The sequence below is a fragment of the Chryseobacterium sp. RLHN22 genome, from assembly GCF_051011795.1.
In the GTDB taxonomy this organism is placed as follows: domain Bacteria; phylum Bacteroidota; class Bacteroidia; order Flavobacteriales; family Weeksellaceae; genus Chryseobacterium; species Chryseobacterium zhengzhouense.
The window spans coordinates 57,672-114,238 of the sequence record NZ_JBPCHW010000013.1 but is presented as its reverse complement, the minus strand read 5'-3'; the positions used below and the strand labels follow the sequence as shown (position 1 = coordinate 114,238).

Sequence of the window (56,567 nt, the reverse complement as noted above, 5' to 3'; positions counted from 1 at the left end):
ATGAGGTAAAATCCATTTTTCCAGTTTATCTTTGCTTATGAGTTCCAGATTTTAGTTCTTTTTTTTTGCAACTCTAAATTGCTAATTTTCTGGAAACTCTTTTTCTAAAAAAGTTTAAACAGGCTTATAATTAGAAAAAACTCCAAAATATTTTTTTTGGAGTTTTTATTTATACATATAATCTAACTTATTTTAACTTGTAAGTGTTTCTATTTTGGTAATCACATCATCGATGTCGAAAGGTTTGGAAATAAATTCGTCTGCCCTGCAGGAGTTGATGACTTCATCTGCTTTTGCATGTGCACTGATGATCATTACGGGAATATTGGCTGTTTTTTCGTCCTCTTTTACCTGATTGCACAGATCGGTACCTGAACCATCCGGTAATCTCACATCCATGATAAAAAGATCAGGAACTGAAGATTGATCGCGCTTGTTGAAAGCCTCGGCAGTTGCAAATGAACGCACATCATAATTTTCGAATGACAGGAGTAGCTGTAATGCATCTCTGATGCCTGTCTCATCTTCTACGATAAATATTGTTTTCATACCCATCGACTGGCAAAAACGAAGCCAACTTTATTCAGAAAATAAAATGGATGGGAATAAAATGCACGATGTTTGCTTTTTTTACGGTAACCAAAAGAATATTAATATATGAACAATCAAGTTTTAAGAGATCAGCATGCGGTAGGATTAGGCGGTGTTGCGATCGGTACAGCTTTTGAAAACCTGACAGACGAGCAATCACAGAATATCTTGGAGACGGCCTGGAATGAAGGAATACGGTACTATGATACCTCACCTTGGTATGGTCTTACAAAAAGTGAAAGACGTTTTGGTGATTTTCTTCAGCATAAAAACAGGGCAGATTTCGTCTTTTCTACAAAAATAGGAAGACTCTTTACTGAAGTTCCTGAAAGTGAAGTTCCGCCCACCATGTGGAAAGCTCCGTTGAGCTACGATTTCCGTCACGATTATTCTGAAGACGCCATAAAACGCTCGATTGAAGAAAGTCTCAAGAGAACTTCTTTAGGGTACATTGATATCGTTTACGTTCATGATTTATCCGAAGATCAGGTTGGCGACCGGTATCCTTATTTTCTTGAACAGGCTAAAAAAGGTGCATTCAAAACCCTTTCCAAACTGAGAGATGAAGGAATCATCAAAGCATGGGGAATGGGCGTTAACAAAATAGAGCCAATTCTAGATTGTATTGAATACGCAGATCCTGATATTTGTCTTTCTGCAACGCAATATTCTATTCTTGAGCATGAAGATGCGGTCGACCGCTTACTTCCTGCAGTAAAAAAAGCAAATGTAAAGCTGGTTTCAGGAGCAGGCTATAATTCTGGATTTATTGCAGGTAGAGAACGTTACAATTATAAAGATGTTATTCCCAAAGAAATGGCTGAAAAAAGATCAAAACTTATCGAAATTGGAAAAGAATTCGATGTAAATATCATTCACGCAGCATTACAGTTTGTACTGGCTGCAGATGAATTTGTATCCATCATTCCCGGAGCAAGTACGCCTTCTCAGGTTAGAGATAACGTACAGGGCTGGAAAAGCAATATTCCTGCTGAGTTTTGGGCTAAGCTTGTGGAAGAAAAAATTATCTACGAAAAGGCACAAACTCCTAATCATTAAAATTTAATCATTAAGAGAAATTTTGAAAGCTGCTTTAGTCCGGGCAGCTTTTTTTATGCAGTTATCAACAGAAAATCCTGCAAATTTCTTCTGCTAAAATTTTTACCTGCAGAGGCCTCTTCTTTTTATCAACCTCAAGACTGTTGTATATTCCGGTTTTTACGATGACAATATTTTCTGACGGAATCATGATGATAAACTGGCCTAAAAAACCATAGAAAAACCGCAGTTTTATTTCATTTTCGTTATCTGCCCAAACCGTATAGCAGAAAGCATCATTTTCAGGAGTTGGAGAGAGAAGTCTTTCACAATATTTTTTATTGATTAGCTGATTTCCTTCCCAGTTTCCATTCTGTAATAGAAGTTGTCCGATCCTGGCAAAATCCCGCGGGATGGCATGAATGCAGCAGAATGCTTTTTCCACGCCCTTTTCGTCTGTGCTCCATTTTGCAACGGATTCCATTCCTAAAGGCTGCCATATTTTTTCAGAAAGATAATCGGCAAGATTTTTTCCGGTGACTTTTCGTAAGGCTAAGCCTAATAATTGTGGTGCTACACTTTGATATTGATATTTTTTACCCGGCATCTCTTTTATTTCTGTACTAAAAGTTTGCTCTGCCAAGTCTTTTACAAAATATTGTTTTGAATTTTCTGCAAACGGATGATTGTATTCTTCCTCCCAGTCAAAACCTGCCTGCATGGTCATCAGATGCCGGAAAGTAAGATGTTTGCCGTATTGGCTGTCTGAATATTCCGGAAATACGGATGATATCAGTTGATCTTCTGATTCTAAATAACCATCATCTATTGCACTGCCTGTAAGAATTGAAAGAATGCCTTTTGCCATCGAGAAAGAATTCATGTGTGATGAAGAATCATGTTTCTTCCAATATTGTTCATGGATGATCTTGCTGTTTTTGATGATAATAAGTGAAGAAGTGTTGGTTTTTTTTAGCTCTTCGAGCAATCTTTCAGAAAGAATTTTTTTATTGTAATCCGTATGTTTTTGCCATGGATGAGGTTTAAAGTTCAAAACAGAATTAGAAGGAAATTTTTCTCCGTCATCTGTAGAAGGCGTAAGAGGTCCTTTTTTTAAATTCATGCTTAAAGCTCTAAAGATGTAGCTATAGCCGAAAATACAGATTGTTGCCGCAGCTGCAGTTGTTCCTGCTAAAAATCCTAATAAAAGTTTGCTCTTTTTCAAAATAAATACTGTGATTTTAAAATCAATCCCTAAATAATTCCGGATAGTTTTATGTATAATAAAAATCTATCTTCAAATTTTATACCTCTATTCTCCACTTGTGCAACTAGAATAATTTATTGTAGATTTACGAAAAAAAAATGAACACCAAATTACGTTCAACAAAAGAAGGTCTCATCTATATAAGGCAGTCTGTTATCCTCAATCTTAAACGGCCCAATGCTTTGGAAGGAGCTAAGGTTTTGGGAAAACCGATCATTATTAATGTAAATCATATCGTTTTTTTAAGTCATAATCTTGATGGGAATGTTACTTTTTTTATGACGAACGGATTTGAAATCTCTATGAATGTGTTTTACAATGAAGCAGAAGAGGTTTTCAATTGTGCTAAAGCCAGTATTGAGAAAGAGATTCACTAATTTAACTAAACGAAAATAGAAGCAACTAATACCAATTACTCCGCTTTTTCTATTTCAAGAAATGTTTTTGAACCGTCAATATTGGTGTATTCAAGTTTTACAAACCCAAACTGTGTATTAAAATAAGAGATAAGTTGTGTCTCACCAATTCTGCTCTTTGCTTTTCCATAAACAACAAAGCATTCCAGGTTCCCGAGCCTCGTGGTGATGTTTTTTTTCTCTTTAATTTCATATTCATATTTGTTTTCTATTTTGCCTTCCCATTTCAACCATCTTTTATCTGACCAATGATCACCTATTTCAAGATTCCAGTTCCATTTTGTGCCAATTGCGTAAGGGGCTTTTATATAAGGAAAAGGGTTTAGTTCCAATATCTTGAAATAGATATTTCTTGGCGGGTGAAGCCATACATTCATCTTATTTTCAATTGCCCCGGTAGTTTCCATGGAAAAAGATTCGTTATTTTTCATTAAATAGGTAAAATCTACAGCAGTCTGGTTATAGTTGGGATCGAAACTTGCAAAGGGATTGCCCTGATGTGGTTCTATGGTAATATATTGAATGGTTTCATCATCCTTCTTTTCTGATTCTACAAATTTCCATCCGGCGGAAGTATGTCCGGTCTGTTGTATTTCCTGCTCTCCTTTTTTTACAAGAAAGCGGTCATTGTTTCTTACTATATAATAAGAATACGTAAGTTTTTTGCCTAATTTGTAAATTTGGTTATCATCATTATAATTAACGTCGTAAGATTTGTTTTTATCAGGCTTTTCTACCGTTATATCCATATCGGCGAAGATAAATTTGTCCCGGTCTTCCTGAGAATAATAAACAGCAGGAAGCATTAGAAATATAATGCATTTAATTGTTGTCATTTGGTGAATGGTTTAATAATCAAATATAGTAATTAATGAATAATACAGCTGTTGCAAAGGCACAGATATTGATTAGCCTACATAAAAATCACCATCATGAATATTAAACGAGTTTTTGGAGCTGTGCTTACAATTTTGGGTATTATCGGTCTTATTTACACCGGAAGTCAAGTAATCAATAAAAGTGAGGGATATACCACTCTCATGGTAGTCGGAATTATCGGCCTTATTTTTTTCTTTTCGGGAATAGGTCTGGTAAAAAATACAAAAGACGAAGCCTGATTCTTACTGGTAAAATCTTTTCTAAATTTCAAGTAAACAAAATTTAAAATCCACAGCAACATTGCTGTGGATTTTAGTTCATATATAATATTTTGTTGTGATGGTACAATGTTACAACCAAACGCTATGCCATGAATAATATAGAAGCGTGTTTTTTTAAAAAAAATTGGAAAAAATATAACCTGGAAAAAAGCAGTATTAATTTAGTTTAAAAATTATGAGTTTTCTATTCGGAAAACCTTTCTGTGGCACGTATTCTGTAATGTAAAAGTCAAGCAAAATAAAATCTATGGAAAAAATCAACATTATGGTAGCTTTTTGCCAGAAATGCGACGGTTATCATTCAGCAGCTCCTGCTGATCAAAGTCAGATCGATCATCCGGAAATAGTAGATCACTTTTTTTATCACGGTGAACCCTGGTTTACATTAGATCAGGATACTTTCAAAAAAGCGACGATGCTTGAAGAGACAGAGGTAAGAACAGTTTCTCTGAATCATCACAGAGAATATGATTATATGTATTGTAAATGCAGCAAAAAAGTAAAAACGACAACCAAAACACCGGTTTATCAGTTTGCAGGTTCAAATTACGCAGCACCTGTTCAGCAAAAAGCAGAATCTGAAATTGATGTTTATTTCAGAGACGTCTATAGTCTGTGTTACAATTTTCAATAATTCTATGAAACGATGTTCCACATACATTTTTACTTCAGCAATAAGTTCAGACTTAAAAAACCGTAATCATTCAGTTTGATTACGGTTTTTGTTTTCTATAAAATCTTTATTAATAGCTCAGTACAGGATAAAGCTCTATAAAACATAAAGCTATGCAAAATTCCTGCATGGCATTGTTTAATTTAAATCGTTACAAAAAATAATATTTTCTTAGCGATAAAAAAAATTATTTTTAGATACTGCTTATCTAAAAAAATTAAATAATATTTGCCTGTATATTCCCCTGCTGTTCTTCGACAGGATTAATATCAATAACAGGGGCATTGCAGTTGCTTAAAGCTTTAGCTATTTTTTCTGCAGCTGTATCGCAAAAATCCAGCCCGGAATAATCCGGATTCAGCCCGCCAATAAACGGAACTGCCATTATAAAAAGATTTTCTGTAGCTTCACCATACACATTTAAAGCCTGAAAATAATCATTGATTCCTAATCCGGGAACTTTAAGATAATAATTGTTGTTGTGACCTTCAACAACATTTTCTGTATGGTTTTCAAACATTTCTTTTCCTTTTTGATAATCTTTGAAGGCGAGATATGCTGAACTAATAACATTTTCATCTTTTAACCCTTCAAAAGGAAAATCTTTCAGATTCATTTGCTGCTGACCAATCGCATCAATGTACATTTTGTAATAACTTTTCATATCTTTTCCATCTTCAGTTTTATAACAATATATTCCACCGGATTCAGGATGTGGTTCTACGCTACTGTCTTTATTCACCTGGATCAGTTCAATTAAACCGGTATCATGAAGTGCCATGATTTCCCGGTACGAAGATTGTGGAAGTGATGCAATGATTACTGAGATCAAAGGCATTAAAGCAGATTTCAGACGCAGCATATCTTCTGCAGAAAAATGTTTGGCAGGATAATTCATAGAGTAGCTGAATGCTGCCAGTTTTTCTTTCCACGTAATGGATTGTCTTTTTTCTATTGATTTTTCAGCTTCTCTGTATTCAGCTTTGAAGAGATCAAAACTGTCAGATTTTTCTCTGAAGCCAAGCATTTTCTCAGCAAATTCTTCTAAACTGAATTTTTTTATTAGATTGTAAAATTCAGGATCTTTCTGTTTAATAGGAAGCTTGAAATTGATCTCAAAAACATAATCCAAATCTACAAAACCGCCGTTTTTCTTTTTGTAATCATAAATTTCCTGAAGCGACATTGTCCATTCTGATGAGTAAGCATCATCTTCCGAATGAAATCTCAAGGCAGGTAAAAAACCTCCCGTCGAAAACATATGAATTTTAAAATTTTCTGAGTTTTTGTTGAGATGATATTTTATATGTCCGTTATCTGTTTCTATGAATTTTCCGTTCAGTCTGGCTATGGTTTTTACAGCATCAATGGCAGTAAGAGACGTTCCTCGAATGGCAACCGGGAAATTACTTGTTTCTTTAAACTTTGAAGGCGGATAAGGCGAATCGAACCAACCTTTTATTTTTTCTTCCTGCATTTTTGGCCATACATGTCCTGTACAGATAATGACTTTATCTGCGATAATTTTTTCGCTTTGGTGTGTAGTGATTTTAAACTGATCTTTGCCTTCTAATTTAGAAATATCAGTTACCATTGTTTTATTTTTAGCGAAAACTTTTATTCCTTCTTTTTGGGCAAGCTTAATATATTGTTTAAACTGATTTTCCAGATAATCTCCCAGTAACAATCTGGGAATAACCTGATAAGGATTAAAATTTTCAGAATCGCTGAAATCCTTAAAATCAGAAGATGGATTTTCTTTGAGATATTGTTTGAAGGTGTCAACAAGCTCTGGCAATTCGTTTGCAGAGACATTCGCAACATGTTCTTTCAGGGAACCTAATTTTCCATAAGGCATTCCTGCGCCAAAACGTTCATTTTTTTCGAAAATATAAATGTTTTTAGGCTGCACAGACTGTTTTAAAATATGTTTTAAAATCATCAGCGCCGCTGGACCACCACCAATAATGGCAATGGAATTGAGTATTTGATTATTCATAAGATTTACAGCTTGCAACTGATTATTCAAATTATGTTCCTAACCATAATTCTTATAATTAAAAAATAAATAATGGTTTATGTTTTCCGTCATAAAATAGTTTATAATAAAGTTGAAAATTAGAGTTAGATAATTTAAAAATTATCGGTACAAATCACATAAGAATGATCTCATATTCTACTACTTCAAAAAAGTTAGAGATTAATTCATTAAAGTTGAAATAAACCATCTATAAATATTACAATATGAAAAATTTAGAAAACAATGAAGAAATCTTTGCACAGAAAGACAACACAGTAATGACAAATCCTGTCGGAAAATATCCTGAACCACCTTTTGAAAGGCAATTTCAGCCGTTTCCGGGATTGGCTCATAAGATGAATCCGGTTCCTGATCATGGGGAAAAATCTTACATTGGATCTGGAAGACTCATGGGAAGAAAAGCATTAATTACAGGTGGTGATTCCGGAATAGGAAGAGCTGCAGCCATTGCCTATGCCCGTGAAGGAGCAGATGTGGTGATTAATTATCTTCCGGAAGAACAGTCTGATGCTGATCAGGTTCTTGAGTTGATAGAAAAAGCCGGGCAGAAGGGATTCGGAATTCCGGGCGATCTTCGGGAAGAGTCATTCTGTAAAGAATTGGTTGCACAAGCCGTTGAAAAGTTAGGCGGACTTGATATTCTGATCAACAATGCAGGCCATCAGAAAAGCAACGAATCTATTTTGGATATTACAACCGAAGCTTTTGACAGAACAATGAAAACCAATATTTATGCGCCGTTTTGGATCATTAAGGCAGCTTTACCGCATTTAAAGCCCGGTTCAAGCATTATTGGCTTATCGTCTGTTCAGGCTTATGATCCCTCAGAAGATTTATATGATTATGCACAGACAAAAGCGGCTACTACAAGCTACGTAAAATCTTTGGCAAAGCAATTGGGACCAAAAGGAATCAGAGTAAACGGTGTTGCTCCTGGCCCGGTCTGGACAGCTCTCGAGATCAGCGGAGGGCAGACTCAGGAAAAAATTGAAGTTTTCGGTCAGGATACAGCTTTCGGAAGGCCAGGACAGCCCGCAGAGCTTGCTTCTATCTTTGTACAGCTTGCAGCCGACGATGCAAGTTTTGCGACAGGACAAATTTATGGTTCAGCCGGAGGAAGCGGACAACCCTAAGAGAAACAAGATAAAGCTGATCATTGTAGATAAGTTTATTTTTCCGGCCTGTTTATGGTAGCTCACGGCTAAAAAGTACCACATATAGTCAATTTGGTATGTTTGAAATCTTTGCTGGTATGGCACTTGTAAGAAGTATAGCACACTAAAAATATTATTATGAACAACGAAAGAACAGTATCAGTATTAAATGATTTGTTAAACATCACAAACGACAGAATTCAGGGATTTTCTAAAGTGGAAGATAAAGTTTGGGATACTTACACTCCTTTAAAAGCTGATTATGACCAAATGGTGAGTCAGTCTCAGACAATGAAATCAGAATTGAATAACCTGATCCTTGAAAGAGGAGGAGAGCCTGATAATACGGGGAGTACGGCGGGTGCTATTCACAGAGCATGGATTGATGTAAAAAATTCTTTTTCCGGAGACAAAACAGAGTCTACACTGGAAAATGTAGTTTATGGCGAAGAAGCAGCAATTAATGCTTATCAGGATGCATTAGACAGCGGTGACCTTTGTCCTGAAAGCTCAAGAGTGGTGAGCGATCAGCTTCATCATCTAAAATCATCTTACAACAAATTCAGTAACTTAAACGAAATGAAAAATTAAATAGGTAACGACATTAAACATTACTTGTTTATTTCGGAATATTTGATTCCATCATAGTGTTACATTTTCAATCCTAAGAAAGCAATTTTTTAGGATTGTTTTTTAATTAAACAAATTGCGAATAAATATGGAAATTACAACTGATTTTAAAAACGAGATTCTCACCAATTCAAAAGCCATAGAAAATATTGAAGTTCTTTATAAAAAAAGAGAAAAGTTCACCGGTGAACTTGCAATGGTAAAAGAAGATCCTTTTGAAATAAAAATTTTTGACAAAGATCAGGAAGATGACAAAGCTGAACATCTTATTTATTTTGGAAGAGCTGTAGAGATTACATTAAATTATTTTGACGGAACCATTAAGGTTTTTAAAGACATTATTGATTAGTATTATAAGCAATAAACTTTTTAAGTTCAGATTAAAGATGAATGGTTTTTTGTTAAAACATTTACATGATCTGTTCTGAACAAGGATTGCGGCATACCGATTGATAAAGGGAAATATACCAATCAGAAATAAAATGGATTTCAGTTTAAACAAAGAAATGAATAATGACGAAGTAATTGTAATGCTTGCACTTTTAGATAAAGATTTACAGGAAATGATGTTACATTGTGTAAAGAATGAGTGGAGATTTGAAATGATAGGCTCAAATAATCTTCAGTTATATATACCGAAAGATTCTCTGCATCTTCTTTTCTATCTCGGTCACCAGGTTTTGTCCGGAGGGAAATTATCAGGTATTGAAGCTTAACTGTGTCTTCAGTATAATTTTCGTTTTTTTCAACAAAATTTATTCCAAGTAATTTAATTATTGATCTAAATATATTGTTTCATTAATCAGAATTTAAATTTATATGAAAAAAATATTTTAAAATTTAACAGTGTAGTTATCAATGTTTTATGCTTGTCAAAATGTTTTAAAAAATCAAAACAACCTTTTTTGGTACAGTAATTGGATAAATCATGCCACATCAGAAAACAAGCAGTGATCAATGCTTTAGTAGTTCTGAGGTCTTCATAGGCAGTGAATTATCTGCTTTATTATCTATTAGAAATCAATTAATATTATTTTATATGAAATCAAAACTAGCAGTCTTATCGCTTGCGATGGCGATTCCCACGTGTGTTTATGCACAAGATTCACTTCAGGTAATGAATAATGGAGAATATCCCAACACGTTTTCGTCGGGATCAGCTAATGTACAGCCATTTACACAATCTTCTAAAAGATTTAATGACTGGTCGATCTCTTTTGGGGGCGGTATTCCGCTGATGCAGTCTGCAGATCTTACATCAATTAAAAACGGAGGAGGTAAAAACCTCATCGGATATTCTGCTTATTTCAGTGTAGATAAAGCGATAACCCATGCTTTTGGATTGAAATTGCAATATGACCGTGGTGAAACAAGACAGGGCTGGTTCAATACAAAAGATGCAGCACCTGCCAATGCCGCCGCTACCATGCAGGTAGGAGCAAGAACACAGTATGATGCGATCTCTATTTTAGGAGATATTAATTTCTCTAATCTGATGAGAAGAGTAGATAACAAATCTCCTTACAGATGGGCGCTACACGGTTATGCCGGAATCGGAACTTTAGCTTACAGAGCTTATCAGAAAGATGAGTTCGGGCAAAGACTAATGACAGAAGTGAAGCCATTTAAGCTACATTCATTCTTTGGACAAGCCGGAGCTGGTTTAAAATATAAACTGTCAAACAGACTTGATCTTGAAGGTAGAGTGATGTATGTGGTAACTACTGATGATGAGTTTGACGGAGGCGGAGCTCATACCAGTGCAATAAATAATATATCTGAGCAAACTTCGGATAACTTCTTCAACACAACTTTAGGTTTAACGGTTAATTTAGGAAAACACGAATCTCACCTGATGTGGCATGACCCATTGCAGGAAATTTACTACAGAACAGAAGTTTTGGAAGCAAAATCAAACGATGTTGAAGTGTGTAAAGCTGGCGATGCCGATAATGACGGAGTCTGCGACGATTGGGACAGACAGCTTGATACTCCGGCAGGAGCAAGAGTTGACGGAGCGGGTGTAGCTTTGGATGTTGATATGGATGGAGTAATTGATCTTTACGATAAATGTGTAACGGTTCCGGGACCTGTTGAAAATAATGGCTGTCCGCTGGAAAATCAGAACTCAGGAACTGTTGCCGAAACAGAAACAAAATTGGATGGAATTGAATTTGAACTGAATTCAGACCGAATTTTACCGAATAACACCCCGATTTTAAATAATGCAGTAAATTATATCAATTCTTCAAACGGTTCATATACCGTTGTGGGAGCTACAGATACAAGAGGTAGTGAGGCGTATAACCAGACGCTTTCTGAAAAAAGAGCAAATAATGTAAAGCAATATTTGATCAAAAACGGAGTAGAATCTACCAAGCTTGATGCACAGGGAAATGGTAAGAAAGATTTAAAATATCCTGAGTGTGATCCTGCAACAAAATGTCCTGAATGGAAAAACAAAGCGAATAGAAGAGTGTATTTTAAAGCAAAATAAAAATAATAACTTCTAATGTAAGGGCTGTCTCAATGTTGAGGCAGCCTTTTTTTATTTTAATATATTATCACGTTTGAGATCAGATAACATTCGTATAATAATTTTATTGCGACTAATTATTTTACACCAATTTTTCAATTGTTGAAGGTCTACTATCGTGGAATGTATTCAAAAAAAGGTGAACCCAAAAGATTCACTTGTATATATCAGTCTATTAAGCCTCTATAAACTCCAAAAGATCTTTGTTAATCGTTTCATGCTCTGTAGTCGGCATTCCGTGAAGGAAATCGGGATACGTGATCAATTTTCCGTTTTTCAAAAGTTTTGCAGATTTTATCGCGCTTTTGTATCGTTTCATTTTTATCTTCAAAAGAAATGGAAAGAAGTTTGATTGTATTTAGGATATGTATAAAAAATTATTTTTGAAAATTTTATAATAATATTTGTTTATTTTTAAATAATTTAGTCGCTAATATGACGAAGTATATCATTCCTGATAATGAAACAGAAAGATTGAAAAAATTAGAGTTTTTTGATCTCCTGAATTTAGGCAAAGACCCTCAATTTGATGTTTTTGCAGAAACGGCATGCCTGATTGCCGATTGCCCGTCTTCCTTAATTTCGATTATGGAAAGTGAAACCCAGACTATACAAAGCTGTATCGGTCTTGAGATCGATTCTGTGGAACGTAATAATACTGTTTGCCAATATTCAATAGCGAGTGGAGAAATAGTGATCATTAACGACACACTTTTGGATGAAAGATCCTGTCATAACCCGTTGATTTTGGCAGGAGGTATCCGGTTCTATGTCGGTATACCATTTCTTGATGACGAAGGTTTTGCTTTGGGAACAATCTGTGTGATTGATTACAAGCCCAGAACCATTACAGATAGTCAGATTACCGCTCTTAAAAAGCTCGCAGATGTTATTACTAAACTTCTCACGACTAAAAGAAAAACGGTTTATGCAGAATATTTTCAGCAGATTTTTAATATTTCAAACAATCTGATCTGTGTCTTAGACAGCCAGCTTCAGCTTAAAGATTTTAATCCTGTATTTGAAAAAATATTCTCTTTAACAAAGGAGGAAGCTGTAGGGAAGAGTTTTGCTCAGGTTCTTGGAGAAGATCACCAAACATTTCCGGAGCTCACCAGTTTTCCCGACAACGCGGTTGAAATATCTTTTACTACTTCTACAACAATTAAAGATGGCAGTTCTGTAGTTATTGAATGGTTGTTGAAGCCTAATCAGGAACTCTCTGAGATTTTTTGTTTCGGGATCAATATTACAGCATTGACAGAGGAAAAGCGACAGCTGGAAAGTTCCGAACGACGTTTCAGAAGTTTCTTTGAAAATGCCATTGGCTTAATGAGTATGCACGATATGGAAGGCAATATTCTCGCTGTTAACGAAAAAGGAAGAGAAACACTGCATTATTCTGCGGACGAAGTAAGAGACCTTAATCTTAGAGACCTTGTTCCTGAGCAAAACTGGCTTGCTTTAAAACAATATCTGGAGCGTATCAACCAGAATGAAGAGGATTTCGGAACGATGATCCTGAAAACAAAAGAAGGTGAAGATTTGATATGGATGTATCATAACCTTGTTGAGCTTGATGAAGAAGGTAAACCTTATGTTGTAAGTACTGCTCTGAATGTTACCGAACGGATGACGCTTGAGAAAGATCTTATTTATACAAAAAAAATGCTGGAACAGACCAGTTCGGTAGCACAAGTTGGTGGTTGGGAAGTAAACCTTGTAAACAACACGGTATTCTGGTCTCAAAGTACCAAAGAAATCCATAAAATAAAGAATAATTTTCAGCCGGACTTTGAAAATGCTCTTGGCTTTTATAAAGAAGACAGCAGGGAAAAAGTAAAATTCTTGTTTAATAGAGCGGTAACAGAAGGCATTCCGTATGACGAAGAATTTCAGCTTGTTCGTAACGACGGTGTTACGATCTGGGTGAGGGTGAAAGGGATTCCGGAGTTTGAAAATGGGGTTTGCAACAGAGTTTTTGGGATTATTCAGGATATAGATGCCTTTAAAAAGATGTTTCTAGAAATTACCAGAAAAGAAGCCATGATGCAGTCATTTGTTACGTATGCTCCTGTTGCTGTAGCCATGTTTGATAAAGACCTTAATTATATTTCTGTGAGCAGTGTCTGGAGGGAAGAATTCGAAATGAATGATACCGATATCATCGGTAAAAATCTTTTTGTTGTGTCACCAAACGTTCCTGAAGAGAGAAAAGAAATTTATCGTGCTGCTTTGCAGGGGAAAACTTATATTAATGAAGATTTTGCGATCAATGTTGAAGGTAAAGAAGAAATTCAGCATTTCGATCTCAAGGTAGGACCGTGGTATCTTTCGGATAATGAAATAGGAGGTGTTATTGTCTCTGTGCGTAATATTACCAATGCTGTACGTATCAACGAAGAGCTTAAAAATGCGAAAAAAATGGCTGATATCGCAAGCAAGGCAAAATCAGAATTCCTTGCCAATATGAGTCATGAGATCCGTACTCCTCTGAACGGGGTTATCGGTTTTTCTGATCTTCTTTTAAGAACGCCGCTCAATGAGATCCAGACACAGTATCTTAATTATATTAATGAATCCGGGGAAAATCTTCTGAACATTATTAATGATATTCTGGATTTTTCTAAGATTGAATCCGGTAAAATGGAGCTTCTGATAGAGAAAAGCGATGTGTATGACATGGTGAGTCAGGTAATCAACGTTATCTTGTATCAGTCTCAGAAAAAGAATATAGAGCTTCTTCTGAATATTGAACCGGGGCTTCCGAAAACACTTTTACTTGATGAATCCAGACTAAAGCAAATTCTTATCAATCTTCTTGGTAATGCCGTAAAATTCACAGAACAGGGTGAAATTGAACTCAAAGTCGAAAAGCTTCGCATGGATCATAAGAAGATTGCCCTGCGATTTTCTGTAAGAGATACAGGTATTGGCATCCCTATCGAAAAGCAAAAGCATATTTTTGATGCTTTCACTCAGGAAAATAGTTCTATCAGCAAACGTTATGGTGGCACTGGTCTTGGCCTTACCATATCAAACAATATTTTAGGATACATGGGAAGTCATCTGTCACTGATCAGCACGCCTGATAAAGGCTCTGTGTTTTTCTTTGATATTGAAATCCCTTATGAAATGTCTGAATTGAAAGAAGAAGATGATCTTACTATACACAAAGTGCTCGTTGTGGATGATAACGAAGCCAACCGTATCATTCTGCAGCACATGCTTGCTTATAAAAATATAGAATCCACACTGGCTGCAAACGGTATGGAAGCTTTACAGATATTACTTAAAGGAGAGCGTTTTGATGTGATATTGATGGATTATCATATGCCGGTAATTTCCGGTTTGGAAACGATTGATAAAATCAGGGAACTGTTCAATCAGCGAAAAGAGATTTCGCCGTTGGTTGTTCTTCATACTTCATCCGAAGAGCATGATGTTATCAACAATTTCCGTAAAAAAGACAATTCGTACTTCCTTCTTAAGCCTATTAAATCTGATGATCTTTATAAGACGCTCCGGAAAGTGGCACAAAATAACGTGATAGAAGTTTCTGCTCAGGGAGATTCTGAAAAAGACGGGTTTTCTTTTATAAAAGAGCTTGAAGTTCTTTTGGTAGACGACAATCCGGTGAATATGGTCCTGAATAATAAAATGATGAAATCGCTTACGCCTGATGCAAATTTAACAGAAGCTGTAAACGGCCTCGAAGCTTTGGAAGCATGCAGGAAAAAGAAATTCTCTATTATACTGATGGATGTGCAGATGCCGGTAATGAACGGTATTGAAGCTACACAACAGATCCGTCTTTTGCCAGGATATGAAAATGTACCGATCATTGGTGTTACAGCCGGAAATGTTTTGGGAGAAAAAGAAAAATGCCTGGATTCCGGGATGAATGATTTCTTACCAAAACCTCTGAGACAGGCAGATCTTTTAGAAATGCTTAAAAAATATATTTCGGTTAAAGAAAATGAAGGTCATGATGGACATTCAAATGCAGATTCAGATTCGGATATTGAAATATTGACGGATAAATACATTAATATGGATATGCTGAATGAGCAGATTGGTGGCGATGATGATTTTAAAGAAATATTTTTAAACCTGGTCATCAACGAGCTTATCCAGACCGAAGATAAAATTAACGCTATAGCAGCGGTGAAAGATACCTCTGATGCGAAAACAATTCTCCACAAGCTTAAAGGTACTGCCGGAACTGCAGGACTCTTCAGTCTTTCAGACTGTGCCTTAAAATGGGAAAAGAAGACTGATGATGAGATGGACTTTTCAGCCATGGAAAAAGAGATAAAAGAAGAGATAACAATAGGATTAAATATTATAAAAAGTTTAATAAAATAAATCAAAAGCTATGTTAATTTTGATCGCCGAAGACGACGAGCTAATTCTCAAAACAATTGAGCATAAATTATTAAAAGAAGGACACGAAGTTATTTTAACCCGCAACGGTAAAGAAGCCATCGAAACTTTGAAAGAAAAAGATGTTGATCTTGCCATCACCGATATCATGATGCCTTTTGCTTCAGGAATAGAAATTCTTTCTGCCATACAGTCGATGGGGAAACAGGTTCCGGTGATTATGCTTTCAAGTATGGGACAGGAAGAAGTGGTGCTTAATGCTTTTGATCTGGGAGCTTCAGATTTTATAGTAAAACCATTTAGCCCAAGTGAACTGATGCTGAGAATTAAAAGATATATCCCGAAATAGAATATCATATCATGCTCATCACATCAATACATTTTCTTTTTATTGTCTTTATTGTAATGCTTTCATTGGTTTTAGTACTGGTGCTCGTTGTGCTTATTTACAATTTTATTGAATATAAAGAATCTGTGAGAATTACAGCTTGGTCCGGTATTATCGATCAGAAAATTTCCGATGTTATTGTTTATGGAGATGACGAACTACCTGCCAATTCTAAGTTTAATTTTCTGGCTTTAAGAAAACCTTTCAGAGTTCTTTTTCTTCAGAGGTTAGTCGATTCAGAGAAAAAATTTTCCGGAGCGGCAAAAAGTAAAATTAAAGAATTATTTAAAGAGTATAATCTCCGGGATGTAGCCATAAATAAGCTTGATCAGAGAAAGCCATATCTGATCGCACAGGGAATCCGTGAGTTAGCAGTGATGGATCATGATGAAGCTGCCCCAAAGATATCTTTATTTTTAACCCATCCTTCACAGCAGGTTTATCTGGAAGCTCAATACGCAATGGTAAAACTTAAAGGCTTTGAAGGTTTAGGTTTTTTAAATACTTTTTCATCAAAAATTTCAGAATGGCAACAGCTGAGATTGCTCCTCTCTATTTCTTCTTTGCCGCCAGATCCAGATATTACCATTGAAAAATGGCTGGAAAGTACCAATGATTCGGTAGTAATTTTTACGCTTAAATTAATAAAAAAGTTCCAGCTTCTTTCTTTTTATTCTAAAATTACAGAATTGCTCAATACTTCATCTGTTGAGATTAAAATAAAGGCTATACAGACTTTAATGTCACTGGAGAATCCTGATACGGTTGCTTATCTGTCAAGTATATATGATGAGCAACCAGACGATGTACGGGTTGAGATTCTGCGTGTCGTTAAGGCGTCAAAAGATCATTGCTGTACGGATTTGCTAAAAAAAGAACTCTTCGAAGGCAATACTTCGGCGATAAAAGTAAGTGCAGCACAGGCGCTTTATGAATTAAGATATGACGAATATCTGTCGGAACTTCTCCAGAGAGAAGATTTGACTGAAGAATCAATTCAAATTATTAAATACGCATTGCACGAAAAAGTATGTTAGAATTTTCACACATTGTCTACGAAACGGTAATCTGGCTTTATCTGTTGTACGGTGCAGCAGTTGCAATTATTTATGGTTGGATAGGTGTTTATGCATTCGGAGCTGTTTTACGGTATAAAAAAGAAAATGTATTTACAGATTACAGCATGATTGCTGCCAATCCCAATGCTCCTGTTTTCAGCCTTCTTGCTCCCGCTTATAATGAAGGAATGACCATTGTGGAAAATGTAAGGTCTTTGCTGTCTCTTTATTATCATAATCTTGAAATCATCATTATTAATGACGGAAGTAAAGATGATTCGATGCAGAAGCTGATCGAAGCCTATGATCTTGAATGTGTGTCATACTTTGTACAGGGTAAAATTGAAACCAACAAAATCAGAGGAATTTATAAAAGTAAAAATCCTGCATTTAAAAAACTTATTTGTGTAGATAAAGAAAATGGGGGTAAAGCCGATGCTTTAAATGTCGGTATCAATGTATCTTCCGGAGATTATCTGGTTTGTATCGATGTAGATTGTATTCTTGAGCAGGATGCAATTCTTAAACTGGCAAAGCCATTTTTAGAACAGACAGATAAGAAAATTATTGCCTGTGGTGGTGTGATCCGCCTTGCCAATAATTGTGTGATTGAAGACGGAAAAGTAGTGAGTGTAAATATGCCTAAAACTTTGCTTGGAAGAACACAGGCATTAGAATATATCAGAGCATTTGTACTAGGAAGAATGGCCTGGTCAAGAGCTTCAGGGCTTATTCTTATTTCTGGTGCATTCGGAGTTTTCGACAGGAAAATTGTTTTGGAATGTGGAGGATACGACAGAAATACCGTAGGCGAAGACATGGAACTCGTTGTGAGAATGAGGCGATATATGGAAGAGCGTAAAGAACCTTATGAAGTGATTACAATTCCTGATCCTCTCTGCTGGACAGAAGTTCCTGAAACCAAAGACATCCTGAAAAAACAGAGAAACCGCTGGATGCGCGGAACAATAGAAACGCTTTGGAAACACCGTAAACTTATGTTCAACCCAAAATACAAGAAATTGGGAATGGTAAGCATTCCTTATTGGTTCTTTTTTGAGTTTTTAGGACCTTTGGTAGAGTTTTCAGGGTACATTGTCTTCATTATTTTTCTTCTTTTAGGAATTATCAATTGGTCTTTCTTCTTTATTTTGTTTGCGCTGGTGCTTTCTATGGGCTTCCTTTATTCTGTGTACGGAATATTGGTAGATATGGTCAGTCATCAGGTGTATAGTAAAAGAAAAGATTTTCTTTCTCTTATTGTGACTGCTTTTTCAGAGCCTTTTTATTTTCATCTGATTACAGTGAGAGCGGGAGTGAATGGTTTTATTGATTATTTTAAAAAATCACATGGTTGGGGCGAAATGACAAGGCAAGGCTTCAGTCAGAACACAAAGAATTTACCTTTAAAAGAAAAAATTCTGGCAATCCTGAAAAACGGGCTCAAAAAATGGGGTGCTTTTGCTACTGCGTTCAGTATTCTTTTTCTTTTAGGAGTTGTTGCAGAATGGCTTTGGTACCGTTTTGTATTTACAAAAGTTAATTCTTCGGCAATTGTTGGTTCACTTTTTCTTGATAATGTGCTGTTTATATTCCAACTTATGTTTGGCTTTGGAGTTATTTATCTTTTGCTTAATTTCATTAAAGAGGGGTGGGCAAGAATTTTGGCAATCATTACCTGCGGATTCGTTGTGGCAATGCAATATATTCTGTTTATTTATTTTTCGGAGACGGGAAATTTACTGGGTGCAGATCTTATCTATTACAGTAAAGCCGAAATGAAGCAGATTTTACAGGCAAGCGGAATGCTGAATCTTAAGAATTATGCCTTACTGATAATTTTATTGGCGGTATCATTTATCCCTTTATTTATGGCTGGTCGGTCCGGTTTTAAATCTGTTTATCCGGGTATAGTTTTTTTATCGGTGGGATTGATCGCTTTTTTTGTTCCTGTAAATATTTTAGGATTAAACAATATAAACGAGTTTAACCAAAGTGCTGCAAAAAGTAAATGGGCTTATTTCTTTAAAGCTAATGAAGAAAACTTTATCAGCGATCATCCCGAAATTACAGAATTACTTAATGACGACGAAGGTTTTGCATCCAACAGTAATATGCTGAATGAGAATTATCCTTTTTGGAGAAAAGAAGATACACAGGATTTTTTAGGTCAGTATCTCAACAAATCTGAGGAAGTTCCGAATCTTGTATTTGTAGTTCTCGAAGGTTTTGGTCATGCTTATACATCTCCCAAAGGTTATATAGGGAATTTTACTCCTTTTTTAGATTCCCTTTCGCAAAAAAGTCTTTTCTGGGAAAACGGTCTGAGTTCCGCTGGTCGAACTTTTGGTGCTCTGCCTTCATTGGCGGGATCTTTACCATTTGGCAAAAATGGTTTTCTGGAAATAAAACAGACTCCTAATCATTTTAATCTCTTCAATGTATTAAAATCAAACGGTTTCGAAACAGGGTTTTACTATGGCGGAAATCTTATTTTTGATGGGTATAGAGAGTATCTCGAGTATAATAAAGTAAATAATATTGTCGATATAGGTTCTTATGGAAATTCTTATCGTAAACTTCCTGCTAATAATGATAATGAAAGTTGGGGGTACGAAGACCAGGCGGTTTTCAGGAAAGCGCTCGAAAAGCAGAAAGTTCAGAAGAGGCCTTATTTTAATATGATTCTTACGCTTTCTACACATAATCCTTTTTTAATTAATAATAAGGATTACTACGAAAAGATGTATAATGCGAGAATGGAGTCAAACGCTTTGACCTCAGCACAGAAAAATTGGGCTTCAGGATATAAAAATCAATTGGTTTCTGTTTTAAATGCAGATGACGCTTTGAAGCAGTTTTTCAAAAATTACAGCAAAAGACAAGATTTTACTAAGACTATTTTCTTTATTACAGGTGATCACAGTATGCCGGAGATTCTCCTTCAGTCTAAAATAGACCGTTTTCATGTGCCGATGATGATCTATTCCCCTTTATTAAAAGAGTCAAAAAGATTTCAGAAAACAGTGAGTCATTTTGATGTAGCTCCTTCTATTTTGGCGTATTACCGCAGAAATTATAATCTGCTCACACCATCTACTGTAGCTTGGCTAGGTAGAGGCTTTAGTCCTGATTCTGAAGTCAGTAAAAGTGATGTTCCGATTATGCAGAGTAAAAGTCTTTTAACGGATTTTGTTTCCGAAAAATACTATTTACATGATGGCAATCTCTTTATATTGAATAAATCCGAAGAAGACCCTCTTAATAATCCCGAGATTTTCAAAAAAGTTAATGGTCGTTTTGAGCAGTTTAAAAGAATGAATTCAGAATTTTATAAGAATAAAAAACTGATTCCGGATTCTGTATTCACCAATTTTATGAAAAAAACAGCTAAATAGTCTGGATTAAAATTTACGGGTATAGCCTAATGTGATGTCAAACTGGTTTCCTTTCTCGTTGGGGCGGTATTCCTGATTATAATACATAGTTCCTATTGAGAATAGATTTCTTTGAACAGAAAAATTGTATTCACCACCTATTTTAAAGGTTTTTAGCTTAAAAGTTTCGTTTTCCAAAAGATTGTTGCGGGATTCTTCAGGACTGATTCCGGTTCCGATCTGCAATGCAAAATAATCCTGCGCACTTTTTGTATAATAGCGTACAGTTCCTGTATAGGAATGAGAAATGTTTTTGTGATCGGGAGTAAGATAGGTACGGATGTTGAACCAGAAATTCTTATAATATTTTCCTACAGAAGCTGTATACATCCATATATTATTGCTGAAATATAGCTGTCTGTAACCGATTTCTGCTTCAAAGCTATGCGGAAGGTTTGCGTTCAGCGAAACTCCGGTACGGTACTTCGGGAAAATACCGACATCATTAGAGTAAGCTCCTCCTACGTAAAGATAAAAGGTTTTAGATAACCTTGGGTAAGCTTCCAGTTCGATCTGTGTGCCGTTTTCAGCAAATTTATTTGCATAATTTCCTCTTATGATAAAAGATCCGATTGAGGTTACTCTTTTGTAACCTATGCCTACAATATGCCAGTCATCTGTAAATTGTTTATCGAAATGCGAGTAATTGTAGGTAATGTTTATAGCATTTTTGGAAATTAAATCATTGATTTTTACCGCAAGACTGTTGGCTTCAGTATTTTTTGGATTAATGGCTAAAAGATTTTTAATTGCTTTTTCAGATTCTGTATAGTCTTTATTGACATCATAAGCTTTCGCCTTCAAAAGCCAGAGTGCTTCAGATTGAGGATGATAAGTAAGTCCTTTATCAATTATTTCTACGGCTTTTGTATTGTTATCGTTCCAATATTCCAAAGATGCATATGCAATAAAATAATCTTCATCCTGAATATTTTTATCAGCAAGCGCTTCAAAAACAGTTCTAGCGGCTGTTACATCCTTGAGCCATGTATACAGTCTCCCTAAAAAAACCGATATATCCGTATAGTTAGGTGCCTTCTGCAATGCTTGCTTTGCAATTTCTATGGATTTCGGATAATCTTTTTCTTCAAATGCTGTTGTTCTGGCTTTTACGAATAGTTCATCTGCTGAAAGATCCTGGCTATACGCCTGAAATGGAAGTAATAATAATAACAAAAATCCAAAATGTTTTCTCATTGAAGTAAGCTGAATGATAGTAAAACAAATATATTGAACTTTTGTAAGTATAAAAGATATTATTTCCTGAAATTATAAATTATTCATAAAAATAATTAATTATGGTGGTAAATTTATGTAATATAAATGTTAAAGTGTAATCAGAAAGTTACCAGAGATATAATATTGATTAGCAATATTTAAAGTTTTGATTTTAGCCGGCTTAATGTCTCCTGTGACATATTTAGATAAGTTGCTACTATTTTGTTAGGCAATCGTTGAACAATTTTTGGGTTGATCTCCAGCAACTGCCTGTATCTTTCAGTTGCATTCTGTGTGAGGAAAGACATGAGTCTGTTGGTGTTGTTTACGTAGGCATATTCTAAATAATGTCGGTAGAATTTTTCCCACGAAGGAATAATTTCCAGCAGATGATAAAAGTCTTTGTGGGTAATGTAAAGTAATGATGTCGGCTCCAGTGCCTGAATAAATTCGAATGATGGTTGCTTTGAAATAAAACTGCACAATGCTGTAGCAAAATTATTTTCAAAGGCTAAATATCGCGTTGCTTCCTGTCCGTCTTCAGTGATGAAAAATATGCGCAAACAACCGTTGCCAACGAAAAATGTTCGTTGGCTGGTTTGGCCATGGATTAATAAGAATTCGTTTTTCTCGACTTCTAAGGGTTTGAAATGAGAAATGATTTTATTTAATTCATCCTCTGTAACTGTGATAACATCCTTAATGTAATTGATGAGTTGTTCTTGCATTGTTAAAATTGGATGGTTACAAACATACTAAAACAATTTTTGATCATTACGATTTGGAAGTTGTTTTCTCGGCTAATTTCCTGGCATTCGGGATAATGATGAATGCTGAAATATATGCAACAGGCAGCATAACACTCCATGCTTTTAGAAATTTGAAGAACCAATCTTCACCAAAACCATAATTGCGGACCAGGCCTACAAATGCCATAATTAATGTCATCGGAATTACAACAAACAAAGTGTTGATAAATTTGAAATACTTTTTGTTCATTTTTTTATATTTAAATTGTGTTGCAAAACTCTCCAAATAAAAAAATACAAGCATTGATATGAGTCAAAAAATGAATTAGACGACAAATAATCGGAATCTATTTCGTTTCTTAGCTCATAGATCTTTTTTCAATAATTTCTTTAAGGATAGCGATCCAGATTGTAGATAATAATAGGGAAAGGCAGGTAATTCCAAGCCCGGTTTTGTATAAGCTATATTCAATAATTCCTGTTTTGTACGCAATAGATAATGCCAATATGCCAAATTCTCCTGTTTGAGATAATAAGGCTCCACCATACCAACTATCTTTCCAGTTAAATTTTAGCAATCGGAAAATAATTGCAGACATTACACTATTGCTTGCCAGTACAAAGAAAGTGCCCAGCAGAACAATTTTTATATGAGAACAGAGATACAAAAGATCAAGACGAAGCCCTATAGAAACAAAAAAGAGGGTAGTGAAAAATACTTTGAATGGCATTAATGAATGTTCGAGCCAATTAAATGATTTTACCCTTCCGACAATAACTCCGGCTATAAAACTTCCAAGCGCACCGCTTAAGCCCACTATTTCAGCAAATAATCCGAATCCAAGGCAAATAATCAATCCTGAAAATACCTGCAGGTCATGATCACTTTCAATAGTGTGAAAAAATTTTGGAAGCCTGATCTCCTGTATATTTCTTACTCTTTTTAAAAGCAGAAAAATGGCAACGCAGATCAATAATGGTAATATGATCTGTAGAAAATCAAGATTTGCTTTGTCCCAAACTTTCAGTATCGTTAACACAGGAGCAAGCAGCAGATCCTGAAATATCAGCATATTGAGGATCATGATTCCGAATGTTGTTTTCAAAGCATTGTGCTTTTTCAAAAATTCACTGACCACAGCAGTACTGTTAAATATAAAAAGTACCGCAATAAGAATTATGCTATTTAGAGATAGACCTGTCATATGACCCACCATAAAAGCACAAATCATGCTTAGAAGTATTTTTATACTTTGCGCTATCACAGGTTTTATAAGTAAGCTTCGATTGTTTGGAACATTGATTTCCATACCCAAAAAGAACATCAGAAGCAGAATTCCTATTTCACCGATGACTTCTATTTCATCCGGTTTGGTAAAAACTCCTGAAACATATGGTCCCAGGATTATACCTGCAATAATATAAGCAATAAGGTAAGGTTGATTCAGCTTTTTCAAAAGAAGCATTATGCCTAATGTGGTGAGGCACAAAATGCATATGGCCGAAAGTAATCCATGCATAATTTAATAATTAAAATTGATAATGAATTAATTTTACTAGATAGAACAGAAATTGGTTTCCTTTTGGGAAACCAATTATGATATTATTGAATCTCAATCAGCTTGGGAGGACGTTTTTTAGCTTCCTCCTTTTTAGGGATTGTGAGCTTCAAAACTCCGTTTTCGTATTTAGCTTCAATGTGCTCTTCATCGACTACGTCTCTTGCGAGCTCAAAACTACGCTGAAAAGCCTGATAGCTAAATTCTCTGCGGGTGTAATTGTCATTTTTGTCTTCCGTTTCATTTTTCTTAGAAGACGAGATGGTGAGAAGATTACCTTCCAGGCTTATTTGGAAATCTTGTTTTTCCATACCGGGCGCGGCGACTTCCACTACGAAATTTTCAGGATTCTCCCTGATGTTTACGGATGGGAGAGTGGTAAGAGTGGAAGAATAATTATTGTTGCCCCAATTAAAAAGTTCGCGACTGAAAAAATCATCGAACAGTGTACGTGGATTTGCAGGGAGCAAACTGCCATTGCTTCTTTTTTCGATTGACATAACAAACGTTTTTTAATGTTAAACAATAAATTAAATGATCACATTTGAAAATTTACAAACAATATACCAAAATAATTGCTGGAAAAAATGGCATAGTATGAAAGAAAAAATGTCATAATTTACATGAATAGGCGGTAAGTCGTAACTTAGCTTTTAGTATTAAACATACTTAAGATGAATATGAAACCTTAAAATAAAACCTCTGAAAATCAAATGATTTCAGAGGTTTCTTGTACCCAGGACCGGGATCGAACCGGTACTCCTAAGAACTGGTGTTTGAGACCAGCGCGTCTACCAATTCCGCCACCTGGGCTTGATGTTGATTACAAACATGATGTTTGTTTCAAATTGGTGTGCAAATATAGGAACTTTTTTTAATCTTCAAAAACTTTTGTCAAAATTTCTTTAAAAATTTATTTCTAAACCATCGTAGGCAAGGTGTATTCCGGCCGGAAGTTGTTTGTCTTCAATATCATGCAGCCCGAAATGATGACTGATGTGGGTGAGAAATAATTTTTTAGGTTTTAGTTCTTCAAAGAGTTTGATGACATCAGGGAGGATAAAATGTGCCGGATGCGGATCAAATTTCCGGATACAGTTTAAAATTAAGACATCAAGATTTTTTAATTTCTCCTTTTCGGTTTCAGATATAAAGCCGGCATCGGTAATATATGCTAAATTTTTAAATTTGTATCCTAAAGCTGTTATTTTATAATGAATGACCTCAATGGGTGAAATTTCTGTGTCTAATACGGTAAATTTTTCATTTCCGATTTCATGCAGGTCAAAAGCCGGAGCTCCCGGATATTTTTCATCAGCAAAAGCATACGGAAAACGCTTTTTTACTTCATCGGCAACTCTGGAAAGACTATATAATGGAATATTTTTTCCACTTTTAAATATTAAAGGACGCATGTCGTCCAAGCCGATCACGTGATCATTGTGCTCATGGGTAAGAAGAGTGATATCAACACGATCTTCTTTGTTAATAAGCATTTGCTGTCTGAAATCAGGCCCACAATCGATCAGGATTTTTTTGTACTCATCTGTGGTGACCATTACCGAAGACCTGAAACGCTGGTCTTTGGGATTTGATGAAGTGCAGACCTCACAAGTGCAGCCAATAACGGGAACACCCTGTGAAGTTCCGGTTCCTAAAAATTTCAACTTCATTTTCTTTTGAGGTTGTTTTAATTTTGGTAAATTTACGAAAAATTTAATGTCCTAATGTATCAGAAACTAACTCCTAAACAAAAAGCATTAACAATTAATCTGGATCCTACTATTTATGGTACTTTCGCGGAAATTGGAGCAGGGCAGGAAACTGTTCGACACTTTTTTAGAGCAGGAGGAGCTTCCGGTACAATTGCTAAGGCAATGTCGGCTTACGACAAAGATTTTAGTGATGCCATCTACGGAAAAGAGGTTAAAAACAGGTATGTAACCCAAAATCGACTTCGTAAAATGCTTCGTTATGAAGTTGCACTGATTGAAGAAAGAATTTCCAGAGATAACAACCCCGGCAGAAAATATTTTTCCTATGCCAATACCGTAACAACTATCAATTTTGATAAAACCATAAAAGGTCACGGCTGGGTAGGAATCCGTTTTCAGGTGAATGAAAATGAAGATTATAACGAAATCGTTATCCACGTTAAATTCAAAGAAAATGATGCAACCTTGCAGCAGGAAACTCTTGGGAATCTTGGGGTAAATCTTATCTTCGGCGCTTATCATTATTATGACAACCCGAGAAGACTGATCGAATCTCTTTATGACGATATTGCAAAAGATAATCTGGAGATCGATATGATCGATTTCAACGGGCCTGCTTTTGCTTATGTAGATAACAGGCTGATGTCTTTACAGTTGGTGAAAAACGGAATGACTGAAGCGGTGATTTTTAACTCTGAAGGTAATAATATGCTTCCCGCTGATGTTCTTTACAAAAAAAATATTTTTGCGGTAAGAGGAAGTTTCAGACCGGTAACTAAAGTTAATATCGATATGCTCAAAAATGGGATGGATATGTTCCTGAAAGACGCTATCTGTACCCAGGAAGAAACTGAAGTCCTAATCGAGATTACCATTTCAAACCTTCGTGCAGACGGTGATATTGATGAAAGGGATTTCCTCGACAGGGTAGACGTTCTTGGTAAATTAGGCTACACCGTTATTATTTCGAATTTCTCAGAATATTACAGACTGATTGATTATTTCTCTCATTATACAAATGGCGACATCGGTGTTGCGATGGGAGTAAACAATATGTTGATGGTATTCGACGAGAAATATTATCAGGATCTTTCAGGAGGAATTCTGGAAGCATTTGGTAAGTTTTTCAGAAACGGAATGAGAGTTTATCTTTATCCTTACAAAGACCCTGAAACACATGAACTTTTGGATTCTTCAAACTTGAAAGTGGAAGAAAATCTGAAAGAATTGTATAAATATTTCAAATTGAATAATCGTATCGTAGATATCACAAACTACAATCCGGAATTTTTGGAAATTTATTCCAGAGAAATTTTAAGAAAAATTGCCTGCAACATGAGTGGTTGGGAAAGCCAGCTTCCTGAAGGTGTTGGTGAAATGATAAAAGAAAGAGCAATGTTTGGTTTCAAAAACGAACTTTCTCTAAAACAGTTTTCATAAAAATTATTACAATGTCTGAATTAAAAAAAAGGCTTTCATCTATTCTCGAAAGTCCGAAACATAACACTGAAGAGAAATTGCAAAAAGTTTGCGCTCTTCTCGATCAGGAGATTTCCTACTTCAACTGGACGGGTTTTTATTTCAAAAACGGAGATAAAAATGAATTGAAATTAGGACCTTACGTAGGTGCAGAAACCGATCACACGATTATTCCTTACGGAAAAGGAATCTGCGGTCAGGTTGCGGTGTCCAATGAAACATTTGTTGTTCCGGATGTAAAAGAAGAGAACAATTATCTAAGCTGTTCGATCGATACGAAAGCCGAAATTGTAGTTCCTATTTTCAAAGACGGACATAACATTGGCCAGATCGATATTGATTCCCATACCATTAATCCATTTACGGATGAAGACAGAGAATTGTTGGAATGGCTTTGTAATGAAGTTTCAAAGATTTTGTAATCTATTTATATTAAAATATAACTCCGATTTTTATCGGAGTTTTTTGTTTAAACTATCAATAGGAACGGGCTTTAGCCCGTTTAATAATTTAAAAAATCATCTGGCTTTAGCCAAAACTTAATTACTGAACTCTGAAATCAATTCCTTAAAATAATTTTCGCACTTCGCAATATGTGTTCCGTACCACGAAAATGCTTCGCCGTCGACAATCATTATTTTTTTATCAGGATAAATTTCCTTTAATTCTGCAATATGTTTTTCTTTAAATGGAAAAGGCTCGGAAGAGAGCATAATCACATCAGCTTCCGCTAAATCCTCAGTTTTGATTTCAGGATAACGCTTTTGATTTTTAAATATATTTTCAAAACCGGTTTCAGTTAAAACATGATGAATAAAAGTGTCAGATCCGATAGTCATGTAAGGGTTTTTCCAGATCAGATAGGCAACTTTTACGGTAGAATTTATTTTGGTCTGATTAAGAATTTCATAGATTTTGAGATTAAAAGCCTGTGCTTTTTCTTCTTTATTAAATAACAATCCTAAATTTTTTAACAGATAATAATTGTCTTCAATAGTTTCTGTATTGTTGACAATAACTTTAAAGCTGGTCATTAAAGCCTCTACTTGTTCTTTTACATTTTCTTCTTTATTGGCAAGAATTAAATCGGGTTGTAAACTTCTGATTTTATCAAGATTAAGATTTTTTGTACCACCGATTATTTCTACATTTTTCACTTTTTCTGAAGGATGGATGCAGAATTTTGTTCTTCCGACAATTTCATTTTCCGTTAAACCTAAATCAAATAAAGCTTCTGTAATAGATGGTACCAAAGATATAACTCTCATAAAATTTTAGACTTTGCCTAAAATTACAAAAGTTTTCCGGTTAAGAACATCGCAGCGATGGTAAAATAGATAATTAATCCGGTAACGTCGACCAGAGTTGCTACAAACGGAGCAGAAGAAGTAGCCGGGTCAAGATTGAATTTTTTAAGAATAAACGGAACCATTGAACCTGAAATCGTTCCCCAAAGGACGATCATGGCTAAAGAAATTCCGGCACTAATTCCAATGAAAAACCAATATTTACCATAATCGAACCAACCGAGTTGATGCCAGATCATGATTCTTAAAAAGCCGATCACTCCCAAAAAAGTTCCAAGAACGAGGCCCGTAACGATTTCTTTTTTCATGACCGTCCACCAGTCTTTCAAAGTGATTTCCTGCAATGCCATCGCACGGATAATCAACGTTGCTGCCTGTGAGCCGGAATTTCCACCGCTTGAAATAATCAACGGTATAAATAACGCTAAAACCACCGCTTTTTCGATTTCATTTTCATAAAAACCCATCACAGAAGCGGTAATTAACTGTAAGAAAAATAAAACGATCAGCCAAAGTCCACGCTTTTTAATCATTTCCCACCAATGTGTCTGAATATAAGGATCATCAAGTGCTTCCACACCCCCAAATTTCTGAATGTCTTCAGTATTTTGAGATTCAATCTGGTCTAAAATATCATCAATGGTCACAATTCCCACCAAAACTCCGGCTTCTGTAATAATCGGAAGCGCAGTTCGGTCATATTTTTCGAAATAAGTAACAGCATCTTCTTTGGAAGTCGTTGTCGTAATAGCAACGAAATGGTTATCAGTAAGATCTGAAACCAAAGTATCCTCCTCTACCAACAGAAGACTTCCTAAAGGTAAATCGTCGATCAGACGGTTTCTTTCATCAACTACATAAAGATGGTTGATGGTTTCCACTTTTTTACCGACTTTTTTAATCTGTTGAAGACATCTCTTTACTGTCCATTCTTTACGGATCTGGATGTAATAAGGAGTCATCAGACGGGCGATAGAATCAGAATTGTAGCCCAAAAGTTTTAAGGCAATTCTTCTTTCCTGCGGATTAAGATGATTGATGGAATATTTAATCAGCTCATCCGGGAAATCTTCAAACAGAGCCGTTCTGTCATCGGGAGTCATGGCGTTCAGGATTTCTGAAACTTCATCACTTCCGATGCTTCGGATGGTTTCTTCCTGAAAATCAGGATCTAAATGCGAAAAAACATCAGCTTTATACTGCTTCGGAACTTTCAGAAAAGCCAGTAACCTTTCATCAGCGGGAAGTTCACTGAGTCTTTCGGCAATATCGGCGGGATTAAAGATAAGTTCGTCTGTAGAATTCAAAACCTGAAAATTTTTGCTATGCAAAAATAATTCAAATTTTTAGAATAGGAGAATTGTAGGCTAAATTTAAGGTTTTATTAAAGTTTAGAAACCTGCTTCTGCAGACGGTTTTAATTTCCTTAATTGTTTGATAATTGATTTGATAGCTCCGTTGGTTCCGATTTTTATAGAATTTTCTGCAGAACCCAAAAGGCGCATATTCTTACGATACGTATCGTAATCGGACGAAGTGACGAAATTTCCTTCAGCATCAAAAAGCTTCATGCTTACGATAACTTGGTTCGAAAAAACGTATTTTCCCAATCCTACCTTAAAATATTTTACTTTCGGAACAATCACGAAGTCGGCATCGTTATTTTTGCAGTATTCGCTGATGGTTTTAGTATCAATGCTGTCGTAGGAGATCTGAACTTCCGTTCTCAGCATTCTATTTTTCCGGAAAGTGCTGATATTGTCAGAAACAGCACTAAAGAAGGCATGATTGGTAGGTTCTTTTATTTCTTCAACATCGGGTTCTACTTCAGGATTAAAATACAGAATTTTTTTTATTTTATCATGGGAGTTGTTTTTCTGAGCATTTACAGAAGAAATACTGATGATAAATACTAAAGAAATAAGCGTATAAAATAAAAAATTTTTCATCTTTTTTGTCGGCTGTAAAATTACTGTCTTTTAATGGGATGGCATAATTTTTTTAAGAATTATTTAACATATTTTTCTATTAAAATTAATAAATGAAATCAATAATGTTTCCAAACTTTTAATTTTTAAGGATTTTTTAATTTTTAGCTTGAATAATTAGAATTTCCATCCTTACTTATTATTGAAATGTTTAAATCCTATTTATATTTTGCAGGTAAAAAAAATAGTCGTATTTTTGCAGCCGTTACATAATAATCATTAAACAATATTGGAATGTACTTAACAACAGAAAAAAAAGCAGAAATTTTCGCAAAGCACGGTAAATCTGCACAAGACACAGGAAGCGCTGAAGGACAGGTTGCTCTATTCACTTACAGAATTAACCACTTATCTCAGCATTTGAAGGCTAATCGTCACGATTTCAACACTGAGAGATCTTTGGTGAAATTGGTAGGTAAGAGAAAAAGCTTATTAGATTATCTTAAGAAAAAAGATATTACAAGATACAGAGCAATTATTGCTGAACTTGGTTTGAGAAAATAATCTTTGGATTCCAAAAGAAACAGAAGCAACTTCGAAAGAGGTTGCTTTTTTGTTTCGTAATCTGAAACTTAGCATTAAAACGTGGTATTCTTTGAATAAATCGTTTAAATTTGCTTTTTTCAAAATTTAATCTACTGCTTTGAAACAGATTTATCTCTACATTCTTCTTTTTGTTTCTGGATTTTACAATTCTCAGAACTTGGATACCATTTCAAGGTCGAATCTTCAGACTTCTGTAAGTATGCAGTTCGGAAAATTTTTAGGAACGAATGATTATCTGAAAACACTCACGCATAGAGAATTTATTGGTGCTTCTGCAGAACTTACCGTGCAGACTGACGGAAGTCAGGAATGGCACAGAAGGTTCGGAAGACCCTATTACGGAGGTGGAATTGTTGCTTTTAATTATCTTAAAAACAGCGATATGGGAAGTCCTTTTGCGGTGTATGGAACTTTCGGAGGAACCATTAAAGAAACTCCGGCTCACTCATGGAATTATGAAACAAGCGGTGGTTTTGCTTTCAACTGGACACCTTATGATATTAAAAAAGGTTATCTTAATCAGACATTCGGCTCTTCGGTAAGTATTTATATTAATTTCGGAGTCAATTATAAATATTATCTAGGAAAACATTTTGATTTAGGTTTAGGCTTAAATTTCAATCATTTTTCAAACGGTGCGCTTAAACTACCGAATAAAGGAATGAATACCTTCTCTCCCAAATTATCATTGACTTATCATTTTGATGAAAGAGAATTTGCTCCTAAAGATTCTCTGTCGGCATTTGACAAATATTCTACATTGGATGTAAATGTTTTTGGTGGTGTACGACATTCAATATTCTATGGAAAAGATCCTGGATTCGAAGATTTTTATGTAGATATGATCAGGAAATTTGAAGGAAAGTACCATCAGAACTGGGGAATTGAAACGGTTTATCACAGACAGGTTACTTACAAATCTTCTCTCGGATTGGGAATCGGTCTGATGTATGACGAAGATTATAATAATAAATTTTATCAGGATGAAAATGGAGTTATTCAAAGTACAAAAAGATTTCAGCGTGAACAGCTTTTATTAAATATTTTCCCTTCTTATCGACTTTCCATTTCAAGATTTGCGATTCAGATCCAACCGGGGTTTTATATATTCAAAAAAACAATTGACCGCCGTTATGATAAGACATTTTTTTATCAAAGGGTGGGATTTCAATATACAGTAGGAAAAAACTTTTTAATAGGAATAGGCTTACGATCATTTAAGTTTCACAAAGCAGATTATATCGAATGGAGGCTGGGCTATAGAATTTTTAACAAGAAAAATTCATGATAAGTGGTTTTAAAATGTAGGAATTTAGGCTAAAATATATTCATCCTGCTATTTAAAACAAAAACACTAAATTTGCATCACATTTAGACGAAATACATTAATTAAAAGTACTCAATACGGAGTACAACACAAACAATTTATGAGTGCACCTCAAGCAATTACAGAGCTGATTACTCTTGCAGACGGCAGAGAAATCACAATCGAGACAGGGAAGCTGGCAAAACAAGCTGACGGATCTGTTGTAGTAAAAATGGGCGGAACAATGCTTTTAGCAACGGTTGTAGCCAACAAAGAAGCCAATCCTGGTGTAGACTTTTTACCTTTAACAGTAGATTACAGAGAAAAATTCTATGCAGGCGGTAAAATCCCCGGAAACTTTTTCAGAAGAGAAGCCAGACCATCTGATCAGGAAATCCTGACAATGCGTTTGGTTGACAGAGTTCTAAGACCTTTATTCCCTGAAGATTTCCACGCGGAAGTTCAGGTAATGATTTCATTAATTTCTTATGACGGACAGTCGATTCCTGATGATTTAGCAGGTTTGGCAGCGTCTTCAGCAATTGCGATTACTGATATTCCTTTCAACGGGCCAATGTCTGAAGTGAGAGTAGTAAGAATTGATGGTCAGCTTTCAATCAACCCTAAATTCGAAGATCTTAAGAATTCTGACCTTGATATTATGGTTGGAGCAACTAAAGATTCTATCGTAATGGTGGAAGGAGAGATGAAAGAAATCACAGAAGCAGAAATGCTTGAAGCGATTACTTTTGCTCACGAAGAAATCAAAAAACAAGTTGAAGCTCAGGAAAGATTAGCTCAAAAAGTAGGAAAAGCTTTCCCTAAAAGAGAATACAACCACGAAAATCACGATGAAGCCATCCGTGAGAAAGTGTGGAAAGAAACTTACGATAAAGTATATGAAGTAGCTAAAACTCCTTCCAGTAAAGAAGAAAGAGGAGAAAAATTCAAAGCGGTACGTGATGAATTTTTAGCTCAATATGTTGATGATGCAGAAGAACTAGAAAGAGTAACCCCTTTCGTGAAAGTATATTACCACGATGTGGAAAAAGAGGCGATGCGTCAGATGATTTTGAATGACAAAATCCGTCTTGATGGTCGTGATCCTCAAACGATTCGCCCGATCTGGAGCGAAATCGATTATTTACCGGGAGCGCACGGTTCTGCAATCTTTACAAGAGGGGAGACTCAGTCTTTAACGGCTGTAACGCTTGGTTCTGTAAAAGACGCAAATATGGTCGACAGTGTAATGGTCAATTATGACGAAAGATTTTTCCTTCATTATAACTTCCCTCCATTCTCAACGGGTGAAGCTCGTCCTTTAAGAGGAACTTCAAGAAGAGAAGTTGGTCACGGAAACCTGGCTCAAAGAGCTTTGGCGAATATGATTCCTGAAGAAAATCCTTATACCATCCGTGTTGTTTCTGATATTTTGGAATCAAACGGTTCGTCTTCTATGGCGACAGTTTGTGCAGGAACTTTAGCATTGATGGATGCGGGTGTTCAGATTCATAAGCCGGTTTCAGGTATTGCAATGGGATTGGTAACTGATGTTAAAACAGGGAAGTTTACGGTACTTTCTGATATTTTAGGAGATGAAGATCACTTAGGTGATATGGACTTCAAAGTAACGGGAACTGCAGACGGAATTACGGCGTGTCAGATGGATATCAAAATCCAGGGGCTTTCTATGGATATTATGGAGAAAGCGCTTCTACAAGCCAAAGAAGGAAGACTTCATATTTTAGATAAAATCACTGAAACCATAGCTGCTCCAAGAGAAGATGTGAAACCTCACGCTCCGAAAATGGTGATGATGGAGATCCCTAAAGATTTCATCGGTGCTGTTATCGGGCCTGGAGGAAAAATCATTCAGCAGATGCAGAAAGATACGGATACCGTTATCGCTATCGAGGAAGTTGGAGAAATCGGAAGAATCGAAATTTCCGGTATCAGCAGAGAGAAAATCAACGAAGCGGTTGCGAAAATCAATGAAATTACTTTCGTACCGGTTGTAGGTGAAGTCTACCAAGGTAAAGTAGTGAAAGTAATGGATTTCGGAGCTTTCGTAGCGATTGCTAAAGGTACTGAAGGATTGCTTCACATCTCAGAAATCGAGTGGGCGAGACTTGATAAAGTTCCTTACAAAGAAGGTGACGAAGTGGAGGTGAAATTTATGGGTTATGATGACCGTAAGAAAATGAAACTTTCAAGAAAAGTTTTGTTGCCAAGGCCACCAAGACCTGAAAAGAAAGAAGGTGAGCAGAGAGGTCCAAGACCAGAAGGTCAGAACAGACCGGAAAGACCTGCGAGACCGGAAGGAAAAGTAAATCCTGAAGGGAAAGATCAGCCGGGAGAGCACAAGCCTTTGAACGAAGCTTAAGATTATCTTAATCATATAGAAAACCACCGAAATTCGGTGGTTTTTTTGTGGGTTTTTGTTGGAGATCCTTCGAGAGCATCAGGATGACACCGCTACAATTAGATTTATATATTGCTTATGACTTAAGAATATTATTTCAAGTAATGAGAATATACTTCACAGTGGCAAGAATATGATTTAAAGTAGAGAAAATATGCTATAAAGTAATAAGAATATGATTTACAGTGACGACAATATCTTTCACAGTAGGGGTAATGTGATTTAGAGTAATGACAATATGCTCTGCAGTAGTGAGAATATGGTTTGCAGTCATAAGAATATGATTAATAGTTATGGAAATATTAATCTTGTTAAAAGCATATAAAAAATATCCTGACTGGAAATTCAGTCAGGATGTATAGTGTTATGTTTTGATGCTAAAAATCTGTGAATGTCTGTAGATTTTAGCTTTTTACTACTGTAAATTTTATTGCAGATACTGTTTCAAATTCCGGGGAGGTTGCTCCGTAAATCGTCTTGACATATTTTTTGACGTTTTGGGCGATGGTGTAGAGTCCTGTTTCTTCTGCGTATAAAACCTGATCTCTTTCTGTGAGTTTGATATTCAGTTCTGCTTCGGTCTGGTTTACTGGTTGGGTAGCGCTCACCAGTGATGCGTGATAGGAAGTGAGATTGTTTAATTTTAAATCGTCCTCATTAGGCGTGTAAGCGGGGATCGTTGCCAGTAACTGTAACAGAATCCCAAAATTCTCTGCCTGTTGAGTGTAGGATTGGCGGGAAGTGGAAATTGAGTTGTTGTTTGATGGTTGTCCGTTGTCGGGATTTTCGGAGGTTGTCTTTTTCTTTTGTCCGCCTTGTATGGTGCGGTTTAAAGTTCTGGCTTGGTCGATAGTTGCCTGCTGTAATCCCAAAATGTCTAAGAAGCTGACAATACGGGTGCAGATTGGTTTTAGATTTTCGTAAGCGGTTTGACGCACTGCAATGGCATTTTTGTTGGCGGTTCGTTTTTCTTCTACTTCGCTGAGTTTTGCAACGGCAGTGGTGTAGAGGTTTTGGAGACTGGTGACCGATAGATTTGCTACCGGTGGATTGTAGAGTGTGTAAACGCTAACTTGTTCGATTAGTTTTTGCAGGTTGGCTACGTTTTTAGCGTGTCCTACTTCGGATGTACTAGACATAATATTTGTGTTTTAAATTGTTTTTTCAAATATAGAATTTATTTTGAATTGAAATTATTTTTAGGCTAAATATTTTATTATCAGGATATTATGTTAAATTGGGGAATGGGAAACCCTAGCGGGAGGCTAGGGTTTTGGGGTTTTGTTTGAGAAGCACGGATTGCAAATCCGCGCTATCGGTTTATCAGTTGAATGAATTAACAAATCAGCATCTTTAGAAATTTTTTCATAATTCGTACTACTTCTTGAATTTCCCTTACCTCTAGATAAAAAGCCAATCAAAAATTCTGCCTTAAGCCGATTGATTCTTGATTAAGGCAATTTACTAAGCTATCAAAATTTACAACAGCTTTTTTAAAGTCTTCAGGAGAGGATATATCAATCAACTTTTTATCAATTCCGCTAATATTAACGGTCATATTATTTAAAATTTTTGCAAATCTTCCCTTCCGATGTTATTAGAAAAAATTATATGCAAGTCAAGACAATCATCTTCTTTATTCAGGTAATCCAATCTTAATTCTAAGTTTAAGAAAGTTGTAATACCATTGCGTTCTAATTTTTCTTTTAGTTCATATTCTTTTTCATCAAACTTGAAATAATTTGTTAATCCAACACAAGAAATTTTACTTTCCAAGATCGCTTTAACAAAATCTTCATCTGAACAAGAATATTTATTAAGAAATGTATAAGGAGAATGCATATGTAAGTCCCATTTTCTCCATTCTGAACCTCTGTTAATTGTCATTGTTATAAGTTTTTATAAATATATTAATTTTTATTTCATTACAGAATGAGTAAATATATTATTAATCAACAAAAAAAGATTACGGAAAACCGTAATCTTAAATATTATAATCAATCTGTTTAGATTCTTCCAGAATGACAAAGAGGATGTTTGCAAAGTTGAGATTGCTTCGTCACTTCGTTCCTCGCAATGACAGTGCTGAATTTCTCGTTTTACCCATTCCCAGCCCTCTGCTTCAAATCATCCGCCCCGCCAGTTTTTCTAACCTGTCCGGATTTTCCTGAACCGAAGTTATAAGTGTAGGAAAGCGTTGCCACTCTGGTGTCTCTTCTCACAATGAAGTTTTCTACATAGCCGGAATAGATGTTTCGGGCTTCCGGATTGCTCTTGAAGAAGATGTCGTTGAAAGAAAATTTGAGCGTACTGTTGTTCTTGAATTTCTTCTGAGCACCGATGTTTACAGACCACATTGGTTTCAGGTGCATATAGGCATAGATTTGCTTTGCCTGATAGTTTCCTGATAACTCTGCCGAATAACCATTCCCAATCTTGAAAGAGTTGATGCTGTTGATGTTGAAGGTGAAGTTCCCTTCGTTTTTTATGTAAGTATTGGAGATGTTTCCTGTGTAGGTGCCGTAATAGAAATTGGCGTTGTTGTTCATCTCCCACCATTTGGTCACTTTTACAGGTGCAATCAGGTTGAGTCCGTAATAAGATGCGGAACTCAGATTCTCGTTGGTCTGTACCACCACTGTTTTATCGTCCTCGATAATCGGCATCAGAACATCGGTGATGTTTTTATTGGTTTTGCTGTAGCTCAAGGTTGCAAAATATTTGTTGCTCAAACTGTACGTGAACTCATAATTCATAATAGTTTGCGGATCGAGATTGGGGTTTCCGGCCTGGTAGGTTGTCGGGTCCAGATAGAATTTGAAAGGATTGAGCTGACGGTAATTCGGTCTTGTGATTCTTCGGCTGAAGTTGAGCTCTACCGTGCTTTTGTCATCCACATCATAAGAAAAAACGGCACTTGGAAATAACTGTGTGTAATTCTTTTTGTTGATTTGGTTTGTTGTGACTTGATTTCCCGTCACGTTGGTATTTTCTACCCTCAGACCAAAATTAACTTTGAACTTATCCCAGTTTTTGATCACGTTTCCATAAGCTGCGTTGATGTTTTCCTCGTAAATGAAATGGTTGGTTTTTGATCTGTCGATCACAGAATTGCCCGAGCTTGCATTGAAAAACTGAAGGTCGTTATCCGCTTTCACGAAGCTTGTTTTGACTCCTGTTTCCAATTTCCAGTTGTTTCTGAATACTTTGGTAAGGTCAGATTTTAAGGAATAGATATTGAGATTGCCGTCCAGATCGCCTTTTAAAATATATGGATTCGGATTGTCGTCGGTAGATGGCGAAAGATTGCCGGCAACATCAAAATTCCTTGTGTTGAAGTTCTGAAGCGATGTGTTGGAATAGTTGATGTAATCCAGATCCGTTGTGAGTTCCGAACTTAACGAGTCGATTTTGTACTTGTGGTTGAAGTTCAGAGACACATTTTTCCAATGGTCGCGGTTGTTGCTTTTGGTGTTAAATGTTCCGTCGGGCTGGTAATTTTGGTTCAGAACCTGCGTGTCGTTATTACTTGTCGGGTCAAATCTATTGCTGACAAAACCTACTGAAAATCCTAAAACATTTTTATCATTTGCGTAATAATCCATCCCTACTTTTGCGATGTGATTGCGGAAATTCATTTTCAAAAAATTATCCTGAACATAAGCATTTTTGAAAGTTCCATTCTCATAGAAGTTCCTGTCCAGAATCAACTTGTTGTAAAACTCCCTGTAAGCAAAGCTGTAATTGGCAAAAAGATTGACTTTTTTGTTCCTGTGGTTGATGCTGAAACTGTTGTTGTTTTTAATATATTTTCCGGTTCCGAGAGACGTAGAAAGACTGCCGTTGGTACCCTTTCGCTGATCTTTTTTGAGTTTGACGTTGATGATGGATGTTCCCGCCGCATCATATTTTGACGAAGGATTGGTAATGAATTCGATTTTTTCAACACTTGAAGACGGAATTCCTCTGAGGTAATTCGCAAGGTCGGTTCCGGTCATCGGTGTATTTTTTCCATCGATCTGAACAAGGAGATTGGCTTTGCCACGCATACTGATATTGTCGTTGCTGTCGATGTTGACGCCGGGCGCTTTTTCCAACACTTCAAAGGCAGAATTTCCGGTGGAAGCGATGCTGTTTTCTACATTCAAGATCATTTTTCCGTCCTGTCGCTCGATGTAAGGTTTTGTTTTGGTAATGGTTACGGCTTCAATAGATTTCTCGTTGAGTGCAATCGAAGGAATTATAACATTTTCATTAACGGAAACTTCCGATTGGTAAACTTCGGCTCCGTTCTTATTGATTTTCAGATGGTAATTTCCTGATATCAAATCATTGAAAGAGAATTTTCCATTTTGATCGGTGACTTCGGTTTTTACCAATTTGTTTTCGGAATTGAATAGATTGATTTCTACCTGATTCGTATTGCCGGAATCAATCGTTCCCGACAAAGAAAAATTCTGGCTGGACTGCGCAAACACAGTTGTGAAGAAGGATATCATCCATAAAAGTATGGCTAAAAATATTCTGGTCATTGTGTTATTTTTTTTTGATTAAAAGTGATTTTATTTCTCGCTGATTTAATTGATTTTTTGCAGATGAATATGCTCTGTTTATTTCTTTGTATTGATGCAGTTTTCTGCTATTTTTAAAAGGGCAGAGTTCATTATTTCTAACTCAGATTTAGAAACATTTTCTAAAGCCACGCTTCTGTTATTTTCTACAAGGTCCTGGACTTTTTCGATGATTTCTTTACCAGATTTGGTGACTTTCAGATTGGTTTTTCTTCGGTCATTGGGATGAATTTCCCGAATGATGAATCCCGATTTGACTAATAAATCAATAATCCTCGTAACCGAAGCATTGTCCTTGAACACCAGATTTCCGATTTCGTTCTGTGTGATTTCTGGGTTTTCTAAGATGGCTTTGATGATGAGCCATTGGTCAATTGTGATATTGAAGCCATTCGCTTTCAGTTGTCTTTGTGCGTAATTTCTGTAAGCTCGGATGGCTTTATCGATGTTATAAAATATAATTGAATCTAATTTTTCCATAGTTTGAAATTTTAAAATGATTTATCAATTATTGATATATCAATTAATTGGTTGTGATTGTTTTTGATTTGTTACAAAATTTTTGAAATGGTTATTTATTTTTTTAGTCAAAAATTTTAAATTTGATAAGTTGTTGGCAATTAAAAAGTTATTACTATGCCCAATTCCAATAATATTTGTCGTATATTTGCATAAGCAATTAATAGAAAGGTTTTCAGGCTTTTGTTTCAGACAAAGTTTAAAACATTTATTTTTTCTCTCAGTTTCACATTTCAGATGCCTCAGTTTATTCCTCAAAAAATACTTGTGTCGGCAATCTTTTATCATTACTGAAAAACAATAGAATACCTTTCTTATTTAATCGGGAAAAGTATTTGGATAGAATGGGATAGATTTCAGAAAGAAGTTTTATCTTTAACAATCAGCACGTAACAAATAAATTTTAAAATATATATGGCGGATTCTTTCTCTAAAAAAGAAAATTTTAAGAAAAAAGCACAGAAAGCAAAAGAAAAAGCTCAGAAAAGAGAAGAGCGTAAAACAAGCAACAACAAAGGGAAAAGCCTTGACGACATGATCATGTACGTCGATGCAAACGGACAATTGACTTCTACACCACCTGATAACAGCAATGTTGAAGAATTTGACATCAACAGCATCCAGTTGGGTGCAGCTCCGATTGAGGCGGAAGAAACGGTAAAAACAGGAATCATTACTTTTTTAAGTGAAAAAGGGTATGGTTTTATCACGGAAGACAACTCAAAAGAAAATGTTTTCTTCCATACTAATAATGCTACGGAAGTATTGAAAAAAGGAAACAAAGTTTCTTACGAAAAAGAAAAATCTCCAAAAGGTTTTTCTGCAATTGATATTAAAATTGTGAAATAATATTCTGTTTTGCCTAAAAACTGAATACATAGATCATATAAAAGGCTCCGGATTCGGAGCCTTTGTTTTTATGGACTATAAAGATTTTCTCTTACTTCCACTAAAATTTTTGTCGTTTTTTCCACATCCGGGAAATCGGGAAGTGAAGAAACGGAATGATAATGCTCAATCGATTTTATTAAATCTTCGGCTTTATTCATCACATCTTCATAGGACCAGTTACCCGCTTTGATGTCTAGCAATTCGTCACGGTTTTCTACACGGATATTCAGTGAATTTGTTTTAAAAATCTGTTCACATGACTGCAAAAGACGAATCGTGTGCATCATATTTTTGCTGTCATAATTCTGTCCGTGATTTTGGTTGACGTTGTAACGGTCTTCATTTCGCTCCGAAACCCACTTCCAATATTCGCGGTAATCTTTGCAATAGGTTGAGTAGGCATCGAGATTGCAGAATAAATAGGCAAGAGGATTTTCACCTTTCGGAACAGATGATACTGAAACCTGATTGGCTTCTTCATGCTGAATAATTCCTTTATAATTCAGATCTCCCGATTCGTTGTAGAAAAGGGCAAACATTCCTTTCGTATTGTCGATGCTTATTAGACCACATTTTTCTTGAACTTTCCCGTTTTCCAAAAGCCATTTTTTCAAAGGTATTGAACCTTGATTCTGTAAAATATAGCAAAAATCAAGAATGGATTTTCTTTCTTTATCAATTGGATTAAGAATTTTTTTGTTGAGGCCTTTTGCTTTTTTGATCTGTGAAATCGCGTAACCCGCAAATGTATCTTTGCATAATTTCGAAAGAAAATCTTCAGGTTTCAGCAAATCCATTAACGGATTTTTATATTGAATACAATCTTCCGGACTTGCCAGAATTTCTAAAATATTCGGATTGTTTTTCTGTAATAATTCAACCAGTCTTCCGATTTCATAGTAGGTAATATCGTTGGTCTCATTGGAGATTTGCGGAATATAATGTAAACCAAAAAAATCTTCTTTTGGTAAATAATATACCCCACGAATATCTGTATCTGAGTTTTCCGTTGCTAATCCGAAAGAGCGGCTTCCGGAGATGGCTTGGAAGAGGATGAGGTTACGGGATTTTATGTTTTGTATGGTCATTGTATTTTTAATTAAAATAAAGTTTTTGATTTATTTACCTTTCGATATTAAAAGTTTTCTCTCTTGAAGGGCAAATTTTAACAATTTTTTTTGGAGTTTTAAAAGTTCAGTTTTCCATTTTGAAGTATCATCATTAAGAAAGAAAGCTTTGTTTCCTTCAATAAAGAAATAATATGACTTATGGTTCCAATTGATAAAAATTTGTTGAGAACCAATATCAGTAATGCATATTCCATAATCAAAACTGTAGTTTTCAAATGGTATTGGATTTTCATCTAAATAAAATAAGAATTCTTCTAAAAATTTCGGAATATCCGGTATAACTTCATATTTATTATCTAACATAAAACCGCTGGAGTAAAAGTGTGTTTTGCCTGAATTTTCAATTAATAAATCAAAACCAAAAAGATGCTCTGTAAATCCATCACTATAAGAATATGCAAACAGATAGTCTGGATGCAATTTTAATTGTCCGTTTTCGATGATTCTGTATTGTTGAAAATTATTCATAATCACAAATTTTTAAAACAACTCTCCACAACCACTTCCAAAGCCTTCTCCGCATCGCAAGAATACAAACCAGAACACCAAGCGGGATTGGCTTCAATCAAGGCCCAGCCTTTTCCTTTGATCATTCCGAAGTCTAAAACAATTGCGTTTGGTAGGGTTTCAGAATATTGTTTCATGAAATTATTGAAAAACTCAAAAAGATTATTTTGTTCCGTTTCGGAAAGCGGATTGGTGTCGAAAGTATCGTTTCGCCAATACGAAGAATGAGTTTTTATTTCATTATTTAAAACAAAACATCTCACTTCAAGTTCCCATTCCACAACTTCCGAAGTGAAAACCGTAATTTCTAAATCTAACGTATCGAAACCTTTGATATGGGTTACTTTATCGAAAACTCCGGCTTTAAAACTTTTAAAATCAGAACATTTAATGAAAATATTTTCTTCATGTACAAAATCCTTCAATTGTCCGTAAGAAATTTTACGTTTTGTAAATTCCTCCGAAACCTTCGAAAGCCAGTTGTCATCGGGTTTTGTTAATGTTAAATGACATTGTTCCGCAACAATTTCTGCGTAAATATCTTCGCCATACACTGCAATTACATCTGCACGAAATTCTTCGGGAACATTCCATTTGGCATTAAAACGGCTCAGCTCGTAAGGTGAATTGATCGATGCTTTTTTCAGATTGTTGCTGTCTTCCGTGTACATGGGAGACAGGGCAATTATATTTTTCATGATATTAAATGTTTTTCTTTCAATTTATTGACTAAATCATAGCGGTTTTGTTCTGAAATACTGTCGAAAACGACACTCCAAATGTCTGAAGAGTTTGTGGCATGGACAAGATTTACCCCGTTTCTCCATATAAGATTATATTTATCTGAACACTCTTTTAAAAAATCATAACCGGACATAGATTTTGAAAATTCTTCTATATTTTGAATTTCATAGAAAATGGCAGGAAGCTTCTTGTAATATCTATGTTTTTCAAAAAATGCCTGCTGCTCTATAAATGTTGCAAAACTTTCGTAATAAAAATAAAAGTCATAAGAATCACAACCGCAATCTCTGACGGCAATTTCTCCGTTTTCTGCAATATAAAGGCTGTCGTTTATAGAAAACAAAGTTTGCCCTTTCCAATGATAGGTATTTACTCCTTTATTTTCTTTTATTTGTTTAGATGTAAAAATATGAATGACGATGTTCTGAAGATTAAGTCCTGAAAAATTTTTCTGAAAACTTATAATTTCAGAATAGCTTTGAATGTCATACAATCTTAAATGTTTTTCTACAATCTCTAAATCAATTTCAAAGTCTTGATTTTTCCCTAATTTTTCAATAAACCGCAAAGCTCTTTCAGATAATTGTTTCATATTTTTACTCTAATTTATAGGGCTAATATTTCTCTAAAAACCTTTTCCATCTCTTTTTTATCCGCATTTCCGCCTTTTAGAGCCTTCGCTTTTTCCTCGTTATCCAATATCATTTTTTCTAAAAACCCAAACAATTCCCAGTCATTCGGATGATAATAAGATTCTCCTTTTGTTACTTTTAGGGCTATTAAATTTTCTATTTTTGTTCTGGTAAAATCATCCACCAAAACTAATAATTCACTGAACAATACGGGCGGAACTGTTCCCTTTTCTAATATCCATTTTCCGGTTAAAGTTGTTCGAAGGCAGTAGAAATACGATTTTAATTTTACTTCGTCGGTTCTGCAGGCTTCCAGATATTTTTTGCTCATGCTTGAGTAATGATAAAATACAGCGACTGGGGAAAAGGATTCGTCTGCCAAAGGTTTGAATAGTTCATAAAATTTTTCATTTTTCACATACACGATAGGAGAGTAGAACCAGCTTAATAGAGCCGCATTCGACTTCAAAAGCAAATGAAAAGTTTTCCTCAGGTCCCATCCGGAACCGTCCAGATCGTCTTCGGTCATGAATTCTATGGTTTCATCTTTGTCCCACGGCGAAAGATACCAGTCTTTTTCGTGTCGGTATATGAACCGTATGTCGTAATCGCTGTCTGGCGAAGCAAAACCCCAGGCCCGGCTTCCGGATTCTACGGCAAGAAGTATTTCTATGCCGCGTTTTTCCTCGACTTCTTTTAGTTTTTCTACTATTTTTGGTGTCATTGTTTTTTAATTTATGATACAAAATAATAAATTACCTGCGCAATCTTTTTACGGTGTATGTTTGATACAACGATCTTTTTCCAGATTTTCCAAAGAACAATCAAGCTCCGCCTCTGTTTTAGAAAAAGAAAAATCTCCAAAAGGTTTTGTAATAAGAGAATAGAAGTTTACTAAGCAAAAATGTGGAATCACATTACAACAATGTAAAACTACAAGGCAAAAATGTAAAGTTACAACGCAAGAAAGCAAAACTACATCGGAAGAATGTGGAATCACGTTGCAACAATGTAAAACTACAACGCAAAAATGTAAAGTTACAACGCAAGAAAGTAAAACTACATCGGAAGAATGTGAAACTACATCGTGCCAATGTAGAATGACATCGGGAAAAAGTGAAACTACATTGCAAAAAAATAAAGTTACATCCTAAAAATGCAACTTTACTTTGATAAAATATTGAAATTCTGTCATTCAATATTTTTCGATTTTAAATACGAATTATTATCTTTTGGTAAATTCGATGGCGGAGACTGTGGTATATTCCGGGGAAGTGGCTCCGTACAAACTTTTTACGTATTTTTTAATTTTTATAGCGATGGCATAGACTCCGGTTTCTTCTGCATAAAGAATTCTGTCGCGTTCTATGATTTTGGTGTTCAGCTCAGACTCGGTTTGGTCTACGGCTAGGGTTGCCGCTTTTAATGAGTCGTGATAGGTGCTGAGGTTTTGTAATTTGATGTTGTCTTCATTGGGTGTGTAAGCGGGTAGGGTAGAAAGCAATTGTAATAGCAGACCGAAATTTTCAGCTTTTGAGGTGAAAGACTGCCGGGAAGTGGATGAGGTTTTAGGTGCTTCTTTACCATCTTCAATCGGAGTGTTGCTCTTCCTTGAACTGCCCTGAATAGTCTGGGTTAAAGATCTTGCCTGGTTTAAAGTTCCCTGCGGTAAGCCCACAATTTCCAATACATTGATGATTCTGGTACAGGTGGAACTCAAATTTTCAAAAGCAGTCTGACGGGCAACGATGGCATTTTTATTAGCGTTTCGTTTGTCACCTACTTCTGCCAGTTTTGCATTGGCATCATTGTATAAAGTCTGAAGACTTGCTACTGTAATGTCGGCAATCGGTGGGTTGTAAAGGGTATAGGTAGAGACTTGTTGAATAATTTTTTGAAGGTTCGCTACATTTTTAGCGTGACCTACTTCTGAGGTGCTTGACATATCAATTGTGTTTTGGGTTAGTGATTCAAATATAGAAATTATTTTGAATGTGTGGTAGGGTTTGTGGAAGTATTTTGATTTTTAGGATGTTATGTTAAGTTGGGGTAATCAAAAAGACCGGAATTGCTTCTGGTCTTTTGTGGTCTTGTGGTCTTTTGCTGTGGCAAGTGTTCCGCTTGTGACGGTTGTATTTATTGAAAATGGGTATGAACGAGACTTTTTTACTAACGAGGAGCAGGATAATTGATAATTGCTGCCCGCCTTATGGTGAGTGATTTTAAAATATTAAATAAATTAAATAAAATTTGTTTAATATTTAAGTTTTACTTAAATTTGATAAATAAATAACGCATATGGAAAATTTCACAGAACTAGAGCATACATTTAGCAAATGTATGTTTGTAGACAAAACTAAATACTTATCTGGAGAAGCATTACAAAATGCACTTGACGAAATCTATGCTTTTACTAATGTTTGGAATTCTGAATATATATCTAAGCTTAAATCTCAATTTGAGGGCTGTAATAGAGGTTTAATGGAACATTCGATTGAAGATTTAAATGATCTCATTGATGTATTTGAAACGATTGTTGAAAACGATGAAAGTTTAGTAAATGTAAAAATGTATTTGGTTAGACTAAAAATTGTTGTTAAACTTTTAAATGTTAAAGTTCAATTTTTAAGTGTATTGGATGTAAGATCAATTATACGAAGTTTTAAAAATAACATCAAAACGATAGTGACCGAGGAGGATTCAAAAATTAATTTTTTCGCTGAACGAATTATTAATTTTAAAATCTTTATCAATGAACTCAAAAGAGGAACTATCTCAAAAAATAAATTATGTGCTGACTAATTGTGAACTGTCAGCAGAAGTAAAAGCATTGCTATTAGACTTGAAAGATCAATTAAATAAAGATCTCAATAACAATGAAAAATTTGACGTATGGATCAAATTTGTATCAATTTTCAAAGATTTTGCTATTATAGCATCTAATTTTATTAAAGGACCAGAATAATGACAATAGGAGAAGTTATTAAATTATTACTTAAAAGAAAGAATATTTCTCAATTGCAGTTAGCGGAGAAGATAGGTAAAAGTACCACTGCCATCTCTCAAATTGTAAAAGGGCAATATAGCCCAACCGCGGAAACGTTAGATAAAATTTCAAAGGTTGTTGAGGTACCAGTACCTATTATACATTTCTTAACAATTTCTGATAAGGATATTCCTGATGATAAGAAACAATTATATAATTTATTAGCACCGTCAATGAATAAGTTTCTTAATGATATATTTGATATTTAAGAACTAATCCCGCTCGTTTGAGTGGGATTTATTTTACTTATTTCCAATGGTTTTTTGCATTGACCATATTGCATTTTCTAATTCTTCTGCTGTATAATTGGCTTCGATTTCTCTTCTATCTATTAAATCGTACGCTTTACCTCTGGAAATTAGCTCTTTTCGAACAACATCAAAATATCGTATTTCATTTAAATCATTAAAATATTCTAAAATCGTGTCTGTGTGAGTATAGATTATTTTATTATAAGGTTGTCTATATCTTTCATTTATAAATCTTTCAATTTTTAATTGCCTAAAACTATCGCCGTACTCTTTTCTCAGATTTTCTTCCCTCTCTAATAATTTCTTATTATCTTTTTCAGTTTCTGATAGCTTGTTTACTAATTTAACAATCTCTTCATTATTTAAATCTGTAAATGTTTTTTGAGCATCAATTTGTAATTTTAATTTCTCTTCATAGTCATTTATTAATTTCTGATTTTTTAATCTTTCATCATTAAGATGACTTTGTAAGTTTTCAATGCTATTTTGCATTTCTTCCACAAATTTATTGTGATTGGTGCTTTCCTTGGCTACAGCTATAGCTTTTTGTTTTTCGTCATCAGCTATTGCAATTTCCTTGTCGTTTGTAATTTTTAACAACACCTTTTTCTTTTCAAAGTTAGCCCTATGTTTCACAGATTTTTGTAGAAAAAACTCATTAGCTTGATTCAAGTATGGCAGTGCAAAAAGATATAATATTGTTGTTAAGAAAGGATAAACGAAATAATTCAGCGCATTAGAATATTCTTGACTAATCAACAGAATTTTATATTCTACAGTCCCCTTAGAAAATATAAAAAACGAAATTGGTCTCCAATTAAAAAGTAACCAGGAGATTAAGAAAGTAGAAATATAAGGGTTCTTAAAGCGATCAAGTACTATTTTTCCCGCTTCATCAGTGAATTTTGTAGCAGCGTCAGTGAACTTTCCCGTTTCTTCATTAAGTTTTTCCATCATAGTTTAGTTTAGTTTAGTTTAGTTTCTCCAAAAATAACACAACCCAATCAACTCGGCAAACATCCATGCGGAATTTCGCTTCTTAAACCGCTGCGCAAATTCTCCCGACTTTGTGCAAGCTATTAATTTGAAATATATACATGGTATAGTTTTAATTTGAAATTTAACAAAAATAATTTAAGTCAATAAAAAAAGATTACGGCAACCCGTAATCTTCTCACTATTTTCTAAACTTCTTCTTTTTCTTCCACGGCGCATTTTTCTGCACATCCCCCGCCATAATACATCCGTAAGGCATCACTTCATCCAGAACCTCGCAAAGTCCGTATTCTTCAATCTGTGCTCTTACGTTTTTAGCACTTTTATAAGCGGTCGGAAGTTCTGAAATATCAATTTCATTGGTGAAGAAACGAACGTCAAGCCCTTTGGTTTCTTCTTCAAACACTTCTTCAATCGTTTTATGAGCCAAAGATTTTTTATGCTGACTTCTGCTGAAATTTCTTCCCGCTCCGTGTGGCGCAAAACCTAAATTTCTTTCGTTGGTGGTTCCTTTCACAATCAAAACAGGTTCTGACATATTCAAAGGAATCAATCTTGGTCCCGTAATATCCGGCATAAATTTATCATCCAAAGGTGTTGCTCCTTTTGCATGGTAAAACAAATCTCCGTCTTTGAAAACGAAATTATGTTCGTTCCAATATCGATCTTCTTTCTCGATTCCTAACTTATGTAAGGTCGCATCATGAATAGAAATATGGTTTTCTTTTGTCCATGTTCTTATCAATTGCAGCGCTTTCCAATATGATTTTCCTTCTTCGGAATCATACGGAATCCAGGCATTTTCTCTCAATGTTTCAGGAGAATTTTCTATTCTGAATTGATTCGCAACCTTCATTCCTTTATCATACAATGCTGCTCCGGGCGCTCTTGAACCGTGATGCGTCACCAACATAGTATTTCCGGTATTCTTAGAAATTCCGACAAATAGGAAATGGTTTCCATCACCCTGCGTTCCCATATGAGAACGGGCGATGCTTATTAATTTTTCATCATTCAGGAAATCATTCGCTCTGAAAGCATCCATCAATTCCTGAGACATCTCCATTTGCTCACCTCTCGGTCTCCCTCCGTATCCGAAATGCGTAATGGAATGAGCTGCATCCAAAACTTCTTTAGGATCAGCCTTTCCAAAATCCGTCAACATTACCGAACAACAGATATCTGCGCTATGGAATCCCGGATGAATCGCATTTTTTGCCACTACAACTCCACCAACCGGAATCTGACCCGCAGGACCTGTCGGACAGGCATCGGGCATAATCGCTCCGGCAACCAAAGTCGGTGTTTTCATCAGAACTTTCATGGTGTTGATTACTTTTTCCACATTATCATTTTCGCTTTCATGTTCGGCTCTGATGTTGATGACAAAATCTTTCGCTGTTTCATGAAGCGGAATCAGTTCCGGTTGTTTGAATTGCTCTAAATATGCTGTGATTTGATTTTCATCTAAACTATTTTCGTTGATATGTTCCAAAGCTTCAGCAAACCATTTCGCTGGTCTATATCCTAAAGCAATTAAATCGTTTCCGTTCATTGTATTCATTTTTATTTTTATTTTTATTTTTATTTGGGCTCTGTTAACCGCCTTCCACTCCCGCTTTTTTGCTTCACTTCGTTACTCAAAAAGAGCTCCGTTCAAGTCGGGCTGCGAAGAGTCGAAGTTATTCATTTTGTAACCTTGATGAGATTCGAACTCACATTCCAGATTGGCATTGAGGCTGTAAATACGCTTCCCTACTTTTTCCCTAAGAAGTTTCGGTGCTTCTGTAAACTCTACCCATTAGTCCGCGCAGGTCTAACCGGAATATCCTCAAACTCTACGAATACGTAATTTTTCCGCAGGCTTTTCCTTTTAAGCTACAAGGTCATTTTGTTGATGCAAAGTAAGAACTAAAGTGTGCAATGTTTTTGCGTAGATTAATTTATTTTAATTATTTTTGAAAAAATTTAAAACATGTTATTTGAACAATTAGAAAAATCATCGGAGGAAATTCAGTTTAAAGATGTGATTGCATTTATTGATGAGCATTATGATTTCACACCAACAAAATTCACGAACGGAAATACGGTAAATGAAGAAAATCAGAACAATGGTTCGTGTAAGGTTTTCAGTTTTGCTCAGTTAAATGATTTATCTAAAGAGGAAACCCTGAATCTTTTTGGAGAATTTTACAGAGAAGATGTCTTGAAAAACCCAGAAGGAACGGATCATCAGAATATCAGAAACTTTATGGAATTTGGCTGGGATGGGATTTCTTTTGAAGGAAAAGCTTTGACGAGAAAGTAAATTGTCATTGCGAGGAACGAAGTGACGAAGCAATCTCAAAAAAAATAAAAGAGATTGATGAGTGCTTCCTTGGTAAGGAAGAGGTCATGAAAATGGTAACTTTTTAACTATCTCGTCAAAAATCAAAGATTTTTCGCCCCCCCCCCCCTCCAGAGGAGGGAAATTTTCTCGCTTCAAAATTTGTTTTGTCCTTAATTTAGCCTTAACCCTAATCACTTTATGTCATCAAATAAAAACGCTCTCATCCGATACAAAACATTGGATAAATGCCTGAAAAATAAATACCGAAAATACACTTTAGAAGATTTGATTGATGAATGTTCCGAAGCGTTGTTTGAGTTTGAAGGAAAAGAATCTTTTGTGAGCAAACGTACCGTACAGCTGGATTTACAGAATATGCGAAGTGAAAAATTCGGATATGAAGCACCGATTGAGGTATACGAAAGGAAATATTACCGATACAGTGATCCGGATTACAGTATTCATAATATTTCGGTCAATGAAAGTGATCTGAAAGCGATGAACAATGCCGTTCAGATTTTAAAACAATTCAAGGATTTTTCGATGTTTAAGGAAATGAATGGAGTAATTCAAAAATTGGAGGATTCTATTCATTCGACTAGTCAGAAATCGATTATTCATTTAGATAAAAATGAACAGCTGAAAGGTTTGGAACATATTGACGTTTTGTATGATGCGATTTTAAATAAAAAAGTTTTAAATATCACTTATAAAAGCTTTAAGGCGAGAGAATCTGATTCTTATGTGGTGCATCCGCAATTGTTGAAAGAGTTTAATAACCGTTGGTTTTTGATTTGTTCAAATAAACAATATGTATATAATCTGGCTTTGGATAGAATGGAGAATATTCAAATCGAAGAAAATATTGAATATGTCGATAAAAATCTTGATGGCGACGAATATTTTAAAGATATCGTTGGTGTTACGGTTTCTCCGACTATGGCTCCGAGAAATGTTGTGTTTTTTGTTGATTCTTCCAATGCGCCTTATGTTAAAACAAAGCCTTTTCACGCAAGTCAGGAGATTGTAAGTGAGAATAATGAAGGAACTGTTTTTAAAATCTGTGTGCAGCTTAATTATGAATTGGAGCGACTTCTTTTAGGTTTTGGAGAATGTTTAACGGTTTACAAACCTAAAAAACTTAGGATGAGATTGCAGGAAAAGTTCGCTGCCGCTAAGAAGAATTATGAGAATTTAATTATTGAGGATGAGGATTAAAAATTGTGGCTTGGAAATTGTAATTATTCATCAAAAATAAAATAGTATGAAATCCAGAATATTAAAAGCTGTCGTTGCTCTTGTAGTGCCCATCGTTATTGAATACGTTATTAAAAAGGTAACAGAGAAAATTGATAATAAAAGCAAAGACGAGAAGGACGCTAATAAGCCGATTCCTTCTCCCCATTAAAAACATCAACCTTCCGATTGGGAAGGTTTTTTCTTTATATAAAATCATAAACACCATTTTTCCAGCCCAAAACCTTTGAAGAATCTGCATTGAGCCAGTTTTTGAGAATTGTTGCATAGACTTTTCTGAAATCTTCAGTGTAAATTAAATCTCCGTCGTTGAGCTTTTGCAAATCGGGAAGAGCATTAAGGATGCCTTTCTTTTTTAAACCTCCGCTGATAAAAAACATTTGATTTGCCGTTCCATGGTCGGTTCCATTACTTGCATTTTGGGCAACTCTTCGTCCGAATTCTGAGAAGGTCATCAATAAAATATCATTAAAAAGTCCGTTACTTTTCATATCGGCAACAAAAGATTTTACGGCTTCATTGATCTCTCCAAAAAGTTTTTCCTGTCTTTCATTTTGATTAACGTGGGTATCAAAACTTCCAATCGAAAGATAATAAACTTGTGTATTAATGTCTGATTTTATTAATGAAGAAACGGTTTTAAAATCTTTTCCCAGCTTTGAATTGGGGTATTCCTGCGTTGTCTTCTTTGCTTTACTTTTTTCAAAAATATAATCGGCATTATTAATGGTGGAACCTAAAGTTTGATATAAATAAGAAACCGTCTCGTCATCATGATGATGATCGTGGTTGTACAACGACTTGAAATATTTTTCCTGACTGGTTTGATATAGTTTTTTAGGGTCTTTAAAGGCAAAAGCCTTGTTATTTTCTCCTTTTAAAGCCAAACTCAGCATATCGTCTACTTCCAGAGCCTGAGTCGGATGTTCGCACTTGTAACATTCTTCATCCAAAAATCTTCCGAGCCAGCCCGTTTCGAGATATTCGTCGCTTTTGCTTGCTGAATGCCAAATATCCATGCTTCGGAAGTGTGATTTGTCGGGATTCGGATAACCCACATTATTTAAAATCGAAAGTTCTCCACCATCAAAAAGCTCTTTAAAATAGGAGAGGGCAGGATTGATTCCCGTTTCATCATTCAATTGTAAAGAATCTTTGATGGCAATATTGTTTCTTTAAAATAAATATCATTTTTTGTAGGAATAATCGTATTCAAACCGTTATTTCCGCCCGTAAACTGCAGAACAATTAATATTTTTTGATTCGGATTCAATGCATTATCCAAAGTCATTGATTTCAAAAAGCTCGGCATCAGTAGCGAAGCGGTTGCCAATGAACTTATCTTTAAAAATTCTCTTCTTTTTATAATCATGAGATTAGATTTGGGTTATAGATAGTAGGTTGTAGGTTGTAGTTGATGCGGTATATTTTAACTATTAGCTAAAATCTGCAACCTGCGACCTAACAACTACATCAACTGATATTCCGGTGTCGACATCAGATTGATAATATTCATTTTCAAACTTTGGTCAGAAAACTGACTGACTGTTTTCATATCAATCAATTCTGTATTTTGGATGAGATAATCTTCAGGTCTTTTATTTTTAAAAGCTTTTTCCACAGCAAGCCAGTCAATCGTAATGTTGGGGCTTTTAAAAGCTTTAATTAATGCTTCTCTGGATTTCATTCCCATATCAATGTCGTCATCTTCTTTTGCGGAATATTCCATCGGTCTTAAACCTGACCAGATTTGAGGAATCTGAAGTCTCAGCATCAGAGTTGAACTGTCAATCCACGATTTTCCGCTTGGCCAACCTGCAACATTCGGCGGAAACAAAAGCATTTGTCCCAATAGTTTCTGATATACTGTAATGTTTTCAGGATTTTTAATTTCCATCGGAAGAATTCTTATCATTCCTGCAATGAGTTCTGTAGGGGATTTTATTTTATTACCGATATTTTTTTTATCGTAAAACCATGAACTTAAAAAGATACTTTCCATCAATTTTTTAATATCATAATGGGAAGCATAAAATTCCTCACTCAGCTTATTAATATTGCTTTGATCAGGATTTTCGTTTACAAAAAATTTGTAAATCTTTGTGGTAATGAATCTTGCGGTTGCTTTTTGTTCAAGAATAATATTTAAAACATCATCTCCATTAAAATTTCCTGTTTTTCCAAGAAAAGTTTTTGTTCCGGTGTCATGTTGTTTTGGTCTGTCGATAAATTCTCCCTCTTTGTTATAACCCCATCCCGTAAAAGCTCTTGCGAGTTCTTTAATGTCGGTTTCTGTGTAATTTCCTCTTCCCATGGTAAAAAGTTCCATCACTTCACGGGCAAAATTTTCATTTGGATGATCCTTTTTATTTTGCTGATTATTCAGAAACTGAAGCATTGCCGGAGATTTACTGACTTCAAACAAAAGTTCTTTAAAATTTCCCAACGCATTTCTTCGAATGACATTTAATAATTGTCGGTTGAATTTTGGATTATTCACTCGCGTTGCAAAATGTCCGTGCCAGAAGAAAGCCATTTTCTCTCTCAATTGATCTTCACTTTTCGTCATTTGATTAAGAAAATTCAGATTAAGCTCTACATTCTGTTTCTGGGTGATTTTCTGCGCTTCTCTTTTTTGATCTGCCGTTGCTTTCGGATCGGTATATTCAATCTGAACTAAATCAGGGGTGTCGTAAGTAATCTCTATGAAAGGATATTCTTTAAAAAGATCTGAAACAGCATTCTTACTTTTTTTATTCTTCAGATCTTCTATCTGAGAAATACTTATCCCGAAACCGGCTCGGGAAGGCAAATGCTTATTTTGTGAAAGTGGTGGTGTAACCATAGCAGACTTTATTTTTAGACTTTGCTAATGTTGATAGGTTAAATATATCAACTCAATTTAACACTTAATTATTATATCAGAGTCAAAATAATATAAATAAATAATTAATTTTTTTGTAGTATTTAATTTATTGAAAATCATTTGTTAATGATGTTTGTAGTCTTTTTTGAAGGGTGAATTATTTTATTTTGGCATGATTTTTACATCTTGCAAACCAGTAAAATTTATAAAAATCAGAGTTATGAAAATGTTTAAACAAACCCTATTAGCAGCTGGATTTTTGACAGCAGGTTTAGTAAGTGCCCAGGATGCTTCGATGAATAACATGATTAAAGTAGGAGCTACAGCCGGATTGGCTGTTCCTGCAGATAATTTATCAGCAGCAGTTGGAGTAGATGTAGCATATCAGAATTTAATCACACCAGGTTTTGGATTAGGTATCGCAACTGGTTATACTCACTATTTCGGAAAAGATAATAACGGATATAATAACAACGATGTAGGAGTAGTCCCTGTAGCGGCACTTTTCAGAGTTTATCCTAAGCAGACAGGATTTTATTTCGGAGCCGATTTGGGATACGGTTTTTTAGTGGGAGATGATAAAGTTGCATCCAATTCTGCAGTTGACAGGCCAAGTGGAGGTTTCTATTTAAAACCAGAGATCGGATACCACAATCAGTACTGGAATTTCTTTGTACAATACCAGAAAGTTTTCGCAGGAAGTAATGGAGATATTGCCGCACCGGCTTCTCAGGACTATAATGTGGGAAGTATTGGCGTAGGATTTTCTTACAATATTGCCTTAGGAAAATAATGATGTAAAATATAATTACTTATTATACAAACCTTTTCGAGTTTTTGAAAAGGTTTTTTGTTACCATACAAAAAATACCAAAACAATTATTATATTTGATAAAATTTGCGATTATGAACTTGAATCCAAAATTTCCTCTCTATTTACCGGGAGTAAAAAATGCTAATAATGATAATGTTTCGATTATCGGGGCTAATTTAAGAGAAGATATTACAACCATTGCATACTATACCTCGGGGAACTCGCGGATAGAACTTAAATTTCAAAATAATTATTCCACAAAAGATTATGCCTCTTTTGCAGATGTTCTTTCACAGTTTATTGAACAGTCTCAGCTGGAAAATGTTCAGAGACTAGGAATCTCCGTTCCGGGACCTGTTTTAGACGGAAAAAGTAATCCTGCCCGTTTAAACTGGCATTTGGATGTAAACGAATATCAGAGCAAATTCGGATTTGATAAAGTTTATATGCTCAATGATCAGGAAGCAGCTGCTTACGGAATTGGTCTTTTGGATGATGCCGAACTTGATACGATCTACTCAAGTGATCATCGCGAAAAAGGGAATGTTGCGATTCTTGCACCAGGAAATGGTTTGGGAGAAGCAGGATATTTCTTTGACGGAAAATATTTAAGACCTTTTGCAACAGAAGGCGGTCACTCAGAATTTTCACCAAGAACGAATGTTGAGGTAGAGTTTTATCAGTTTTTAAATAACATCTATGGTATTGTAAGCTGGGAAAATGTTCTTTCAAAAACAGGTTTGTTTAATATTTACAGATTCCTGAGGGATGTGAAAAGACATCCTGAACCGGAATGGCTTTCAGAGCGTTTGGCAAACGGAAACTTCACGGAAGAAATTTATAAAGCAGCCATGGATGAGGATGTACTGATCTGCAAAATTGCTTTAGATACGTTCCTTGAGTTTTTGGCGAGAGAAGCAAACAATCTTACTTTAAAGCTTAAAGCAACG

General features: G+C 35.3%; 55 protein-coding genes and 1 tRNA gene (1 of these 56 only partly in view). 26 read left to right on the top strand and 30 right to left on the bottom strand.

Going from position 1 to position 56,567, the window contains the following annotated elements:
• Positions 1-192: 192 nt before the first annotated feature.
• Complete coding sequence (locus ACR1PN_RS13915; protein ID WP_378174577.1) at positions 193-549, bottom strand: response regulator; 357 nt, start codon at positions 547-549, stop codon at positions 193-195.
• A 108-nt stretch (positions 550-657) separates the two neighbouring features.
• On the opposite strand from ACR1PN_RS13915, the gene ACR1PN_RS13910 reads away from it, so the two are divergent.
• Complete coding sequence (locus tag ACR1PN_RS13910; RefSeq protein ID WP_433980527.1) at positions 658-1,650, top strand: aldo/keto reductase; 993 nt, start codon at positions 658-660, stop codon at positions 1,648-1,650.
• 64 nt (positions 1,651-1,714) lie between these two features.
• Here ACR1PN_RS13910 and ACR1PN_RS13905 read toward each other — a convergent pair whose 3' ends face one another.
• Positions 1,715-2,854: a serine hydrolase domain-containing protein gene (locus tag ACR1PN_RS13905; RefSeq protein WP_433980526.1), complete on the bottom strand. Its 1,140-nt coding sequence runs from the start codon at positions 2,852-2,854 to the stop codon at positions 1,715-1,717.
• 140 nt (positions 2,855-2,994) lie between these two features.
• On the opposite strand from ACR1PN_RS13905, the gene ACR1PN_RS13900 reads away from it, so the two are divergent.
• Complete coding sequence (locus tag ACR1PN_RS13900; RefSeq protein WP_378174568.1) at positions 2,995-3,273, top strand: hypothetical protein; 279 nt, start codon at positions 2,995-2,997, stop codon at positions 3,271-3,273.
• A 35-nt stretch (positions 3,274-3,308) separates the two neighbouring features.
• Here ACR1PN_RS13900 and ACR1PN_RS13895 read toward each other — a convergent pair whose 3' ends face one another.
• Positions 3,309-4,148, bottom strand: a complete 840-nt coding sequence (locus ACR1PN_RS13895; protein ID WP_433980525.1) for a hypothetical protein — start codon at positions 4,146-4,148, stop codon at positions 3,309-3,311.
• A 96-nt stretch (positions 4,149-4,244) separates the two neighbouring features.
• On the opposite strand from ACR1PN_RS13895, the gene ACR1PN_RS13890 reads away from it, so the two are divergent.
• Positions 4,245-4,430: a hypothetical protein gene (locus ACR1PN_RS13890; protein WP_433980524.1), complete on the top strand. Its 186-nt coding sequence runs from the start codon at positions 4,245-4,247 to the stop codon at positions 4,428-4,430.
• Positions 4,431-4,719: 289 nt separating this feature from the next.
• Positions 4,720-5,106 (top strand): hypothetical protein, encoded by a 387-nt coding sequence (locus ACR1PN_RS13885; protein WP_433980523.1) that lies wholly within the window; start codon positions 4,720-4,722, stop codon positions 5,104-5,106.
• A 256-nt stretch (positions 5,107-5,362) separates the two neighbouring features.
• On the opposite strand, the gene ACR1PN_RS13880 is transcribed toward ACR1PN_RS13885, so the two are convergent.
• Positions 5,363-7,144: an FAD/NAD(P)-binding protein gene (locus tag ACR1PN_RS13880; RefSeq protein ID WP_433980522.1), complete on the bottom strand. Its 1,782-nt coding sequence runs from the start codon at positions 7,142-7,144 to the stop codon at positions 5,363-5,365.
• A 245-nt stretch (positions 7,145-7,389) separates the two neighbouring features.
• Between ACR1PN_RS13880 and ACR1PN_RS13875 the strand changes: the two genes are divergently transcribed.
• The 5 genes from ACR1PN_RS13875 to ACR1PN_RS13855 all read left to right on the top strand — a co-directional run bounded on the left by ACR1PN_RS13875 (position 7,390) and on the right by ACR1PN_RS13855 (position 11,467).
• Positions 7,390-8,319 (top strand): SDR family oxidoreductase, encoded by a 930-nt coding sequence (locus ACR1PN_RS13875; protein WP_433980521.1) that lies wholly within the window; start codon positions 7,390-7,392, stop codon positions 8,317-8,319.
• Positions 8,320-8,478: 159 nt separating this feature from the next.
• On the top strand, positions 8,479-8,931 hold the full coding sequence (locus tag ACR1PN_RS13870) for a ferritin-like domain-containing protein (protein WP_433980520.1): 453 nt from the start codon (positions 8,479-8,481) through the stop codon (positions 8,929-8,931).
• A 127-nt stretch (positions 8,932-9,058) separates the two neighbouring features.
• Positions 9,059-9,319 (top strand): hypothetical protein, encoded by a 261-nt coding sequence (locus tag ACR1PN_RS13865; RefSeq protein WP_433980519.1) that lies wholly within the window; start codon positions 9,059-9,061, stop codon positions 9,317-9,319.
• A 133-nt stretch (positions 9,320-9,452) separates the two neighbouring features.
• The gene (locus ACR1PN_RS13860) at positions 9,453-9,686 is read left to right on the top strand and encodes a hypothetical protein (protein WP_433980518.1); all 234 of its coding nucleotides are present in this window, start codon (positions 9,453-9,455) and stop codon (positions 9,684-9,686) included.
• Between the two features lie 323 nt (positions 9,687-10,009).
• Positions 10,010-11,467, top strand: coding sequence for an OmpA family protein (locus ACR1PN_RS13855; RefSeq protein WP_378174541.1), 1,458 nt, complete (start codon positions 10,010-10,012; stop codon positions 11,465-11,467).
• A 214-nt stretch (positions 11,468-11,681) separates the two neighbouring features.
• Here ACR1PN_RS13855 and ACR1PN_RS13850 read toward each other — a convergent pair whose 3' ends face one another.
• Complete coding sequence (locus tag ACR1PN_RS13850; RefSeq protein WP_433980517.1) at positions 11,682-11,825, bottom strand: hypothetical protein; 144 nt, start codon at positions 11,823-11,825, stop codon at positions 11,682-11,684.
• A gap of 116 nt (positions 11,826-11,941) precedes the next feature.
• Between ACR1PN_RS13850 and ACR1PN_RS13845 the strand changes: the two genes are divergently transcribed.
• The 4 genes from ACR1PN_RS13845 to ACR1PN_RS13830 are packed head-to-tail and all read left to right on the top strand — an operon-like array spanning position 11,942 to position 20,736.
• Complete coding sequence (locus ACR1PN_RS13845; RefSeq protein ID WP_433980516.1) at positions 11,942-15,874, top strand: response regulator; 3,933 nt, start codon at positions 11,942-11,944, stop codon at positions 15,872-15,874.
• Between the two features lie 10 nt (positions 15,875-15,884).
• Positions 15,885-16,241, top strand: a complete 357-nt coding sequence (locus ACR1PN_RS13840; RefSeq protein WP_378174535.1) for a response regulator transcription factor — start codon at positions 15,885-15,887, stop codon at positions 16,239-16,241.
• 11 nt (positions 16,242-16,252) lie between these two features.
• On the top strand, positions 16,253-17,317 hold the full coding sequence (locus ACR1PN_RS13835; protein ID WP_433980515.1) for a HEAT repeat domain-containing protein: 1,065 nt from the start codon (positions 16,253-16,255) through the stop codon (positions 17,315-17,317).
• Positions 17,311-20,736: a sulfatase-like hydrolase/transferase gene (locus ACR1PN_RS13830; RefSeq protein WP_433980514.1), complete on the top strand. Its 3,426-nt coding sequence runs from the start codon at positions 17,311-17,313 to the stop codon at positions 20,734-20,736. The genes ACR1PN_RS13835 and ACR1PN_RS13830 overlap by 7 nt, the downstream gene beginning before the upstream one ends.
• A 6-nt stretch (positions 20,737-20,742) precedes the next feature.
• Here the strand turns inward: ACR1PN_RS13830 and ACR1PN_RS13825 are convergent, their stop codons facing one another.
• The 7 genes from ACR1PN_RS13825 to ACR1PN_RS13795 form a co-directional block, all read right to left on the bottom strand.
• Positions 20,743-21,972: a YaiO family outer membrane beta-barrel protein gene (locus ACR1PN_RS13825; RefSeq protein ID WP_433980513.1), complete on the bottom strand. Its 1,230-nt coding sequence runs from the start codon at positions 21,970-21,972 to the stop codon at positions 20,743-20,745.
• 179 nt (positions 21,973-22,151) lie between these two features.
• Positions 22,152-22,721 carry a Crp/Fnr family transcriptional regulator gene (locus tag ACR1PN_RS13820; protein WP_433980512.1) on the bottom strand — a complete coding sequence of 190 codons (570 nt, stop codon included), beginning with the start codon at positions 22,719-22,721 and terminating at the stop codon, positions 22,152-22,154.
• A gap of 46 nt (positions 22,722-22,767) precedes the next feature.
• On the bottom strand, positions 22,768-22,992 hold the full coding sequence (locus ACR1PN_RS13815) for a DUF2798 domain-containing protein (RefSeq protein WP_378174519.1): 225 nt from the start codon (positions 22,990-22,992) through the stop codon (positions 22,768-22,770).
• A gap of 109 nt (positions 22,993-23,101) precedes the next feature.
• Positions 23,102-24,262, bottom strand: a complete 1,161-nt coding sequence (locus ACR1PN_RS13810) for a cation:proton antiporter domain-containing protein (RefSeq protein WP_433980511.1) — start codon at positions 24,260-24,262, stop codon at positions 23,102-23,104.
• Positions 24,263-24,345: 83 nt separating this feature from the next.
• Positions 24,346-24,801: an Hsp20/alpha crystallin family protein gene (locus ACR1PN_RS13805; RefSeq protein ID WP_378174513.1), complete on the bottom strand. Its 456-nt coding sequence runs from the start codon at positions 24,799-24,801 to the stop codon at positions 24,346-24,348.
• 233 nt (positions 24,802-25,034) lie between these two features.
• Positions 25,035-25,114 (bottom strand) — tRNA-Leu (locus ACR1PN_RS13800).
• A 92-nt stretch (positions 25,115-25,206) separates the two neighbouring features.
• The gene (locus tag ACR1PN_RS13795; protein WP_433980510.1) at positions 25,207-25,974 is read right to left on the bottom strand and encodes an MBL fold metallo-hydrolase; all 768 of its coding nucleotides are present in this window, start codon (positions 25,972-25,974) and stop codon (positions 25,207-25,209) included.
• Positions 25,975-26,028: 54 nt separating this feature from the next.
• Between ACR1PN_RS13795 and ACR1PN_RS13790 the strand changes: the two genes are divergently transcribed.
• The gene (locus ACR1PN_RS13790; protein WP_378174312.1) at positions 26,029-27,456 is read left to right on the top strand and encodes a TonB-dependent receptor; all 1,428 of its coding nucleotides are present in this window, start codon (positions 26,029-26,031) and stop codon (positions 27,454-27,456) included.
• Between the two features lie 11 nt (positions 27,457-27,467).
• Positions 27,468-27,917 carry a GAF domain-containing protein gene (locus ACR1PN_RS13785; protein ID WP_433980509.1) on the top strand — a complete coding sequence of 150 codons (450 nt, stop codon included), beginning with the start codon at positions 27,468-27,470 and terminating at the stop codon, positions 27,915-27,917.
• A 117-nt stretch (positions 27,918-28,034) separates the two neighbouring features.
• Here ACR1PN_RS13785 and ACR1PN_RS13780 read toward each other — a convergent pair whose 3' ends face one another.
• The 3 genes from ACR1PN_RS13780 to ACR1PN_RS13770 are packed head-to-tail and all read right to left on the bottom strand — an operon-like array spanning position 28,035 to position 30,751.
• On the bottom strand, positions 28,035-28,763 hold the full coding sequence (locus ACR1PN_RS13780) for an ABC transporter substrate-binding protein (protein WP_433980508.1): 729 nt from the start codon (positions 28,761-28,763) through the stop codon (positions 28,035-28,037).
• Positions 28,764-28,786: 23 nt separating this feature from the next.
• Positions 28,787-30,133 carry a magnesium transporter gene (gene mgtE / locus ACR1PN_RS13775; RefSeq protein WP_378174302.1) on the bottom strand — a complete coding sequence of 449 codons (1,347 nt, stop codon included), beginning with the start codon at positions 30,131-30,133 and terminating at the stop codon, positions 28,787-28,789.
• A gap of 60 nt (positions 30,134-30,193) precedes the next feature.
• Positions 30,194-30,751: a pyruvate decarboxylase gene (locus ACR1PN_RS13770; protein WP_433980507.1), complete on the bottom strand. Its 558-nt coding sequence runs from the start codon at positions 30,749-30,751 to the stop codon at positions 30,194-30,196.
• Positions 30,752-31,024: 273 nt separating this feature from the next.
• Here ACR1PN_RS13770 and rpsO point away from each other — a divergent pair, with 273 nt between their 5' ends.
• From rpsO to ACR1PN_RS13755, 3 genes are all read left to right on the top strand, one after another.
• Positions 31,025-31,294, top strand: coding sequence for a 30S ribosomal protein S15 (rpsO, locus tag ACR1PN_RS13765; protein WP_034679332.1), 270 nt, complete (start codon positions 31,025-31,027; stop codon positions 31,292-31,294).
• A 139-nt stretch (positions 31,295-31,433) separates the two neighbouring features.
• A complete protein-coding gene (locus tag ACR1PN_RS13760) occupies positions 31,434-32,624 on the top strand; it encodes an acyloxyacyl hydrolase (RefSeq protein WP_433980506.1) in 1,191 nt (396 codons plus the stop codon).
• Between the two features lie 139 nt (positions 32,625-32,763).
• Positions 32,764-35,025: a polyribonucleotide nucleotidyltransferase gene (locus tag ACR1PN_RS13755; RefSeq protein ID WP_378174289.1), complete on the top strand. Its 2,262-nt coding sequence runs from the start codon at positions 32,764-32,766 to the stop codon at positions 35,023-35,025.
• Positions 35,026-35,468: 443 nt separating this feature from the next.
• On the opposite strand, the gene ACR1PN_RS13750 is transcribed toward ACR1PN_RS13755, so the two are convergent.
• From ACR1PN_RS13750 to ACR1PN_RS13735, 4 genes are all read right to left on the bottom strand, one after another.
• Complete coding sequence (locus ACR1PN_RS13750) at positions 35,469-36,203, bottom strand: hypothetical protein (protein ID WP_433980505.1); 735 nt, start codon at positions 36,201-36,203, stop codon at positions 35,469-35,471.
• Positions 36,204-36,627: 424 nt separating this feature from the next.
• Complete coding sequence (locus ACR1PN_RS13745) at positions 36,628-36,951, bottom strand: hypothetical protein (RefSeq protein ID WP_433980504.1); 324 nt, start codon at positions 36,949-36,951, stop codon at positions 36,628-36,630.
• A gap of 212 nt (positions 36,952-37,163) precedes the next feature.
• Positions 37,164-39,596 (bottom strand): TonB-dependent receptor domain-containing protein, encoded by a 2,433-nt coding sequence (locus tag ACR1PN_RS13740; protein WP_433980503.1) that lies wholly within the window; start codon positions 39,594-39,596, stop codon positions 37,164-37,166.
• Positions 39,597-39,674: 78 nt separating this feature from the next.
• Positions 39,675-40,115 (bottom strand): MarR family winged helix-turn-helix transcriptional regulator, encoded by a 441-nt coding sequence (locus ACR1PN_RS13735; RefSeq protein ID WP_433980502.1) that lies wholly within the window; start codon positions 40,113-40,115, stop codon positions 39,675-39,677.
• A 453-nt stretch (positions 40,116-40,568) separates the two neighbouring features.
• Here ACR1PN_RS13735 and ACR1PN_RS13730 point away from each other — a divergent pair, with 453 nt between their 5' ends.
• Positions 40,569-41,003, top strand: a complete 435-nt coding sequence (locus ACR1PN_RS13730; protein WP_433980501.1) for a cold shock domain-containing protein — start codon at positions 40,569-40,571, stop codon at positions 41,001-41,003.
• 68 nt (positions 41,004-41,071) lie between these two features.
• On the opposite strand, the gene ACR1PN_RS13725 is transcribed toward ACR1PN_RS13730, so the two are convergent.
• From ACR1PN_RS13725 to ACR1PN_RS13700, 6 genes are all read right to left on the bottom strand, one after another.
• Positions 41,072-42,133: a nucleotidyltransferase domain-containing protein gene (locus ACR1PN_RS13725; protein WP_433980500.1), complete on the bottom strand. Its 1,062-nt coding sequence runs from the start codon at positions 42,131-42,133 to the stop codon at positions 41,072-41,074.
• Between the two features lie 30 nt (positions 42,134-42,163).
• The gene (locus ACR1PN_RS13720; RefSeq protein ID WP_433980499.1) at positions 42,164-42,643 is read right to left on the bottom strand and encodes a hypothetical protein; all 480 of its coding nucleotides are present in this window, start codon (positions 42,641-42,643) and stop codon (positions 42,164-42,166) included.
• Positions 42,644-42,645: 2 nt separating this feature from the next.
• A complete protein-coding gene (locus ACR1PN_RS13715) occupies positions 42,646-43,380 on the bottom strand; it encodes an ATP-grasp domain-containing protein (RefSeq protein ID WP_433980498.1) in 735 nt (244 codons plus the stop codon).
• Positions 43,377-44,018, bottom strand: coding sequence for a hypothetical protein (locus ACR1PN_RS13710; RefSeq protein ID WP_433980497.1), 642 nt, complete (start codon positions 44,016-44,018; stop codon positions 43,377-43,379). The genes ACR1PN_RS13715 and ACR1PN_RS13710 overlap by 4 nt, the downstream gene beginning before the upstream one ends.
• 14 nt (positions 44,019-44,032) lie before the next feature.
• On the bottom strand, positions 44,033-44,782 hold the full coding sequence (locus ACR1PN_RS13705) for a nucleotidyltransferase domain-containing protein (RefSeq protein ID WP_433980496.1): 750 nt from the start codon (positions 44,780-44,782) through the stop codon (positions 44,033-44,035).
• A 501-nt stretch (positions 44,783-45,283) separates the two neighbouring features.
• On the bottom strand, positions 45,284-46,003 hold the full coding sequence (locus ACR1PN_RS13700) for a hypothetical protein (protein ID WP_433980495.1): 720 nt from the start codon (positions 46,001-46,003) through the stop codon (positions 45,284-45,286).
• 353 nt (positions 46,004-46,356) lie between these two features.
• On the opposite strand from ACR1PN_RS13700, the gene ACR1PN_RS13695 reads away from it, so the two are divergent.
• Both ACR1PN_RS13695 and ACR1PN_RS13690 read left to right on the top strand, forming a co-directional pair.
• Positions 46,357-46,860, top strand: a complete 504-nt coding sequence (locus ACR1PN_RS13695) for a hypothetical protein (protein WP_433980494.1) — start codon at positions 46,357-46,359, stop codon at positions 46,858-46,860.
• A 162-nt stretch (positions 46,861-47,022) separates the two neighbouring features.
• Entirely contained in the window at positions 47,023-47,313 is a 291-nt protein-coding gene (locus ACR1PN_RS13690) for a helix-turn-helix domain-containing protein (protein ID WP_433980493.1), read from the top strand.
• Positions 47,314-47,346: 33 nt separating this feature from the next.
• Here ACR1PN_RS13690 and ACR1PN_RS13685 read toward each other — a convergent pair whose 3' ends face one another.
• Both ACR1PN_RS13685 and ACR1PN_RS13680 read right to left on the bottom strand, forming a co-directional pair.
• Entirely contained in the window at positions 47,347-48,309 is a 963-nt protein-coding gene (locus tag ACR1PN_RS13685) for a hypothetical protein (RefSeq protein ID WP_433980492.1), read from the bottom strand.
• 223 nt (positions 48,310-48,532) lie between these two features.
• A complete protein-coding gene (locus ACR1PN_RS13680; RefSeq protein ID WP_433980491.1) occupies positions 48,533-49,915 on the bottom strand; it encodes an RtcB family protein in 1,383 nt (460 codons plus the stop codon).
• Positions 49,916-50,326: 411 nt separating this feature from the next.
• Here ACR1PN_RS13680 and ACR1PN_RS13675 point away from each other — a divergent pair, with 411 nt between their 5' ends.
• From ACR1PN_RS13675 to ACR1PN_RS13665, 3 genes are all read left to right on the top strand, one after another.
• A complete protein-coding gene (locus tag ACR1PN_RS13675; RefSeq protein ID WP_433980490.1) occupies positions 50,327-50,659 on the top strand; it encodes a HopJ type III effector protein in 333 nt (110 codons plus the stop codon).
• A 219-nt stretch (positions 50,660-50,878) separates the two neighbouring features.
• A complete protein-coding gene (locus ACR1PN_RS13670) occupies positions 50,879-51,898 on the top strand; it encodes a helix-turn-helix transcriptional regulator (protein WP_433980489.1) in 1,020 nt (339 codons plus the stop codon).
• Positions 51,899-51,944: 46 nt separating this feature from the next.
• Positions 51,945-52,088 (top strand): hypothetical protein, encoded by a 144-nt coding sequence (locus ACR1PN_RS13665; RefSeq protein WP_378174226.1) that lies wholly within the window; start codon positions 51,945-51,947, stop codon positions 52,086-52,088.
• 34 nt (positions 52,089-52,122) lie between these two features.
• On the opposite strand, the gene ACR1PN_RS13660 is transcribed toward ACR1PN_RS13665, so the two are convergent.
• The 3 genes from ACR1PN_RS13660 to ACR1PN_RS13650 all read right to left on the bottom strand — a co-directional run bounded on the left by ACR1PN_RS13660 (position 52,123) and on the right by ACR1PN_RS13650 (position 54,782).
• The gene (locus ACR1PN_RS13660; protein ID WP_433980488.1) at positions 52,123-53,079 is read right to left on the bottom strand and encodes a DUF1501 domain-containing protein; all 957 of its coding nucleotides are present in this window, start codon (positions 53,077-53,079) and stop codon (positions 52,123-52,125) included.
• The gene (locus ACR1PN_RS13655; protein WP_433980487.1) at positions 53,076-53,309 is read right to left on the bottom strand and encodes a hypothetical protein; all 234 of its coding nucleotides are present in this window, start codon (positions 53,307-53,309) and stop codon (positions 53,076-53,078) included. Before ACR1PN_RS13655 ends, ACR1PN_RS13660 begins: the two co-directional genes overlap by 4 nt.
• 96 nt (positions 53,310-53,405) lie before the next feature.
• A complete protein-coding gene (locus ACR1PN_RS13650; protein ID WP_433980486.1) occupies positions 53,406-54,782 on the bottom strand; it encodes a DUF1800 domain-containing protein in 1,377 nt (458 codons plus the stop codon).
• A 241-nt stretch (positions 54,783-55,023) separates the two neighbouring features.
• On the opposite strand from ACR1PN_RS13650, the gene ACR1PN_RS13645 reads away from it, so the two are divergent.
• Together ACR1PN_RS13645 and ACR1PN_RS13640 are read left to right on the top strand one after the other, a co-directional pair.
• A complete protein-coding gene (locus ACR1PN_RS13645; protein WP_378174215.1) occupies positions 55,024-55,596 on the top strand; it encodes a hypothetical protein in 573 nt (190 codons plus the stop codon).
• A 113-nt stretch (positions 55,597-55,709) separates the two neighbouring features.
• Positions 55,710-56,567, top strand: the 5' portion of a protein-coding gene (locus ACR1PN_RS13640; protein WP_433980485.1) for a glucokinase. It continues 192 nt past the right edge of the window; only the first 858 of its 1,050 coding nucleotides appear in the window; the start codon lies at positions 55,710-55,712; the stop codon falls past the right edge of the window.

Bases quoted from the DNA above. Each gene is read 5' to 3' on its own strand.
- ACR1PN_RS13915 (WP_378174577.1), bottom strand. From the start codon at position 549: ATGAAAACAATATTTATCGTAGAAGATGAGACAGGCATCAGAGATGCA.
- ACR1PN_RS13910 (WP_433980527.1), top strand. From the start codon at position 658: ATGAACAATCAAGTTTTAAGAGATCAGCATGCGGTAGGATTAGGCGGT.
- ACR1PN_RS13900 (WP_378174568.1), top strand. From the start codon at position 2,995: ATGAACACCAAATTACGTTCAACAAAAGAAGGTCTCATCTATATAAGG.
- ACR1PN_RS13895 (WP_433980525.1), bottom strand. From the start codon at position 4,148: ATGACAACAATTAAATGCATTATATTTCTAATGCTTCCTGCTGTTTAT.
- ACR1PN_RS13890 (WP_433980524.1), top strand. From the start codon at position 4,245: ATGAATATTAAACGAGTTTTTGGAGCTGTGCTTACAATTTTGGGTATT.
- ACR1PN_RS13885 (WP_433980523.1), top strand. From the start codon at position 4,720: ATGGAAAAAATCAACATTATGGTAGCTTTTTGCCAGAAATGCGACGGT.
- ACR1PN_RS13880 (WP_433980522.1), bottom strand. From the start codon at position 7,144: ATGAATAATCAAATACTCAATTCCATTGCCATTATTGGTGGTGGTCCA.
- ACR1PN_RS13875 (WP_433980521.1), top strand. From the start codon at position 7,390: ATGAAAAATTTAGAAAACAATGAAGAAATCTTTGCACAGAAAGACAAC.
- ACR1PN_RS13870 (WP_433980520.1), top strand. From the start codon at position 8,479: ATGAACAACGAAAGAACAGTATCAGTATTAAATGATTTGTTAAACATC.
- ACR1PN_RS13865 (WP_433980519.1), top strand. From the start codon at position 9,059: ATGGAAATTACAACTGATTTTAAAAACGAGATTCTCACCAATTCAAAA.
- ACR1PN_RS13860 (WP_433980518.1), top strand. From the start codon at position 9,453: ATGGATTTCAGTTTAAACAAAGAAATGAATAATGACGAAGTAATTGTA.
- ACR1PN_RS13855 (WP_378174541.1), top strand. From the start codon at position 10,010: ATGAAATCAAAACTAGCAGTCTTATCGCTTGCGATGGCGATTCCCACG.
- ACR1PN_RS13850 (WP_433980517.1), bottom strand. From the start codon at position 11,825: ATGAAACGATACAAAAGCGCGATAAAATCTGCAAAACTTTTGAAAAAC.
- ACR1PN_RS13845 (WP_433980516.1), top strand. From the start codon at position 11,942: ATGACGAAGTATATCATTCCTGATAATGAAACAGAAAGATTGAAAAAA.
- ACR1PN_RS13840 (WP_378174535.1), top strand. From the start codon at position 15,885: ATGTTAATTTTGATCGCCGAAGACGACGAGCTAATTCTCAAAACAATT.
- ACR1PN_RS13835 (WP_433980515.1), top strand. From the start codon at position 16,253: ATGCTCATCACATCAATACATTTTCTTTTTATTGTCTTTATTGTAATG.
- ACR1PN_RS13830 (WP_433980514.1), top strand. From the start codon at position 17,311: ATGTTAGAATTTTCACACATTGTCTACGAAACGGTAATCTGGCTTTAT.
- ACR1PN_RS13825 (WP_433980513.1), bottom strand. From the start codon at position 21,972: ATGAGAAAACATTTTGGATTTTTGTTATTATTATTACTTCCATTTCAG.
- ACR1PN_RS13820 (WP_433980512.1), bottom strand. From the start codon at position 22,721: ATGCAAGAACAACTCATCAATTACATTAAGGATGTTATCACAGTTACA.
- ACR1PN_RS13815 (WP_378174519.1), bottom strand. From the start codon at position 22,992: ATGAACAAAAAGTATTTCAAATTTATCAACACTTTGTTTGTTGTAATT.
- ACR1PN_RS13810 (WP_433980511.1), bottom strand. From the start codon at position 24,262: ATGCATGGATTACTTTCGGCCATATGCATTTTGTGCCTCACCACATTA.
- ACR1PN_RS13805 (WP_378174513.1), bottom strand. From the start codon at position 24,801: ATGTCAATCGAAAAAAGAAGCAATGGCAGTTTGCTCCCTGCAAATCCA.
- ACR1PN_RS13795 (WP_433980510.1), bottom strand. From the start codon at position 25,974: ATGAAGTTGAAATTTTTAGGAACCGGAACTTCACAGGGTGTTCCCGTT.
- ACR1PN_RS13790 (WP_378174312.1), top strand. From the start codon at position 26,029: ATGTATCAGAAACTAACTCCTAAACAAAAAGCATTAACAATTAATCTG.
- ACR1PN_RS13785 (WP_433980509.1), top strand. From the start codon at position 27,468: ATGTCTGAATTAAAAAAAAGGCTTTCATCTATTCTCGAAAGTCCGAAA.
- ACR1PN_RS13780 (WP_433980508.1), bottom strand. From the start codon at position 28,763: ATGAGAGTTATATCTTTGGTACCATCTATTACAGAAGCTTTATTTGAT.
- ACR1PN_RS13770 (WP_433980507.1), bottom strand. From the start codon at position 30,751: ATGAAAAATTTTTTATTTTATACGCTTATTTCTTTAGTATTTATCATC.
- rpsO (WP_034679332.1), top strand. From the start codon at position 31,025: ATGTACTTAACAACAGAAAAAAAAGCAGAAATTTTCGCAAAGCACGGT.
- ACR1PN_RS13755 (WP_378174289.1), top strand. From the start codon at position 32,764: ATGAGTGCACCTCAAGCAATTACAGAGCTGATTACTCTTGCAGACGGC.
- ACR1PN_RS13750 (WP_433980505.1), bottom strand. From the start codon at position 36,203: ATGTCTAGTACATCCGAAGTAGGACACGCTAAAAACGTAGCCAACCTG.
- ACR1PN_RS13745 (WP_433980504.1), bottom strand. From the start codon at position 36,951: ATGACAATTAACAGAGGTTCAGAATGGAGAAAATGGGACTTACATATG.
- ACR1PN_RS13740 (WP_433980503.1), bottom strand. From the start codon at position 39,596: ATGACCAGAATATTTTTAGCCATACTTTTATGGATGATATCCTTCTTC.
- ACR1PN_RS13735 (WP_433980502.1), bottom strand. From the start codon at position 40,115: ATGGAAAAATTAGATTCAATTATATTTTATAACATCGATAAAGCCATC.
- ACR1PN_RS13730 (WP_433980501.1), top strand. From the start codon at position 40,569: ATGGCGGATTCTTTCTCTAAAAAAGAAAATTTTAAGAAAAAAGCACAG.
- ACR1PN_RS13725 (WP_433980500.1), bottom strand. From the start codon at position 42,133: ATGACCATACAAAACATAAAATCCCGTAACCTCATCCTCTTCCAAGCC.
- ACR1PN_RS13720 (WP_433980499.1), bottom strand. From the start codon at position 42,643: ATGAATAATTTTCAACAATACAGAATCATCGAAAACGGACAATTAAAA.
- ACR1PN_RS13715 (WP_433980498.1), bottom strand. From the start codon at position 43,380: ATGAAAAATATAATTGCCCTGTCTCCCATGTACACGGAAGACAGCAAC.
- ACR1PN_RS13710 (WP_433980497.1), bottom strand. From the start codon at position 44,018: ATGAAACAATTATCTGAAAGAGCTTTGCGGTTTATTGAAAAATTAGGG.
- ACR1PN_RS13705 (WP_433980496.1), bottom strand. From the start codon at position 44,782: ATGACACCAAAAATAGTAGAAAAACTAAAAGAAGTCGAGGAAAAACGC.
- ACR1PN_RS13700 (WP_433980495.1), bottom strand. From the start codon at position 46,003: ATGTCAAGCACCTCAGAAGTAGGTCACGCTAAAAATGTAGCGAACCTT.
- ACR1PN_RS13695 (WP_433980494.1), top strand. From the start codon at position 46,357: ATGGAAAATTTCACAGAACTAGAGCATACATTTAGCAAATGTATGTTT.
- ACR1PN_RS13690 (WP_433980493.1), top strand. From the start codon at position 47,023: ATGACAATAGGAGAAGTTATTAAATTATTACTTAAAAGAAAGAATATT.
- ACR1PN_RS13685 (WP_433980492.1), bottom strand. From the start codon at position 48,309: ATGGAAAAACTTAATGAAGAAACGGGAAAGTTCACTGACGCTGCTACA.
- ACR1PN_RS13680 (WP_433980491.1), bottom strand. From the start codon at position 49,915: ATGAATACAATGAACGGAAACGATTTAATTGCTTTAGGATATAGACCA.
- ACR1PN_RS13675 (WP_433980490.1), top strand. From the start codon at position 50,327: ATGTTATTTGAACAATTAGAAAAATCATCGGAGGAAATTCAGTTTAAA.
- ACR1PN_RS13670 (WP_433980489.1), top strand. From the start codon at position 50,879: ATGTCATCAAATAAAAACGCTCTCATCCGATACAAAACATTGGATAAA.
- ACR1PN_RS13665 (WP_378174226.1), top strand. From the start codon at position 51,945: ATGAAATCCAGAATATTAAAAGCTGTCGTTGCTCTTGTAGTGCCCATC.
- ACR1PN_RS13655 (WP_433980487.1), bottom strand. From the start codon at position 53,309: ATGATTATAAAAAGAAGAGAATTTTTAAAGATAAGTTCATTGGCAACC.
- ACR1PN_RS13650 (WP_433980486.1), bottom strand. From the start codon at position 54,782: ATGGTTACACCACCACTTTCACAAAATAAGCATTTGCCTTCCCGAGCC.
- ACR1PN_RS13645 (WP_378174215.1), top strand. From the start codon at position 55,024: ATGAAAATGTTTAAACAAACCCTATTAGCAGCTGGATTTTTGACAGCA.